Raw genomic sequence first — 53,887 nt, forward strand, 5'->3', positions numbered from 1 at the left:
ACCCGACCGAGGCGCGCCGTGACAGCTTCCGGCAGCAGATGCCGTACGTGGAGACGGTGGTAGACGGCAAGCCGGTCGAGCAGGCGCCCGACCCGTACAGTCCCCGCCAGCTCCGCGACTACCTCGCGAGCTTCCCCTGGGTCTCCGACAAGGTCACCTGGACCCTCACCATGGACGGCGCCACGGTGTACGCGTTGGAGGCCGAGCCCTCCGCGGGCATGGACTGGAGCGAGCCGCTCGTCCCTCCGGCGGAGGCCATGAAGGCCCGCAAGGCACCGGCCCGCCTCGCCACCGAGCAGGGCAAGACGGACGCCGACCTGTTCAGGATGTTCGCCCATCCGCCGGTGTCGACGGTCTACCGGGTCTTCCGCGACGCCATCGCGGGCCAGGCCCTCGACCCGGACAAGGAGGAGGAGCGCGGCGGATACATCTCCCGCGTCTCCGTGCCCGGCGTCCTCACCGACCGCACCACGCGCCTCTACTCCGGCCAGATCGTGCCGGTGGTCGAGGTGAAGAGCCGCGGCCTGTGGACGTGGAACGAGGCCGCGCTCGTCGACGCCGTCTTCCACGAGGTCTCGAAGGAGGCCGATGTGAAGCAGTCCGAGGACAAGCGGCAGCAGTCCAGGGTGCAGGTCCGCGACGAGGAACAGCTGCGTCTGACGATCCGCGCGTTCCTCGACAAGATCTACTACCAGTTCCGCAACCTCGGCCAGACCTCGGCCGACCGCGCGCTCAACTTCATGGGCACCAACGCCTTCCTGTTCGGCGACAAGATCAAGGACGGGCTGCTGTCCGCGAGCAAGGTGCCGGGTTCCACCATGAACCTGTACGCGCTCGACACCATCACCGTCACCAAGAGCCCCTACTGCAGGGTCGGTTCGGACTGCCAGGACGTGACCGTGACCTTCTACGACCCGGAGGACGAGCGCAGGTCCCGGCTCTCCTACCTGTTCACCATCGACGTGAGCGACGAGCTGCCGGTCACCCTCGCCCCGGTCCACACGTTCCTCGACTCCAAGTGAAGCGGAGCCGACCGAAAACCCGCCGACCACCTCCACCGAAAGGAGACAGTGCCATGGACACCCGCCGAAACCGCCCGGGAGCCGTACCGCTCCAGGCCCGTCCCGTCCGTCGCGAGGGCCCAGCGGCCGAGGCCGGGGGCACCCGTACCGGCGTCGAGGCCGCCAGGTCCTCCTGCGCCGACATGACCGGCCCCGCCCGGCAGATGTGCTACGCCGGCCACGGCGTCTACGCCTGACGGCGACAGCGGGACCCCGTAACCGGTCCGAAGAAGAAAGGAAACCGTCATGTACGACGAGACCCACACCACCCAGGAGACCGGCGGCGACATGCCGCGCCGGTCCCCCGCCGGACAGCTCCGGCTCCAGCTGCCGCAGCAGTCCGCACCCGTCGAGCGCGGCAAGCACCCCGAGGGCTGGGACGCCTCCGGCGGCGCGGCGGCCAGCGGCCTGCTGGGCAGCCTGCTCGGCGACATCATCCCGATCTGAGGACCTCGCACCCCGAACGCAGGAGAAGTGAGGGAAGGAGAGCACCATGTTCAACGAGACCCGAGCTCACGAGGACGGCGGCGGCGACACGCCCCGTCGGTCCCCCGCCGGACAGCTCCGGCTCCAGCTGCCGCAGCAGTCCGCACCCGTCGAGCGCGGCAAGCACCCCGAGGGCTGGGACGCCTCCGGCGGTGCGGCGGCCAGTGGGTTCCTCGGCGGCCTGCTCAGCCAGGTCCTGCCGTTCTGAGTCCGGCATCCTCGGCGGGACCGGCCGCCGCGGTCCCCGTGACCGGTCCGGTCCCGCCCGATCCGAGGAAGAACCATGCGACTCGATCTGCCGAAACAGGTGCCGGCGGTGGACCGGCGGGAGCACTACCTGCCGTACCGCATCGTCTTCACGTTCCGGGACGAGGACGCCGACGGCGAGGAGGAGCGCGTGCACCAGCAGCCGAGGGGCAACTACGGGCCGCTGCCGGCGGACCCACCGCCGCTCGTCCACGGCTACGGCCGCGGCTGGAACTGCGCACCGACGGGCTGCCGGTGGACCGGCGTCCTGTGACGAAGCCTTTGTGAGGGAAGGGAAGCGGACGGGTCGCCGCCGAGCGGCCCGTCCGCGCGGGGAAGAACGCAGGGAAGGAGCCGAGACCACCATGACCACCGTGAGGTCGGCCGTCTCCTGGCCGAACGACAAGACGTACCTCTTCCACGCCGACGACACCTACGACCGGTACGACTCGGTGACGGGCGTGCGCGAGGACTCCGGACTCCCCATCGGCAAGTGGAGGGACATGCCCCACTCCCCGGACGCCTTCGTCTGGTGGGGTGCGGGCAAGGCGTACGCCTTCACGGGGAGCACGTACCTCCGGTACGACGAGCCGGCCGACCGGGTCGACCCCGAGTACCTGCCGCCGAACGACCCGTTCACGGTCGAGTTCGGCTGGGCCGGTCTGCCCACCGGCGCGGACGGCGGCCCCGACTGGCGTACCGGCATCGATGCGGCGGTGAACTGGGGGAACGGCAAGCTGTACCTCTTCAGGGGCGACAAGTACGTGCGGTACGACATCACCGCCGACCGGGTGGACCCCGGCTATCCCCTCCCGATCGCGGACCACTGGACCGGGCTCTTCACCGAGGGCATAGACGCCGCCGTCTACCCGGGCGGCAGGTTCGCGTACTTCTTCCGCGACGAGGAGTTCCAGCGCTTCGACGTGGACGCCGATCGGGTGGACGCGAGCGGTCCCCTGGACGCCTCCTTCCGTCTCGCGCCCACCCCCTCAGGGGGCGTGGCCCCGGCCCGGCTGCTCTCCCCGACCCAGGCGAACGGGCTCATGGCCGATCTGATCCGGCGCGGCAAACTGACTCTGAAGAGCCCGGCGTTCGTGGACGGCCCGGCCGGGATCGTGTCACCGAAGCCGGGCCAGCGGGTGGTGGTGAGCCCGACGTCGATCGACGGCATCCGTTACACGAACCAGGTCTTCCCGACGACCACGGTCATCGACAACCTCGACCAGATCATGCTGATCGCGCTGTACCGCCTCACTCGCTGGATCAACTCCTCCGCGCCGAACGTCACCGAACTCCTCCACCTGGGCATCGGGCACGGAAACGGCCCTCCCAACGACTGCCACAACCAAGGTCGCGCGCTCGATCTCTCGGGCTTCGTCGGGGACGTGAACGGCACCGCGTTCACCCGGTCGGTGAAGAAGGACTGGGGCAACCTCCCGCTCGCGCCCGGCGTCAAGGTCCGCATCAGCCCCGCCACGGACGCCCTCGGGTTCGGGCTCTTCTCGACCGCCTTCCGTTTCGGCACGTTCGAGTGCGAGGCGACAGCGTTCGGCCGGGCCAACAAGTGGCCCATGCCGGATCTCGGCGGCACCGGCTTCGTGATCTACCCGGACTACGCCCCGGACGCCGCCGCCGGCACCGAGAACGCCAAGCTCCGCGCTTCCCACACGGACCACATCCACATGCAGGTCGGTGTCACGTTCCTGTGAGGCCGGGTCGGCCGGCCTCAGCCGACCGGCCTCCCCTTCGGCCGGCGCAGGCCCGCCTTGGTCAGGCGGCGCAGCAGTTCCTTCGAGCCGACCTCGACCGCGCCCGCCGCCACGGCGGAGGCGTAGTAGTCGGAGGGGACGTCGTAGTGGTCGCGCTCGAAGGCGCGGGGCGGGCAGCCGATGACGGCCGCGAAGGCGTGGAGCTCGTCGAAGGAGACGTCGCTGACCAGGTGCGACCACATGCGGCCGTGGCCCGGCCAGGTCGGCGGGTCGATGTAGAGGGTCACGGCCGGGCTCCCGTCCGCTCGGGGCTCGGCCTGACGGTCCCCGTCCGGTCAGGCCTCGGCCGCGCGGTCCCCCTCCGGTCGGGCTTCCGCCTCACGGTCCCCGTCCGGTCGGGCCTCGGCCGCTCGGGCCTCGGCCTCACGGTCCCCGTCCGGTACGCCCGGGTCACGTCAGACCGCCCACTGGGGCGACCACCACTCCCTGTTTGCCGCAGACCCAGTGCGGGTCGGGGCCCATCTCCGGTTCGACGTCGAGGGCGTGCGGGTCGCCCGAGGAGCACACCGGGCAGAGGGGCCAGCGGCCGTACCGTTCGAGCAGGGCGTCCTGGACGTCCTGGGCGATCAGGCCGGCGACGAAGGCCCGCCCCTCGGGCCACTGCTCGACCCACCAGCGGCGGTGCGCGACGGCGTCCTCCACCATCGAGACGACCTCGGCCATGGCGACCTCGCGGGCCACCAGGTCGGCGAGGACCAGGGCGCGGGCGGCATGAAGGGACTGCTCCACGGGGTCGATGTCGTCCATGTTCACATTGTCGCCCTTCTTGACGCCCTCTCCGGCCGAAAATATCTTTCAATTGTGACCCATGATGTGAAGGAAAGTTTCACCAGCGCGGGCACCGGGGCCCTCGGGCCCGGGACCGCCGCGGCCCCGCCCGCACCCGCCGCCCTCGCGGCCAAGGTGCGGACCCTCGCCCCCTCCATGACCCGCTCCATGCAGCGGGTCGCCGAGGCCGTCGCCGGCGACCCGGCCGGCTGCGCCGCGCTCACGGTCACCGGCCTCGCCGAGCTCACCGGCACCAGCGAGGCGACCGTCGTGCGCACCGCCCGCCTCCTCGGCTACCCCGGCTACCGCGACCTGCGGCTCGCCCTCGCCGGCCTCGCCGCCCAGCAGCAGTCCGGCCGGGCACCCTCCGTCACCGCCGACATCGCCGTCGACGACCCCGTCGCCGACGTCGTCGCCAAGCTCGCGTACGACGAGCAGCAGACCCTCGCCGACACCGCGGCCGGACTCGACACCGTGCAGCTCGGCGCCGCCGTCGCCGCCCTCGCCACCGCCCGCCGCGTCGACATCTACGGCGTCGGCGCCTCCGGCCTGGTCGCCCAGGACCTCGGCCAGAAGCTGCTCCGCATCGGCCTGATCGCGCACGCCCACAGCGACCCGCACCTCGCCGTCACCAACGCCGTGCAGCTCCGCTCCGGCGACGTCGCCATCGCCATCACCCACTCCGGCTCGACCGGCGACGTCATAGAACCGCTGCGCGTGGCCTTCGACCACGGCGCCACCACCGTCGCCATCACGGGCCGCCCGGACGGACCGGTGACGCAGTACGCCGACCACGTGCTGACCACCTCCACCGCCCGCGAGAGCGAGCTGCGCCCGGCCGCCATGTCGTCCCGGACCAGCCAACTCCTGGTCGTGGACTGCCTGTTCACCTGCGTCACGCAGCGCACGTACGAGACGGCGGCCCCGGCCCTCGCGGCCTCGTACGAGGCCCTGGCCCACCGCCACGCCCCTCGCAGCCGCTGACCGCTGACCGCTGACCGCTCATCCCGTGTCCCGTGTCCCATGCCCCCCGCTGACCGCCCGTCTCTGACCGCCGCCCGCCGAAAAGAGCCACCCGTGTCCGCCACGTACTCCGAACTGCGCGCCCAGCTCGCCACCCTCGCCACCGAGGCGTACCGGCCCGAGCTCGCCGAGATCGACCGGCTGCCCACCGCCGAGATCGCCGCGCTCATGAACCAGGAGGACCAGACCGTCCCCGCCGCCGTGGCCGAGCAGCTCCCGGCCATCGCCGCCGCCATCGACGCGACGGCCGAGCGGATGGCCCGCGGCGGCCGGCTCGTCTACATGGGCGCCGGTACGGCCGGCCGGCTCGGCGTCCTGGACGCCAGCGAGTGCCCGCCCACCTTCAACACCGACCCGTCCGAGGTCGTCGGCCTCATCGCCGGCGGCCCCGCCGCCATGGTGGAGGCCGTCGAGGGCGCCGAGGACTCCGCGGAGCTCGCCGCGGCCGACCTGACCGCGCTCGGGCTCACCGCCGACGACATCGTGGTCGGCGTCTCCGCCTCCGGCCGCACCCCGTACGCCGTCGGCGCCGTCGCACACGCCCGCGCGCTCGGCGCGCTCACCATCGGCCTGTCCTGCAACGCGGACAGCGCGCTCGCCGCGGCCGCCGAGCACGGCATCGAGGTCGTCACCGGACCCGAACTCCTCACCGGTTCCACCCGGTTGAAGGCCGGCACGGCCCAGAAGCTCGTCCTCAACATGATCTCGACGATCACCATGATCCGGCTCGGCAAGACCTACGGAAACCTGATGGTCGACGTCCGCGCCTCCAACGACAAGCTCCAGGCCCGCTCACGCCGGATCGTGGCACTCGCCACGGGCGCGCCGGACGAGCAGATCGAGAACGCCCTCGCGGCCGCCGACGGAGAGGCGAAGACAGCGATCCTGATGATCCTCGCCGACATCGACGCCAAGACCGCCGAGCGGCGGCTGGCGGACTCCCGCGGCCACCTGCGCGCGGCGCTGCACGCGACGGAGCCCACGCCGTGACACTCGGAGAGTGAGCACAGACGACAAGAACCGCGCCATCGCCGCCGCGCTCCTCCCCCTCGTCGGCGGCCCCGCGAACATCAGCTCCGTGGCCCACTGCATGACCCGGCTCCGGCTGGGTCTGCGGGACCGCTCGCTCGTCCAGGACGAGGCCCTGAAGGCGCTGCCGGCCGTGCTCGGGGTGGTGGAGGACGACACGTACCAGATCGTCCTCGGTCCGGGCACGGTCGCCCGCGTGGCTCCCGAGTTCGAGACGCTGGCAGCGGCGGAGGCGGAGGCGCAGAGCCCGAAGACCCTCGCCGAGCGGGGCGCGGCCATCAAGGCGGCCAGGAAGGCGAAGAACGCCACCCCCTTCAAGCAGCTGCTTCGCCGCGTCGCGAACATCTTCGTCCCGCTGATCCCCGCCCTCATCGGCTGCGGCATCATCGCCGGCCTCAACGGCCTTCTCCTCAACCTCGGATGGCTGCCCGGCGTCACCCCGGCGCTCGCCGCCGTCGCCAGCGGCTTCATGGCCCTGATCGCGGTCTTCGTCGGCTACAACACGGCCAAGGAGTTCGGCGGCACGCCCGTCCTGGGCGGCGCCGTCGCCTCCGTCATCGTCTTCGCGGGCGTCGCCAAGGTCGAGGTCTTCGGCCAGCCCCTCTCGCCCGGCCAGGGCGGGGTGCTCGGCGCCCTGGGCGCGGCGGCCCTCGCCGTGTACGTGGAGAAGTGGTGCCGCCGTTGGGTACCGGAGTCCCTGGACGTCCTGGTCACGCCGACCCTCACCGTGCTCGTCGCCGGCCTGGTCACCGTCTTCGGCCTGATGTTCGTGGCCGGCGAGGTCTCCCGGGCCATCGGCGACCTCGCGAACTGGCTGCTCGCGCACGCGGGCGCCGGCGCCGGCTTCGTACTCGGCGGCCTCTTCCTCCCGCTCGTGATGCTCGGCCTGCACCAGGCCCTCATCCCCATCCACACCACCCTCATCGAGCAGCAGGGCTACACCGTCCTCCTCCCTGTCCTCGCGATGGCGGGCGCGGGCCAGGTCGGCGCGGCCATGGCCGTCTACCTCCGGCTCCCCCGCAACGGTTCCCTGCGCCGCACCATCAGGTCCGCCCTCCCGGCCGGCCTCCTCGGCGTCGGCGAACCCCTCATCTACGGCGTCTCCCTCCCCCTCGGCCGCCCCTTCGTCACCGCCTGCGTCGGCGGCGCCTTCGGCGGCGGCTTCGTCGGCCTCTTCGGCATGCTCGGCGACAAGGTCGGCTCCACCGCCATCGGCCCCTCCGGCTGGGCCCTCTTCCCGCTCCTCGCCGGCGACAAGGGCCTCGGCACGACGGTCGCGATCTACGCGGGCGGGCTGTTCGTCGGATACGTGGTGGGTTTCCTGGCCACGTACTTCTTCGGGCTGAGCAAGGAGCTGATCGAGGAGTTCGACGTGGAGACGGAGCCGGAGGCGCAGGCGGATACCGGTACGGATACGGATACGGGTACGGGTGCGGGTACGGAGGCCCCGGCCCCCGCCCCGGGCGCTGCGGCCGGCCCGTCCCCGGAGACCCGGCCCGAGCCCGCCGAGGCCTAGCTGCACGAGCCCGCCGAGGCCTGACGGCCCGACCACTAGCGGCAGGTCACATCGGCGGCCGGCCGCTCACCCGTCAGCAGGAAGCGGGTGACCGTCGCGTCGCCGCACGCGTTGCCGTTGCTCAGGTACATGCCGTGGCCGCCGTGGTCGACGGAGACGAGGCGGGCGCGGGCGCCGAGGGCCTCGCGCATCTTCAGGCCGGCGAAGTGCGGGGTGGCGGGGTCGCGCAGGCCCTGGATCATGAGGATGTTGGAGGGGCCGGCGTCCGTGATGCGGGTGGGCTTCTCGACGGGGCCGCCCTTCCAGAAGGCGCAGGGCGTGACGTTGACGGGCATGCCGGCGGTCAGCGGGTGGGCGACGCGGTCGGCCGCGACGGCGCGCTCGTACGCCGGGACGGACCGGGGCCACTTCACGTCGTTGCAGATGACACCGACGGTGATGGTCGCGTCCGCGTCGGGCATCGGGCCGGCCAGCGCTCCCGGCAGGACGGGCGTCTCGCCCTCGGTGCGGGCCTGTGCGATCAGCCGGGCGAGGGACGGGAACTGGGAGTCGGAGTAGAGGGCCAGCTGCAGGGCCTGCCGCAGCACATTGCCGGTGAGCGGCACCCCGGGCGTGGTCGTCGGCCTGGGCGCCCGGTCGAGGCGGGCGGCGAGGTCGAGGAAGAGCGGGCGGACGTCCTCGGGGCGGTCGGCGAGGCGCAGGCCGTCGGCCGCGCGGTCCGGGTGGGACGCCCAGGCCGCGAAGTCGGGGAAGCGGATGTCGGCGGCGGCCGCCATGTCGCGCAGCCAGCCCCGGGCGACGTACTTCGGGTTCGGGTCGGCGCTGCTGTCGAGGACGATCCGGTCGGTGCGGCGCGGGAACTTCTGGGCGTACTGCGCGGTGACGTACGTGCCGTACGAGGTGCCCCACGCCGAGATCTTCTCCTCGCCGAGCACCTCCCGCAGCCGGTCCATGTCGCGCACCTCGTTGGCGGTGGTGAGGCCGCGCAGCTCCGGGCCGCCGTGGCGGGCGCAGGCTTCGGCGATCCGGCGGGAGCGGGCGACGTTCTCCTCGATCGAGCCGTCGGCGGTGGGCCAGGCGCGCAGGGTCGTGATGTGCCGGTCCGCCTCGTCGAGCCCGCAGTCCGCCTTCGAGCTGCCGCCGACGCCCCGCGGATCGAACGCCACCAGGTCGTACGCCTCCCCCAGCGCGCCCTTGAGCCGCTTGCCCCTCGATCCGAGCAGCTGCACCCCGGAGCTGCCGGGGCCGCCGGGCACGACGAGCAGGGTGCCACGGCGGGCGGCGGGATCGGCGCTGCGGATGCGGGAGACGGCCAGGGAGACCTGGCGGCCGTCGGGGTCGGCGTAGTCGAGGGGGACGGAGAGGGTGGCGCACTCCTGGTTCAGGTCGACGGCGCCGCACGGGGTCCAGGCGAGGGCGGCGGACCCGGTCGCGACCCCGGCGGCCCCGGTCGCCGCTGCGGCCGGGGCCGCGGGAACGGTCAGGGTGGCGGAGGTCAGGGCGGCTGCGGCGAGGGCGATTCCTGCGTAAGTCTTCATGCTCACAGCCTTGTTGATCCGGCATCAGCTCCCCATCCGGCAGGCACGCGGGTACGGGGTGGGGCTAGCCCCCCGGTTGCCCCGTCCGCCCCGCCGGGAGATCATCCCGGGATGCCAACCACCACCCAGACCCAGCCCCAGCCCCAGACCCACACCCACGCCTCCGTCCACGCCTCCGCCGCCGGCACCTGGACCCTCGGCGACCTCACCGTCAACCGCGTCGGCTTCGGCTCCATGCGCCTGCCGCAGACCGGCGAGGCGCTCGTCGAGCACGCCGTGCCGAGGGACCGCGACCAGGCGATCGCCGTGCTGCGCAGGGCGGTCGAGCTGGGCGTCAACCACATCGACACCGCGGCCTTCTACTTCTCCTCCCTCCGCTCCGCCAACGAGCTCATCAACAGCGCCCTCGCCTCCCCCACCGGCCGCTACCCCGACGACCTCGTCATCACCACCAAGGTCGGCCCCGCGCGTGACGCCTCCGGCGCCTGGGCCGAGCACGCGCGCACCCCGCGGGCGCTGCGTGCCCAGGTCGAGGAGAACCTGCGCCAGCTCGGCCGCGACCACCTGGATGTCGTCAACCTCCGGGTCCTCGGCACCGATTCGGTCGCCGAGCGCTTCGGCGCACTCGCCGAACTCCGCGAGGCCGGCCTCATCCGTCACCTCGGCCTCTCCAACATCACCCCCGAGCACCTGGCGGAGGCGCGGCGGATCGCCCCCGTGGTCTGCGTGCAGAACATGTACGGGATCGGGGTCCGCCCGGAGTACGCCGACTTCGTGCGCGACTGCGGCAAGCAGGGCATCGCGTTCGTCCCCTTCTACGCGATCGCCGCAGCCGGCCGGGAGAGCGGGGCCAAGGCCGCCGAGCCCGAGGAGGTCCTGGCCGTCGCCCGCGCCCACGACGCGAGCCCGGCGCAGATCCGCCTCGCCTGGACCCTCCACCAGGGCCCCCACCTCCTGGCCATCCCGGGCACGGGCGACCTCGCCCACCTCGCGGCCAACGTGGCGGCGGGCGCGATCGCGCTGACCGCCGACGAGCTGGCCCTGCTCGACGCCGCGCACCGGCGGACCGCTGCCTAGACTCCGACCATGACCGACGCCACGACCAACCGCACGACCGACGCGACGACCGACGTGACGACTGACGCCGCCACCGACGCGACGACCGGCACCATCGCCGCGGACCTCGCCCCCACCGGGACCCTGCGCGCCTCCATCAACCTGGGCAACCCCGTCCTCGCCCAGGGCACCCCGGACGCCCCGTCCGGCATCACCGTGGACCTCGCACGCGAGATCGGCGCACGGCTCGGCCTGCCCGTGGAGCTGCTCTGCTTCGACGCGGCGCGCAAGTCGTACGAGGCGATGGCCTCGGGCCGGGCCGACCTGTGCTTCCTCGCAGTCGAGCCGGCGCGCGAGGCGGAGGTGGCGTTCACGGCGCCGTACGTCGTCATCGAGGGCGTGTACGCCGTCCCGCGCGACTCCGCGCTCCGCACGCCGGCGGACGTGGACGCGCCGGGCGTGCGGATCGGGGTGAAGGCGGGTTCGGCGTACGACCTGTTCCTCACCCGCACCCTGGCGCACGCGGAGCTCGTACGGGGCGAGGAGGGCGTCGACACCTTCGCGGAGCAGAAGCTGGAGGCGGGCGCGGGAATCCGACAGCCGATGACGGCGTACGCGGCGGCCCACCCGGAGGTGCGACTGATCGACGAGCGGTTCATGGAGATCCGCCAGGCGGTCGGGACGACGGTCGGGCGGTCGCCGGAGACGGTGGCGTTCCTGCGGGCGACGGTGGAGGAGCTGAAGGCGAACGGTTTCGTGGCGGAGTCGCTGCGCCGGGCAGGCCAGGACCCGAAGCTGGTGGCGGCCCCGTCCGCCTGAACCGGCCCGCCCTAACGGTCCTTCCCCAACGGGCAGTCCGCCCCGATCCTGGCCGCCAGCTCGGCGCGCAGAGTGCCCAGTTCGGTCATCCGCGCGTCGACCAGCCGCCGGCTGTTGCACGACGCCCTGGCCCCGGGCGGCCCCGCCGACCGGCTGACGGTCCTGTACGCGAACCTGATGGGCTCCGTGGTGATGGTCTGGTCCCTCCTGCGCGTTCTGCGCCCGCTTCCGCTGTACGGCCTCCTCGACGGGGTCGCGCGCGCACTGTTCGCGAGCTGGCAGGCGTACGCGCTGGCGCACGGCGCGGCCCCGGTGGTGGGGCTGTTCCTGGTCGTCGAGGTGGCGTGGGGCGTCGTCCAACTCAGCCCGTGGGCCCGCCGGAACGCGTGGAGAAAAGTGCCCGGCCTCCTCCCGGAAAGCCCCTGAGACGCAGCTCCATGCCCCCTTCCCGCCCCTGCCCCGCACCCCCGGGACCGGGGCGGCCGCCCCTCCCGCGCCCGCCCGTCACACCCCCGCACAGGATCTCGCCAGACCAGCCCTGACCTGGGCTTTCCCTCCTACCTCCCCTAGCGTTTCCCTGACACGGAAGGGGACCGCAGTGGACCGCACCACCCGTACCGCCGAGGACGTACTCCGTCTCCTGGACGGCCTGTTCGCCGCCGACACCGCCAAATGGCAGGGCTTCTACGAGGACCGCGACCGCCCGGTGCCGTTCTTCGTCGACAAACCGGACGAGAACCTCGTCGACCACCTCGACCGCGGCCTGCTCCCGAGCCCCGCTCCCGGCGCCCGCGCTCTCGACCTCGGCTGCGGCCCGGGCCGGAACGCCCGCCATCTGGCCGCCCGCGGTTACGAGGTCGACGCGGTGGACCTGTCCGCGACCGCGCTGGAGTGGGCCCGCGAGCAGGGCCACGACACCGGCGTCCGCTACCTCCACGGCGACGCGTTCACCCTCGACGCGATCGGCGACCGCGGCCCGTACGACCTGATCTACGACTCCGGCTGCTTCCACCACCTCCCGCCCCACCGCCGCCCCACCTACCTCGCCTTCCTCACCCGCCACCTCGCCCCCGGCGCCCACTTCGCCCTCACCTGCTTCGCCGCCGGCCCCGGCGGCATGGGCTCCGAACTCCCCGACCCCGCCTTCTACCGCGACCGCTCCCTGCACGGCGGCCTCGCCTACACCGCCGAAGCCCTCCGCGCGCTCTTCTCCGACCTGACGGAGATCGAACTCCGCCGCATGCGCGACGAACCGGCCGACTCCCCGACCTTCGGCGAACCCTTCCTCTGGACGGGCCTGTTCGTCACACCGCCCGCCGCGGGCACAGACAGAACGGGTGTCCCGCCGGGTCGATGAGCACCAGGAAGCGGCCGGGGTCCGGCTGCGGCTCCGGGCGTGTGGCGCCCAGGGCAAGGAGCCGGGCCTCGGCCTCCGCGAGGTCGTCGACGTCGAAGTCGAGATGCGCCTGTTGAGGCACGTCCTGGCCCGGCCACCGCGGCGCCCGATAGCCGTCGACGCGCTGGAAGCCGAGCAACAGGCCGCCCTCGCGCTGGAGTCCGGCGAAGCCGGCGTGGTTGCGGGGGTGCGGGGGCAGGCCGGTGGCGCGGTGGTAGAAGTCGGCGAGCGCGAGCGGGTCGGCGCAGTCGAGGGTGATCGCGGAGAGCTCCATACGGCCCGACCCTAGGCACCGGCGCCCTCGTCCGCCGTGGAATTCCATGGCCCGGCCGCCGCCTCGCCGCCTAGCCTGGCGCCATGAGCCACGGAAAGACCTCGTACGTGTGTCTGCCGTGCCGGGCCTCGTACAAGCAGTCCTACGACGCCTGGCGCGAGCGGCGCTGTCCGCGGTGTGCGCGGGTGATGATCCACGCGGGGTCGGCGTTCGCGCCGCCGCCACGGCGGGACCGGAACGGCTGGCGGGCGCTGTCCGTCGTCCTGAACGCGGGGATCGCGTTCCACAAGAGCTGCTGCGGCGGGCCCGGCTGGCGGCCCCGCACTCTCCGTGAGGTCAAGGAGCGCACCGCGTACGCCCGCCGCACCGGCGAGCCGGTCGCGCGGGCCCTGCTCCGGTACGACCTCCCCTGACCGGCCGCGCCGCGCCCTCCCCCGGAACACGTGGAGCTGCGGCGCCTTCGGGCTCAGCCGCGCGAGGCCGACGCGCTCCCCTCGCCGTCGCCGTCGCCGTCGCCGTTCGTGTCGGCCGGCCTCAGCCCTGCCCCAGAGGCAGCGGCACGCCTCTCCCTGTTGAGCGCCCGTACGCGCGCCCGCAGCACCTCGCCCGGCGGCGCGGGCACCAGCGCCTCGGGCGGGCAGTCCCACTCCCGCCCGCCGCCCGGCGGCCGTAGCTGGAGACAGGGGCCTTCCCGCCCCATGACCTGGCCGATCCGCCCGTCGCGGGTGTCGATGACATAGCCCCCCTCCTTCACCGGCCACCCTCCGGCGTGCACGCGAGCGCGACGACGAGCCGCTGCGCGGTGTCGAGGTTGCAGCGCCCGAGCTCGACGAGCGGATGGGTGAAGCCGCCGCCGGACGCGGCGAGGGTGACGGGGTCCACTCCGAGGGAGGGGAGCGTGATGCCGTGCGCTGCGAGCCCCGCCTTGAGCTGGGCGACGACGTCCTGGACGGGCTGGACGGACGAGGGGGTCATGGTAGCGGCCTTTCCACTCTGTGTATCGATTTCCCTTACGGAGAGTGTCGACCGGAGGCATGCTGGAGAACAGTGACTTCGCCCCAACAACCCCAGATGCCCAAGCGGGAGTTGATATGGCTGACGCCGGAAAGAACAGGGAACCGTCGATGTCTCCCAGGGCGATAATCGGCGCGGAGCTCCGCCACGCGAGAGAGAGCAGGGCCCTGAGCCAGGAGTCCCTGGGCGAGCGGGTCTTCGTGAGCGGGTCGTACGTGGGTCAGATGGAGGCGGGCACGCGCCGCATCCGGCCGGAGATGGCGGTCCAACTGGACGAGGTGTTGGGCACGAACGGCTTCTTCGAGCGCAACTGCAAGGCGGCGAACAAGTCGAAGTACCCGGACCACTTCGCGGAGGCGGCGGAGGCGGAAGCCGAGGCGACGGGAATCAAGGAGTTCGCCCCGCTGCTGGTCCCGGGACTGCTCCAGACCCCGGCGTACGCGCGGGAGGTCTTCCGCGCGTATCAGCCGACGGCGGCGGAGGACGAGATCGACGACCTGGTGTCGGCGCGACTGGAACGCGGCCGGCTGCTCGACGACCCAACAAAGCCGTTGTTGTGGGTGGTGCTGGGCGAGGCGGTGTTACGGCAGGAGGTCGGCGGCCCGGCGGTGATGGCGGAGGCGCTGGGGCACGTCGCGGGGCTGGCGAGGCGGCACCGGGTGATCGTGCAGCTGCTGCCGTTCAGGGCGGGGGCGTACGGGCCGATGACCGGCTCGATGAAGCTGATGTCCTTCGAGGACGCGCCGCCTCTGGTGTACCTCCAGGGTCTGGGCACGGGACGGCTTGAGGACGATCCGGCCACGGTCGCGCGACACACCCTCACCTACGATCTGCTCGGGGCCACCGCGTCGTCCCCGCGAGATTCCCTGGCCCTGATCGAGTCCGTGGCGGAGGATTACGCGCATGAAGATCGACATCTCTGAGTACGACCTGAGCACGGCCGTGTGGGTCAAGTCCAGCTTCAGCGGCGGCGACGGCGGCGACTGCGTCGAGGTGGCCACCTGGCGCAAGTCCTCGTACAGCGGCGGCAGCGGCGGCGACTGCCTCGAAGTCTCCGACGACCACCCCGGCATCGTCCCAGTCCGCGACTCCAAGAACCCCGACGGCCCGAAGCTCGTGTTCCGGGCCGCCGCCTGGAGTGAGTTCATCGAGGAAGTGAGGACGGCTCGTTGAGCGACGGCGAGCACGGCGCCCCGGCCCGAAGCTCAAGCATCGAGATTCGAGCCGTGTTACTTCGGAAGGGAATCGGGCCTGGATTGAACCCGCCCACCCACCCTGCGAGTTGACGCTTCGCAACCGGCTTGCCACACAGCGTCATATGCCTCTACGGTGACGTCCGAGAGTCGTGCAGAACGCAAACGACCCCCAGCAGGTGCGCCAACACCTGAAGGGGGTCTCACCACCGAATCGAGAGAGAACCTCGACGCCATGGTTGATGCCGAGCTTAGTGCTCCCCTCCATCCCCTCGCCAACCCCGGCTACGGCAAGCGCTCCACCCGGTACGAACACCCCCGCTCCGCCGCCGACTTCGCGCACCTCCCGCCGCGCGAGGCCGCCATCGCCGCGTACATCGACCGACTGCCCGAGGGCAGCGACATCTCGGTGAAGACGCTGGCCAAGCACCTGCCGTACGGGCAGTGCGCGCTGCGCACCGCGCTCAACCGCATCCAGCGGGCCGGGCATCTGCGGCGCGGGCGCGAGTGCCTGGACGGGCGCTGGATCACGCGAACGTGGTTCACCCGGACGGCTCGTGACCACGTCTGGTGGGCCGCGTTCCGGCGCGGGGACGTGCCGCGCGAGCCGAAGCGGGCGACGCGTTCGCGGGCGTACATCCTGCTCGCCGCGCTCGGGCGGACGAACGCCGCGATGTCCCTCTCGCACGCCGAGTGCCAGGCCCTCGCGCCCCTCGTCGAGGAGTGGTTCGCCCGCGACGCCGAGGAGGACGACGTCGTACGCGCCCTGCTCAACGGCCTGCCGACCCCCGTCCACCACCCGGCCGCCCTCGCCCGACGCCGGCTGACCGACAAGCTCCCGCCGGAGCCGATCCGCCGCGACCAGATCCCCCGCCGCGTGCTCGAATGCGCCGAATGCGGCGCTCCCGACTACACCGACTCCCTCGTCGACGGCCACTGCGCCCCGTGCCGCGGCACGGCCGCCGCACCTCAGAGGGACTACCTGCCCGAAGCCGACGTCCGCGCCAGGGTCGCCGCCATCCGCCAGGAAATGAAGGGGACCCGCACATGACGGTTCAGCTCGTCCGGCCCGACTGCGGGGCAGGATGGAGGGAAGGAGGCGAGCCCATGACCCCCAACCCCGCCGACGCATCCGCCGACGCACCCGCTGACGACCACCCGGACCTGTCCGTCGAGGACTTCGAGGAACTCGCCCGCGTCGCGCCCGAGGGCGTGAAGCTCGAATTCGTCAACGGGGAGCTGAAGGTCAAGCCGTTGCCGGACCAACTCCACAAGGCCATCGTCATGTGGCTGCTGCGCGTCTGCATGCAACAGCGGCCCGAGCTCATGTTCTATCCGGAGCAGGAGCTGAAGGTGGACACCTACCGCAACGGCCGCGCCATCGCGGACGGCGCGCTCGCACCCATCGACCACTTCGTCGCAAGCCCCGACATGTGGGGCGCCCCCGAGGGCGTGCTCATGGTCGTCGAGGTCACGTCCCCCGGCGCCAAGGCCCGCAACCGCGACCTCGTCGAGAAGCGGGACGGCTACGCCGCCGTCGGCATCCCCGTCTATCTCCTCGTCGACCGCGAGACGACCACGCTCCATGTCTTCACCGAGCCCGAGCACGGCGCCTACCGCACCGAGGAGTCCCACCCCTTCGGCGACCCCGTCCCCCTCCCCTCCCCCGTCGACATCACCCTCGACACCGACAAGCTCAAGGACTACGTCTCCTGACCCATCGCCTTCAAGTACTCCGCCAGCCGGTCGTACTGCTCCCGCACCCCGGCCTCCATCCCCGCCGCGAGCGCCTGGTCCCGGACCTCCGACGTGGGCCAGAAGGAGGTGCTGGTCAGGGCGGTGCCGCCGGTCGGGGTGGCGTCGAAGGTGAGGGTGACGCGGACCGGGGCGGCGTCCGGCATCTGCTCGAAGAGCTCGGTGTAGACGAGGCGCTCGACCGGGACGACCTCCTCGTACCGGCCGGAGAAGACGATCTCCTGGCCCTCGGGGGTGCGCTGGCCCCAGCGCCAGGCGCCGCCCGGGCGCAGGTCGATGTCGCAGACCGACATGGTCAGCGCGGCGGAGCCGTACCACCGGCGTACGTGCTCGGGGCGCGTCCACGCCTCCCAGACGCGCCGCACGGGGGCGTCGAAGGTGCGGGTGATGACCAGCTCGCGGTCCGCCGGGGTGGTCAGCAGCGTGATCATGACATTCTTTCGCCTCCCGCCTCGGCCCCCCGCCCCTCCCACCAGCATCTCTCCGACGGATGCCGGCCGCTCACCCGGCAATCCAGTGAACACGTTCAACCATCAAGCGCTATCGTGCCTACGACGCGGCGCCAGCTCAGCACCGATCACGCGCGCCGCCCTGTCCGACCTGTGGGGGGTCCCTTTCATGCGCTCTACGCGCACCCGTCCGCATGCCCTCGCGCGTGCGGCCACCGTCTTCGCCTTGACGGCAGGTCTCGCCCTGCCCGCCCTGGTGACCGCGCCCGCCGTCTACGCGGCAGGCGTCACCCGTACCACCACCTCCGACGACGGCCGGATCGTCGTCGACCTGACATCCGAAGCCCTGTGGGTGAAGGTCAGCGTCCTCGCCTCCAGCGCCCCGGACGCCGCTGTGCTCGCCTCGACCGACGACGTCAGCTGGCAGTCCGCCGACGAGGCCACCGACCGTCCCTACGGCTGGGCCACCGCGGAAGCCCTGAAGCTGCCCGAGGGGACGCCGCTGGGCGACTACCCGGTCGTCGTGGAGTACCGGCTGCCTTCCGGCACCGTCCAGAAGTGGACCGGCGGCACCTACAGCCACAAGCTGCACACCGGTGTCAGCAAGCTGTCCTTCGACCGCACAACCACCAGCTACGACAAGCGGGACGTCGTCCTGTCCGGCACGGCGACCACCTGGGACCCGTCCACCGGCGCCCGGACGCCGGCCCGTGAGGGCACCAAGGTCAAGATCTCGATCGACCTGAGCGACATCATGGGCGGCGGCAGGCGGACCGTCGACGCGGCCGCCGTCACCGGCGCCGACGGCGGATTCACGATGCCGTTCACGCCGAACGCGGTGATCCGCGGCGGCAGCGCCACCGTCGTCGACGCCGCCGCCGACACCGACCCGAACGCCGGTTACAAGGTGCCGGAGGTCGGCGTCGAGACCCTCCAGTACCGGATCAACGCGGACCTGAACAAGTACCGTGTCGCCAAGGGCACCGACGTCACCGTCTCCGGTCGGGTGGAGCGGCTGACACAGGACGGCTGGCAGCCGTTCGCGAACGTCCCGGTGGTCACGAGGAACACCGAGCCCGACTACTACGACCGCACCGACCCGGGCACGAACGTGATGGGCAGCGGGACCACCACGGCCGGCGGCACCTTCTCGTACGGCGCCCGGGCCACGTACGCCACGCAGGTGTACACCTTCCTGCGGCCCTCGGTGTACTACCAGAACATCAACTTCGACCAGGGCGAGATCGCCGTCCCGCAGCCCATCTGGTACAGCGGCGTCCGCACCACCCTGGACGAGTTCGGCTCCGTCCACGCCACCGCCCGCGTCAACGGCGGCAGCTGCGAGAACGAGCCGGTGTACCTCCAGGTGTCCTTCGACAAGGGCCGCACCTGGGGCAACCTGAAGTACGGCAAGATGCAGTGGGACAACAGCTTCTCGTACTGCAAGGTCGACATCACGACCTGGGGCTACGTCAGTGCCACCTACCGGCTGTACCACTACGAGACGGACCTCTTCGCCGCGCGCGAGAGCGCCCCGGTCAGCCTCTCCCGCATCGAGACCCGCTTCTCCGCCTTCACCATCAGCCCGACCCGGCCGCGCGTGAACTCGTACATGACGGTCACCGGCACCGTGCAGAAGAAGATCGGCACGGCCTGGAAGCCGCTCGCCGGCGCCAAGGTCATGCTCCTCTTCCGGCCCAAGGGCGACCGCCAGTGGTACTGGGTGAAGCGCGACGTCCCCACCAACACCTACGGCAATTTCAACTTCAAGGCCAAGAACTACGGCGACGGCTCGTGGATCGTGCTGAAGCAGTCGCAGAACGGCTACTTCTACAGCGAGGCGAAGGGGAAGTACATCGATGCGCTCTGACCTCAGCCCTTCCTCGCGCGCCGCGTCCACGCTCGCCGCGCTGACCGTCCTCGCACTCGGCGCGGGCACCGCCCCCGCCCTCGCCGAGGACCCGACACCCCCGGCGCCGGCCACCGTCGGAATCGGCCACGCCGTCACGGAGGAGTACCAGCGCGGCGCCTTCCACGTGAACACGTGGACGGACGCCCCCTCCGCCACCGTCACCGCCGTCTCGGCGAAGATCCGCAAGGGCGACACCGTCGTCGCCGCCGTCCCCGCCCTCACCCAGGCCACCTGGAACCAGAACTACTTCTCCCTGGCGGCCGGCGAGGCCCTCAAGCTCGTCGAGGACGGCGGCACCATCCCGGAGCTCGGCAAGTACGCCATCGACATCACGGCGACCGACTCCCTCGGTAACACCCTCACCCGCACCGACGCCGGCACGCTCGACTTCACCCTGAAGCCGCAGCTCGACATCGGCTTCTCGGCGCCCAGCTGGAACGACCGCAGCACCCGTCCGTCGGGCACGCTCGTCGGCGTCCAGCCCGGCTCCGGCGACCTGGTCCCGATCCCCGGCCGCGGCATCACCGTGCAGCGCCTGACCGCCGAGGGCACCCCGGCGCAGACGGCGACCACGGACGACAAGGGCGCGTTCACCGGCGAGTCGTACGGCGACGTGAAGATCGGCGAGGAGTTCCGCGTCTCGTACGCGGAGAACAGCGAGCAGGTGCACGGCTCGGCCGACTTCACGCGAGGGCTCCTCGGCTACAACAGCCGCCGCGTGAACGTGACCGCCACCGCCGACAAGGCCCGCGTGCTGCCCGGTGAGAAGGTCACGGTCACCGGCCGGATGACCGACCCGAACAACGCCGACGCCCCCGTGGCCGACCAGCAGGTCCGGGTGAGCCTGGCCTCCGGCTACTACGGCACCCCCGTCACTCAGACGGTCTCGACCGACGCGGACGGACGCTTCAGCGCCCAGCTCCCGGCCACACCCGGCATCCGGGTGGACGGCTGGACGGTCTCCTCCACCGACCCGTTCCTGTACTTCGCCGGCGTCAACGGCCAGCTGGCGATGCCTCAGGAGGCCCGGGTCCTCGTCGCCCGCGGCACCCTTGCCGCGGACGGCAAGGTCAATGTGATCGGCGCCTTCCGTCCCTGGTACAACCCGAAGCAGTGGTTCAGCTGGACCTCTCCGGAGACGCTGCTCCTGGAGAACTCGGCCGACGGCCGAACCGGCTGGCGGACCATCGCCACCGCTTCCCTCGGCAACAACAGCTACCCCGCGTTCTACAACCTCAACGGCAGGAGCCAGGGCGGCTTCTTCCGGGTCCGGCACGTGCTGAGCAACGAGTTCACCGAGTCCACCAGTGTCACGTTCCGGATGGTCCGCACCTCCACCCGGATCATCGGCGTCAACGCCAACCCCGAGCCGGTGCGCAAGGGCGCGGCCATGACCGTGACCGGCACGCTCCAGCAGGCGGTCGGCGGCGTGTGGAAGGGGTACGGGAACGCTCCCGTGACCCTGTGGTTCCAGGCGCGCGGCTCCACGGCGTGGAAGCAGTTGGCGACCGGCCGCACCGCGGCGAACGGCGCCGTGACCTTCCGGACGACGGCCACGGTGGACGGTTCGTACACCATCCGGCACAACGGTGACGGCACGCACTTCAACGCGCCGGCGGCGTACAACGACTACGTCGACGTGCGCTGACCGTCAGAGACCTGCGCATGACTGAAGGGCGGCACCCTCTCGGGGTGCCGCCCTTCGGCGTCCTTATGGAGCTTTCCGATCCGTCAGGATCAGAAGTCCATGTCACCGCCCGGCATGCCGCCGCCGGCCGGCGCGGCGGCCTTCTCCGGCTTGTCGGCGATGACGGCCTCGGTGGTGAGGAAGAGGGCCGCGATGGAGGACGCGTTCTGCAGCGCGGAACGGGTCACCTTGGCGGGGTCGATGATGCCCTCGGCGATCATGTCGACGTACTCACCGGTCGCGGCGTTCAGGCCGTGGCCGACGGGCAGGTTGCGCACCTTCTCGACGATGACGCCGCCCTCGAGACCACCGTTGACGGCGATCTGCTTCAGCGGGGCCTCCAGGGCCAGCTTGACGATGTTGGCACCGGTGGCCTCGTCGCCGTCCAGCTCCAGCTTCTCGAAGACCGCGGAGGCCTGCAGCAGGGCCACGCCACCACCGGCGACGATGCCCTCCTCGACGGCCGCCTTCGCGTTGCGGACGGCGTCCTCGATGCGGTGCTTGCGCTCCTTGAGCTCGACCTCGGTCGCGGCACCGGCCTTGATGACGGCGACGCCACCGGCGAGCTTCGCCAGGCGCTCCTGGAGCTTCTCGCGGTCGTAGTCCGAGTCGGAGTTCTCGATCTCGGCGCGGATCTGGTTCACGCGGCCCGCGACCTGCTCGCTGTCACCGGCACCGTCGACGATCGTCGTCTCGTCCTTGGTGATGACGACCTTGCGGGCGCGGCCCAGGAGGTCGAGACCGGCGTTCTCCAGCTTGAGGCCGACCTCCTCGGAGATGACCGTGCCGCCGGTGAGGATGGCGATGTCGTTCAGCATGGCCTTGCGACGGTCGCCGAAGCCCGGAGCCTTGACCGCGACGGACTTGAAGGTGCCTCGGATCTTGTTGACGACCAGGGTCGACAGGGCCTCGCCCTCGACGTCCTCGGCGATGATCAGCAGCGGCTTGCCCGACTGCATGACCTTCTCGAGGAGCGGGAGGAGGTCCTTCACGGAGGAGATCTTGGAGTTGACGATGAGGATGTACGGGTCCTCGAGCGCGGCCTCCATGCGCTCCATGTCGGTCGCGAAGTACGCCGAGATGTAGCCCTTGTCGAAGCGCATACCCTCGGTGAGCTCCAGCTCCAGACCGAAGGTCTGGGACTCCTCGACGGTGATGACGCCTTCCTTGCCGACCTTGTCCATGGCCTCGGCGATGAGCTCGCCGATCTGGGTGTCGGCGGCGGAGATGGAGGCGGTGGAGGCGATCTGCTCCTTCGTCTCGACCTCCTTCGCCTGGTCGAGCAGCGCGCCGGAGACGGCCTCGACGGCCTTCTCGATGCCGCGCTTGAGGGCCATCGGGTTGGCACCCGCGGCGACGTTGCGCAGGCCCTCGCGGACCAGCGCCTGGGCGAGAACGGTGGCGGTGGTCGTACCGTCGCCGGCGACGTCGTCCGTCTTCTTGGCGACTTCCTTGACCAGCTCGGCGCCGATCTTCTCGTACGGGTCCTCGAGCTCGATCTCCTTGGCGATGGAGACACCATCGTTGGTGATCGTGGGGGCACCCCACTTCTTCTCGAGGACGACGTTGCGGCCCTTCGGGCCGAGGGTGACCTTGACGGCGTCAGCGAGCTGGTTCATGCCGCGCTCGAGACCGCGCCGGGCCTCCTCGTCGAACGCGATGATCTTGGCCATGTGAAGTGGTCCTCCCGGACATGGGGTGGATAACGCTCCAGGACCGCGCCGACGCCCGCGACGGACGGCCGGCGCGTCCTCGTGGTTCCTTGCCCCACGCGGTCGGCGGCCTCGTCTGCCCGATCCTCGTAAGCACTCTCAGCGTGAGAGTGCTAACGCCAATGATTAGCACTCGCCCCATGCGAGTGCAAGCGACTACGGAGGATCGACCACCTCTCGGGCGCACAACCCGGCGCCCCGGTCCCGTACACGTACCCGCGTACGCCTGCCCGTACGCGCCCGTACACGTACCCGCACCCGCACCCGTACGCGCCCCCCGTACACACGTGCCCGTACGTGCCCGCGCACGCGCGAGGGGCCCGCATCCCGGTCAGGATGCGGGCCCCTCGACGGAAGTGCGTCGGTGGCCGATCGCGCCGCGCTCAGGCGGTGGCGAGCTTGACCATGTCCGCCTGCGGACCCTTCTGGCCCTGCGAGATCTCGAACTCGACCCGCTGCCCTTCTTCAAGGGTGCGGTAGCCGTCCATCTGGATCGCGCTGTAGTGGACGAAAACATCCGCACCACCGTCGACCGCGATGAAGCCGTAGCCCTTCTCCGCGTTGAACCACTTGACGGTGCCCTGAGCCATGCCTAACTCCCCTATTACTGGCCCTTGCGCGGATCCGCACTTCGCGGACCCGGGTCAGACCCTGCGCCGGAACGCGTCGACCGCGGCTGAATGTATCTGCCCAACTGCCCTCTGCAACAGGTCAATCGGACGAGAATTCTGGGCACGCCGGAAAGGGGAATTGGGGAGATTACGCTGAATTCCGGGGCAAGTCGGGCCCGGCAAAGTGCGCAGAAGGTACACAAGGCACGGGCACTTTGGCTGCTTCTTGTCGTGCCGAGGCGCATTCTCATATGCGGCTGGCATGCGCAGCGGAGGGGACTTCCCCAACTCTACCGCGCTCAACCATGCAGAATTGCCCCTTCCGCTTCTTGCTGCGGAAGGGGCAATTCAGGGAACTTCGGTACCCGCGGGTAGTACCGCGGGTAGTACCGCGGGGAGTACCGCGGGGAGTACCGCGGTCAAGGCTCAGCAGCCTCCGGCGACGGCCGGAATGATGGAGACACCGGCACCGTCCGGCGTGGCCGTCTCCAGGCCCTGCTCGAAGCGCACGTCGTCGTCGTTCACGTACACGTTGACGAAGCGGCGCAGCTTGCCCTGGTCGTCGAGGACGCGCGCGGCGATGCCCGCGTGGTTCTTCTCCAGGTCGGCGATGACCTCGGCGAGGGTCGCGCCCTCGGCGGCGACCTCGGACTGGCCACCGGTGTAGGTGCGGAGGATGGTGGGGATACGGACGTTCACGGCCATGTCGGTGCGTGCCTTCCTAAGAGCGGTCAGTGGGCCAGGCCGGCGTCGCGGAACGCGTCGAGGCTCGGGCGGATGGTGGCGGTCGCCTGAGAGGTGTCGGCCACGGCGTCCAGGGTCTTGAGTCCGTCACCCGTGTTGAGGACGACGGTGGTCTTCGACGGGTCGATGACGCCGTTCTCGACGAGCTTCCTCGTCACGCCGACGGTCACCCCGCCCGCGGTCTCGGCGAAGATGCCCTCGGTGCGGGCGAGCAGCTTGATGGCGTCGACGACCTGCTCGTCGTCGACGTCCTCCACGGCGCCGCCGGTCCGGCGGGCGATGTCGAGCACGTACGGGCCGTCGGCCGGGTTGCCGATGGCGAGCGACTTGGCGATGGTGTTCGGCTTCTGCGGGCGTACGACGTCGTGGCCGGCCTTGAAGGCGGCGGAGACCGGGGAGCAGCCCTCGGCCTGGGCGCCGAAGATCTTGTACGGCTTGTCCTCGACCAGACCCAGCTTGATGAGCTCCTGCAGACCCTTGTCGATCTTGGTGAGCTGGGAGCCGGAGGCGATCGGGATGACCAGCTGGTCCGGGATGACCCAGCCGAGCTGCTCGCAGATCTCGTACGCGAGCGTCTTGGAGCCCTCGCCGTAGTACGGGCGGAGGTTGACGTTCACGAAGCCCCAGCCCTCGCCGAGCGGGTCGCCGATGAGTTCCGAGCAGAAGCGGTTGACGTCGTCGTAGTTGCCCTCGATGGCGACGAGGTCGCCGCCGTAGACACCGGCCATGACGACCTTGCCCTGCTCCAGGTCGTGCGGGATGAACACGCAGGAGCGGAAGCCGGCCCGGGCGGCGGCGGCGCCGACGGCGCCGGCCAGGTTGCCGGTGGAGGAGCAGGAGAGGGTGGTGAAGCCGAAGGCGCGGGCGGCCTCGATGGCCTGGGCGACGACCCGGTCCTTGAAGGAGTGGGTCGGGTTGCCTGAGTCGTCCTTGACGAACAGCTTGCCGGGCTCGACGCCGAGCTCGCGGGCCAGGTTGTCGGCCTGGACGAGCGGGGTCCAGCCGGGGTTCAGGTTCGGCTTCTCGGCGACGTCGGCCGGGACGGGCAGGAGCGGGGCGTAGCGCCACACGTTGGCCGGGCCGGCCTCGATGCGCTTGCGCAGCTCTTCGGGGTCGCCGGTCGGCAGGTCGTAGGCCACTTCGAGGGGGCCGAAGCACAGCTCGCAGGCGAAGATCGGGCCGAGCGGGAAGGTCTCGCCGCATTCGCGACAGGAGAGGCCGGATGCGGGACCGAGGTCGACGGAGGTGGTCGCGGATGCGACGGTCTGAACAGCCATGGAGGCGAGGCCCTTTCTCCTCATCTTCCTCATGACGCATTTCGCCATGAGACGGATTTGGCACCTTCCCTAGCCGGGGGCCTCGCTGGGCGAGACAAACCGACTGGAGGGTTGCCGGGGCTTCAACGGGCCGTATCCCTCTGCCCCTCTGGATGAGCGGTATTCGATTGTGGATCGCGGTCGGCACCCCGACATGCATCGGGGATCCGCGTTGTTCAAGACTGTAACCGAAGCCTTCGGAGCCTGAGAGGGTCGTCCGATCCGCGAGATGGAGATCACGTTGCTGGAAGAAGTGGAGCGCTGGCTCGCCCGGCGGTCCTGGTCCGTGGCCGACCGTCCGCTGGAGCGGATCCTCGCCGCCAAGCGCGGTACGAAGGTGAGCGTCGTGCTGCCCGCGCTGAACGAGGAGGCGACGGTCGGCACGATCGTCTCGGTGATCCGCCGCGAGCTGATGACGGAGGCGGTGCCGCTGGTGGACGAGCTGGTGGTGGTCGACTCGGGCTCCACCGACCGTACGGCCCAGGTGGCCGCCGCGGCCGGCGCGCGGGTGGTGGCGCGCGACGCGATCCTGCCCCGGATACCGGCGCTGCCGGGCAAGGGCGAGGTCCTGTGGCGGTCACTGATGGTCACGAGCGGGGACGTGGTCTGCTTCGTGGACGCGGACCTCAGGGACTTCTCGGCGGACTTCGTCTCCGGCATCGTGGGGCCGCTCCTGACTGACCCGGACGTGGACTTCGTGAAGGCGATGTACGACCGCCCGCTCGGCGACGCTCCAGGTCAGGGCGGTCGGGTGACGGAGCTGGTGGCGCGTCCGCTGCTCAACCTGCACTGGCCGCAGCTCGCCGGCTTCGTCCAGCCGCTGGGCGGCGAGTACGCGGCGCGCCGCTCGCTGCTCGAACAGCTGCCGTTCCCCGTCGGTTACGGAGTGGAGCTGGGCCTGCTGGTGGACGCGCTGCACACCGTGGGCCTCGACGCGCTCGCACAGGTGGACGTGGGAGTGCGCAAGCACCGCCACCAGGACGGCCAGGCGCTGGGCCGGATGGCGGCGGCCATCTACCGCACGGCGCAGCTGCGGCTGTCGCGCGGACACCTCGTACGGCCGCGGCTCACGCAGTTCGAGCGGTCCGAGGAGGGGTTCACGCCTCGGACGTACGCGGTGGACACGGAGGAGCGGCCGCCGATGGCGGAGGTGGCGGAGTACGCGGAGCGCCGCCGCGTGGCGTGACGGCCCGCGTGCCACAGGGACCCACGACCGGACGCCGGGACCCACGGCGCGGCGCCGGAACCCACGGCGTGGCGCCGTCCGTCTCGATCCGTGAGCCTGCCGTCTCGAAAACGCACTGTCTTAAATCCGTACGTTTGAGCGTTTACAGGACGGGCTAGGTTCGCCATATGGCTTCTGTCCTCGTGGCATCGAACCGCGGCCCGGTCTCGTACACCGTCCGCCCCGACGGCTCACTGGACACCCGGCGGGGCGGCGGCGGCCTCGTCTCGGGGCTCAGCGCGGTGCCCTCGGGGCTGTGGGTGTGCGCGGCGCTCGGCGCCGGGGACCGCGAGGCGGTGCGGCGCGGGGTGGCCGAGCCGGGCGTGCGGATGCTCGACATCGACCCGGCCGTGTACGCCGACGCGTACAACGGCATCGCGAACTCGGTGCTGTGGTTCCTCCACCACCACCTCTACGACATCCCGCGCGCGCCCGTCTTCGACGCCGCCTTCCGCCGCCGCTGGGAGTCCTACCGCGCCTACAACCGGGCCTTCGCCGAGGCGCTCGCACAGGCCGCGGACGAGGGCGCGGCGGTCCTGGTGCAGGACTACCACCTGGCGCTCGTGCCGGGGCAGCTGCGGGTGCTCCGGCCCGACCTGCGGATCGGACACTTCACGCACACCCCGTGGGCGGACCCGTGGTATCTGCGGATGCTGCCGGAGGACGTCCACGAGGAGCTGGTCGCGGGCATGCTCGGCGCCGACGAGGTCGGCTTCCACACCCGGGCCTGGGCGGACGCCTTCCTCGCCGATCCGCGCGTGGCGCGCTCGATCGGCGACACCCGGGTCCGTACGCACCCGCTCGGCGTGGACGGCGACGACCTGCGCGCGCTCGCGCACCGGCCCGAGGTCGACGAGCGGCTCGCCCGGCTCCGGGAGGAGGTCGGCCCGGGCCGGAAGACGATCGTCCGCGTCGACCGCACCGAGCTGTCCAAGAACATCCTGCGCGGCCTGCTCGCCTACCGCGAGCTGCTCACCACCCACCCCGAGTGGCGCGGCCGCGTCGTCCACCTCGCCTCCGCCTACCCCTCCCGCCAGGACCTGGAGGTCTACCGCTCCTACACCGCCTCGGTCAGGGAACTCGCCGAGGCGGTCAACGCCGAGTTCGGCACGGACGACTGGCAGCCCGTCGTCGTCTCCGTCCAGGACGACTTCACCCGCTCCCTCGCCGCCTACCGCCTCGCCGACGTCGCCCTGGTCAACCCCGTCCGCGACGGCATGAACCTGGTCGCCAAGGAGATCCCGGTCGTCTCCGACGCGGGCTGCGCACTGGTGCTCTCCCGGGAGGCGGGCGCGTACGAGGAGCTGCGCGCCGACGCCCTCACGGTCAACCCGTACGACGTGACGGAGACGGCCGAAGCCCTGCACGAGGCCCTCTCGATGCCGGCGCCGGAGCGCGCGGACCGCACGAAGCGGCTCGCCGCCGCGGCGACGGCGCTGCCGCCGCGGCAGTGGTTCCTGAACCAGCTGGACGCGCTGCGGGACCGGTAGGGCGGTCGGGCGACCGGCGTGCCCAGCGGTCCGGGCGCCCTGTGACGACACCGCTCCGACGAGGGGCCCCGGACCGGGGCCCCTCTGCCATGCCTCCGGCTCGCGGCGTCATGCCTCCAGCTCGCGGGCCAGGCCCGCCAGGAACTCCACCACCGCCGCCGGTCCCGCCACCGTGAGGTCGGCGCGGTCGGCGAGGTCGGGGACGGCCCGGGCCTCGGCGGCGGAGCAGACGAGGAGGCCGGGGGTGCCGTCGGAGCGGAGCTTCTCGACGGCGGCGTAGGCGGGCAGGTCGCCGAGGTCGTCGCCCGCGTAGAGGACGGAGGAGGCGCCGATCTCGCGGACGTAGTCGGCGAGGGCGACGCCCTTGTCCATGCCCGGGGGGCGCAGTTCGAGGACCAGGCGGCCGGGTTCGAGGACCAGGCCGTGGGCGGCGGCGAGGTCGGCGAGGGGGCCCTTGAGGGCCTCGAAGGCGCCGTCGGGGTCGGCTGCGCGGCGGGTGTGGACGGCGACCGCGCGGCCCTTCTCCTCGATCCAGATGCCCGGCCAGGCGCCGTGCCGGTCGAGGAAGCCGGGCAGCGCGGCGCGGACCGGGGCGACGCCCGGGTGCGGGGCGGCGGCGTGGACGGTGCCGGTGACGGCGTCCCAGCGCTCGGCGCCGTAGTGGCCGAGGACGACCAGGTGCTCGAGGCCGGGGACGCCGGCGAAGCCCCCGTACCGTACGGCCACTCCGGCGGGCCGGCCGGTGACCACGGCGACGGAGGCCACCCGCGGGGCGAGGGCGGCGAGCGCGGGCACGGCGCCGGGGTGGGCGCGGGCGCGCTCGGGGTCGGGGACGATCTCGGCGAGCGTCCCGTCGAAGTCGAGGGCCACGACGGCCTTCTCGGGCCGCGCGAGGAGCGCGGCGAGTCCGTCGCGGCCGGCGGCTGTGGTCGGGTGCGGAGGGCTGCTGACCATGCCCCCGACCCTACCCAGGGATGCCCGTCCCGTCAGCGGGGCGAAGCCGCGCCCGGACGGAGCCGCGCCCGGACGGAGACTCAGCGGCGCTCCGCGCGCTCGGCCCGCACCCGGCGCAGCCGGTTCACGGTCACCGGGTCGTGGGCGAGGGCGCGCGGGTCGTCGAGGAGGGCGTTGAGCAGCTGGTAGTAGCGGGTGGCGGAGAGGCCGAGCTGTTCGCGCACCGCTCGTTCCTTGGCGCCGGGGCCGGGCCAGGAGCGGCGCTCCATGGCCAGGACGGCCCGCTCCCGCTCGCCGAGCTCCCCGAGTTCACTGGTCATACCGACCAACTTATTCCGCGCCGCTCACTCCGCGCTCCATCCGATCTCACTCCGGGCTCACACCGGGCTCACTCCGCGCTCTCCGCCGTCGTCGCCTCGCGCGCGAGGCGGCCGAGGACCTCCGAGGGCTTGGCGCCCGGCTCGACCGCCTTGCCGATCTCCGCCTTGACGCTGCTGCTGACCTGCGCCCAGGACGTCTTGCCGACGGGCGGCAGCTGGGAGTCGGGCAGCGCCTCCAGGAACTCGCGCAGGGACGCGTGCTCCGGGGCGGACTGCATGGCGAGGGAGGCGGTGATGGTGGCGGGCAGCAGGTCGTTGTCGCCGGCGAAGCGCAGCACGTTCTCGTCGCTGAAGACGAAGTCGAGGAAGGCGCCGATCTCCTTGCGGTGGCCGTTCTGCTTGAAGCCCATGATCCAGTCGGCGACGCCCATGGTGGCCTTGGCCTTGCCGTCGCTGCCGGGCAGGGCGACCTTGCCGACCTTGATGCCCTGCTTCTCGGCCTCCTGCATGAGGGACGGGTGGCCGTTGAGCATGCCGACCTCGCCGCGCGAGAAGGCGGCGAAGGCCTCCTTGCGGTTGAGCTTGCCGGGGGCGACGGGGCCGGTGAGGCCCTCGCCGACGAGGTGGGTGCGCAGCCAGTCGAAGGTGCGGACGTTCGCCTCGGAGTCGATCTTGTAGCGGTCGGTGCCGTCGGTGTAGCCGCCGCCCCCGCTGAGCAGCCACATCATGGTCTCGGCCTGCGCCTCCTCGGGGCCGAGCGGCAGCGCGAAGGGGTAGGTGACGCCCTTCTTCCTCAGCTTCCCGGCGGCGGCCGCGAGCTCGTCCCAGGTGGTCGGCGGCTCGGCGACGCCGGCCTTCTCGAACAGCTCCTTGTTGTAGAAGAGCAGCCGGGTGGAGGCGACGAAGGGCATGCCGTACTGGGTGCGCTTGTACTCGCCGGCGGAGACCAGCGGGGCGAGGAAGTTGGCCTGCACGGGGATGGAGAGCAGCTCGTCGGCGGAGTAGAGCTTGCCGGCGGCCGCGTAGTCGGCGTAGGCGCCGATCTGCGCGAGGTCGGGGGCCTGGCCGGCCTTGACCAGCTCGGCGACCTTGCGGTCGACGTCGTTCCAGGACTCGATCTGGACCTGGACCTTCACGCCGGGGTTCTTCGCCTCGAAGGCGGCGACGAGGCCGGCCCAGTACTTCTTGGTGGAGTCGCCGCCGGTGAGGTCGTAGTCGGCGGCCACCAGCTTGAGGGTGACGTCGCCGTCGCCGCCGGTGAGGCTGGAGCAGCCGGTGAGGCCGGCCGTCAGGCCGAGTGCTCCGGCCGCCGCGGCCAGTCCCAGGAATCGTCGCCGCTGCACAGCCGTAACCCACCCTTTGCTCTTCGTCGAGGCAATGTTCGCCGCAAGTTTCTCCCGGGTAGCCGCCGGAGGTCTACACCACTCGCGTATCGCTTCTGCAACGCCGGGCCTCCCGGAACCCGGGATTTGTATCCGCGCGCAACAATCCTCCACAGTGGACTAGACCTTTCGATCCCTACACGCGAGACTGTTCCCGTGAGACACGTCATCGCCCTCGATGTGGGCGGCACCGGCATGAAGGCCGCCCTCGTCGGGGCGGACGGCACCCTGCTGCACGAGGCGCGGCGGGCCACCGGGCGCGAACGCGGCCCCGAGGCCGTCGTGGAGACGATCCTGGGCTTCGCCGAGGAGCTGCGCACGCTCGGCCAGGAGCGGTACGGCGAGCCCGCCGCGGCCGCCGGCGTCGCCGTGCCCGGCATCGTCGACGCCGCGAACGGCATCGCCGTCTACGCCGCCAACCTCGGCTGGCGCGACGTCCCCCTGCGCGCCCTGCTCAGCGAGCGGCTCGGCGGCATCCCCGTCGCCCTCGGCCACGACGTGCGCACCGGCGGCCTCGCCGAGGGCCGCATCGGCGCCGGCAACGGCGCCGACCGCTTCCTCTTCGTCCCGCTCGGCACCGGCATCGCGGGCGCCATCGGCATCGGCGGCGCCATCGAGGCCGGCGCCCACGGCTACGCCGGCGAGATCGGCCACATCGTCGTCCGCCCCGGCGGTACGGAGTGCGGCTGCGGCCAGCGCGGCTGCCTGGAGCGGTACGCCTCCGCCTCCGCCGTCTCGCTCGCCTGGGCCGCCGCCTCCGGCGACCCGGACGCCGACGCCGCCGACTGCGCCAAGGCCGTCGAGTCCGGCGATCCGGCCGCCGTACGGGTCTGGCAGGACGCCGTAGCCGCGCTCGCCGACGGCCTGGTCACGGCCCTCACCCTGCTGGACCCCCGCACGCTCATCATCGGTGGCGGTCTCGCCGAAGCAGGGGAAACGTTGTTCACACCCCTTCGGGCCGCCGTGGAGGAGCGCGTCACGTTCCAGAAGCTGCCCGCCATCGTCCCGGCGGCCCTCGGGGACACCGCCGGATGCCTGGGCGCGGGCCTCCTCGCCTGGGACCTGATCGCCCGCTCACCGGCCCCGTCCGCCGACTCGGAGGTATCCGCCTGATGGCCGTTTCCACAGTTCTCGCCGGGGCCCGAGTGGTGCTGCCGACCGGAATCGTCGAGAACGGACGAGTGATCGTCGAGAACGGCCGCATCGCGGGCTCCGTCGCTACCGAAGCCCCTACGGTCGACCTCTCCGGCCACTGGCTCGTGCCCGGCTTCGTCGACCTGCACAACCACGGCGGTGGCGGCGCGTCCTTCACCTCCGGCACCGTCGACGAGGTCCTCCACGGCGTCCGCACCCACCGGCTGCACGGCACGACCACCGTCGTCGCCTCCTTCGTCACCGGTGACATGGACTTCCTCCGCACGCGGGCCGGCCTGCTCTCCGAGCTCGCCGAGCAGGGCGACATCGCCGGCATCCACTTCGAGGGCCCCTTCATCTCCCCGTGCCGCAAGGGCGCCCACGACGAGACCCTGCTGCGCGACCCCGAGCCGGCCGAGGTACGCAAGCTCGTCGACGCGGCCCGCGGCCAGGCCCGCATGGTCACCCTCGCCACCGAACTGCCCGGCGGCCTCGACTCCGTACGGCTGCTCGCCGAGCACGGCGTCATCGCGGCGATCGGCCACACGGACGCCACGTACGAGCAGACGCGGGCGGCCATCGACGCCGGCGCCACCGTCGCCACCCACCTCTACAACGCGATGCCCGGCCTCGGGCACCGCGCGCCCGGCCCCGTCGCCGCGCTCCTGGAGGACGAGCGGGTCACCGTCGAGCTCATCAACGACGGCACCCACCTGCACCCGGCCGCCCTGGAGCTGGCCTTCCACCACGCCGGCCCGGAGCGCGTCGCCCTCATCACCGACGCCATGGACGCGGCCGGCTTCGGCGACGGCCGCTACATGCTCGGCCCGCTGGAGGTCGAGGTGAAGGACAGCGTGGCGCGACTCGTCGAGGGCGGCTCCATCGCGGGCTCCACCCTGACGCTGGACCGGGCGTTCAAGCGCGCCGCGACCATCGACGGACTGCCCGTCGAGTCCGTCGTCCAGGCCATCTCCGCCAACCCGGCGAAGCTCCTCGGCGTGTACGACCGGGTGGGCTCCCTGGAGGCCGGCAAGGACGCGGACATCGTCGTCCTCGACGCGGAGTTCGAGGTCAAGGGCGTGATGCGCAAGGGCGAGTGGCTGGTCGAACCCCGCGTGCGGTGAGGTCGCCACAACGTGCGGAAAGTTGTCTCAAGGCGGTTGGTCCCGGGTCTGGGCCAACCGCCTTCTGTTTGGCATGATCAGGGCGCCGAGACAGCCGGTGACGAGACAGCCGGTGAACAGCTGGTGGGACGAGAAGACGGGGGGTGGACCAGGTGATCCTCACAGTCACCCTCAACACGGCGCTCGACCTCACCTACCGCGTGCCCGCCCTCGTCCCGCACGCCTCCCACCGCGTCACCCAGGTCATCGAACGCCCGGGCGGCAAGGGCCTGAACGTCGCTCGCGTGCTCGCCGCGCTCGGCCACGAGACCGTCGTCACCGGCTTCGCCGGCGGCCCCACCGGTGACGTGCTGCGCGGTCTGCTCGCCGCGACCGCCGCCGGCCTGCCCGGCCGGGTCCACGACGCGCTCGTGCCGACCGCCGGCGCCACCCGACGCACCGTCGCCGTCGTCGACGCCGCCAGCGGCGACACCACCCAGCTCAACGAACCCGGCCCGGCCATCACCCCGGCCGAATGGGCCGCGTTCACCGCCCGCTTCACCGAACTCCTCGACGGTGCCCGGGCGGTGGCGCTGTGCGGCAGCCTCCCGCCCGGCATCCACGTCGGCGCCTACGCCGAACTCGTCCGGCTCGCCCGCGCCGCCGGCGTGCCCGTACTGCTCGACACCAGCGGCGAACCGCTGCGCCGCGGCATCGCCGCCCGCCCCGACATCGTCAAGCCCAACGCCGAGGAACTCGCCCAGCTCACCGGCTCCCGCGAACCCCACCGCGCCACCCGCGACGCACGCCGCCGCGGCGCGCACGCCGTCGTCACCTCGCTCGGCCCCGAGGGCCTGCTCGCCGTCACCCCCGACGGCCTCTGGCAGGCGGCCCCGCCCGCCCCCGTACAGGGGAACCCGACCGGCGCGGGCGACTCGGCCGTCGCCGCGCTCCTCGCCGGCCTGGTCGACGGCACCGACTGGCCCACCCGCCTCACCCACGCGGTCGCCCTCTCCGCCGCGACCGTACTCTCCCCGGTCGCGGGCGAGTTCGACGAGCCGGCATACGAGGCCCTGCTCCCCCGCGTCAGGCTGCACGCACCGGCGACGGCGGCGTAATCCGCGCCCGTACGGGCCGGTTAAGCCCGCACGGGCCGGTTCAGCTCGTGCGGGCCGGTTCAGCCGGTGCGGATCTCCAGCCAGTCGAAGATCGCGTCGCACTGGTTGCCCTGCTCGCACGACAACTTGATCGTGTTCATGCCCTCCTTGAGGGTCACCGGCGCCCAGGTGGTCTGCCAGTTCTTCTCCAGGTTCGGGTCCGAGGAGTGGACGAAGTTCTTCAGGCCTATCGGGTTGCTGTTCGCCTCGTCGTTGACCGTCAGGGTCGCGTTCGCGTCCACCGCGGGGATCGCGTAGCGCACGTACAGCCGGTAGCTGCCGGCCGTCGCCACGTTCGCCTGCCACGTCACCGAGGACCCGATCGCGTTGAACCCCGTGACGTACGCGCCGTCCGCGCCCTCCGCGCCCTTGATGTCCTTGGCGAGCGCCGCCGAACCACCCAGCTTCAGCGTCGCCGCGTCCTGCTTCGGCAGCTCCTGCGTGGGCTGCGAGGACGGGCTCGGGTCGGTGGAGGGGGACTCGGACACCTGGGTCGGGGTGCCCGTCGGGTTGCCACCGCCGCCCGCGTTGTCGTCCTCGTTGCCCGTGTTGCTGATCACGGCCGCGGCGATGCCGATGACGACGACCGCGACGACCGCCACGGCGCCGATGAGCAGACCCCTGGTGTTGGGACCGCGGCCGCCGCGACCGGCCGCGACCGGCGGCGTGGGGCGGGTCGGGGCGCCGCCCGGGTAGGTCTCGGGGGCCGCGTACTGCGGGTGCGGCTGGCCGTAGCCGCCCGGCTGCTGCCCGTACGCCTGCTGCTGCGGCACGTGCGCCTGCGCGGCGTGGGCATGGTGGGCCTGCGCGTGGCCGCCGTACTGGCGCTCGCCGACCGCGCGGACCTGGTTGTACGAGGTGCGGGGGACGCCCGGCTGCGCCGCCGGACCCGGGTAGCCGTAGCCGCCGCCCGTGGGCGGCTGGGCTCCTGCCGCCTGACCGTCCGCGTACAGATAACCGAACGGATCGTCGTCCTCGGGCGTCTTCGCGCCGTCGTTACCGGCAGCCATCCGGGTCACTCCTTTTCCCTGCTCGCCAGCCGTCGCCGACCGGCCGAGCCTACCTCGAACGGCCCTCCGGCCGGTCTGGTGGCGTGTGTACGAGCGGTGAACGAAACCGCGGTGCGGCGGCTCGGCGGGCCTCAACCGGCCCTGCGGTGCACCTTCGAGCGCGACCGCTTCTCGATGTACATCCGTTGGTCCGCGCTGTTCAGGACCTCTTCCACCGTCATGCCGCACTCCGCCCAGCCGATGCCGAAGCTGGCCCCGACGCGCACGGCCCGCCCGTCCACCCGGATCGGCGGGATGATCGCGTTGCGCAGCCGTACGGCGAGGTCGGCGGCGTCGGCCGCGCCCAGGCCGTCGGCGAGGACGACGAACTCGTCGCCGCCGAGCCGGGCGACCGTGTCCCCGTCCCGTACGCCCGTGGTGAGCCGGCGGGCGACCTCGATGAGGACGGCGTCGCCGGTGTGGTGGCCGAAGCGGTCGTTGATCGACTTGAAGCCGTCCAGGTCGCAGAAGAGGACGGCGAGGCCCTTGGTGCCGTCGTCGACCTCGCCGCCGGTGGGCGCGACGGTGTGCACATGGTGGTCGTACGCGCCGCCGGCGCCGCCGACCGGCGAGAAGCCGAAGCCGTGCTCGCGCTCGTACCCGTAGTCCGAGCCGTAGTCCGTTCCGTACTCGGATCCGTACTCGGAACCGCGCTCGCCGTCGTAGGCGGGCTCGTACGCGGGGCCGCGCGGTGCGGGGGCGGTGTCGCCGGCGCCCGCGAAGGGGCGTTCGCAGAGCCGGGCGGAGAGCCGGGAGCGCAGCTCGGCGCTGTTGGGGAGGCCGGTGAGGGCGTCGTGCGAGGCGCGGTGGGCGAGCTGGAGCTCGTGCCGCTTGCGCTCCTCGATGTCCTCGACGTGGGTGAGGAGGAAGCGGGGGCCGTCGGCGGTGTCGGCGACGACGGAGTTGCGGAGGGACACCCAGACGTACGTGCCGTCGCGGCGGGCGAGGCGCAGCTCGGCGCGGCCGCCCTCGGCGGAGGTGCGGAGCAGGGTGCCTATGTCCTCGGGGTGGACGAGGTCGGCGAAGCTGTAGCGGCGCATCACGGAGGCGGGACGGCCGAGGAGACGGCACAGGGCGTCGTTGGTGCGGAGGAGGCGGCCGTGCTGGTCGCCGCCCATCTCGGCGATGGCCATGCCGGAGGGCGCGTACTCGAACGCCTGCCGGAACGACTCCTCACTGGCCCGCAGGGCCTGCTGCTCGCGCTCCAGACGGATGAGGGCGCGCTGCATGTTGGAGCGCAGGCGCGCGTTGCTGATCGCGATGGCGGCCTGGGAGGCGTACATCTGGAGCGCCTCGCAGCCCCAGGGGCCGGGGTGGCGGCCGTTGCGCGGGCGGTCGACGGAGATGACGCCGAGCAGCTCGCGGCCGGAGCCGGAGCCCGAGCCGGACTCCGAGCCGGGGGAACCCGCCGGGTGGGCGGAGCGGACGCTGGGCGCGTACATCGGCGCGTAGAGCCGGTCGTGCGGGTGCCACTCGTCCTCGAAGCGGGGCGCGGGGCCCTCGGTGTGCCACTGCGGGACGTCGTCCTCGATGAGCACCCAGCCCTCGGTGTGCGGGATGAAGCGCAGGTCGCCCCATGCCTCGCCCATGGCGAGGCGGCGGTCCCAGGAGGCGCGGGAGCCGACCCGGCCGGTGATCAGGGCCTCGGCGGCGGGGCTGCCGGCGAACGCCGACACGACCAGATCGCCGTCGGGGCGCACGAGGTTGACGCAGGCCAGCTCATAGTTGAGCCCGTTGACGATGCCGTCGGCGACGGCCTGCACGGTGTCCGCCAGGCTGCGTGCGGTGTTGAGGTCCGCCACGACCTGATGCAGCTGCCGCAGGGTCGCAAGACGGACGTACGGCTCCGACTCGGTCTCCATCGCTCGCTCTCCCCGAGACCTCGACAGCTGACTCCAGGGTTCTCATCGGCTCATCGGCTACGTGGTGCACTGTTCCCGCCACTGAATCACAGCGAGCTGTGCACCCGGTACACAGGGTCAACAATTAGCGCCCTCTGTGACTCAAGTCACAGAGCCTTCACGAGCCCCGGTCCTAGGACCCACGAGGGAAGACCGCTGGTCCCGGGGCCCGATGCGGCGGCCGCCGGGCCCGGACTAGCGTGCGAGTGTGCTGCAGAAGACGCCCGCGCTCGGGACCCCCACCGTCGACCTGGCCATCCCTCATGCTGAGGGGGTGAGCAACGACGCGTTCAAGGCCGCCATGTCCCGCCTCGCGGCGGGCGTCGTCCTGGTGACGGCCCACGACCCGGAGGACGGCCCGCACGGCGAGGACGTCGGCATGACCGCCACCGCCTTCCTGTCGGTCTCCCTCGACCCGCCGCTCGTCCTGGTCAGCCTGCGCAACGGCTCCCGCATGGACGACGTGCTCACCGAGGTGCCGGTCTGGGCGGTCTCGCTGCTCGCCGAGAGCCAGCGGCACGTCGCCGGCCGCTTCGCCATGAAGGGCCGCGTCAGCGACCGGCTGCTCTTCGCCGACGTGCCGTACACCCGCGGCCCGCACAGCAACGCGCCCCTGATGGGCGGCGCGCTCGCCACCCTCGAATGCCGCACGGAGAGCCGCGTCGTCGCCGGCGACCACACCCTCGTCATCGGCCGCGTACTCGCGACGACGCTGCCGTCGGCGGAGGGCAACCCCCTGACGTACTTCAAGGGCCGCTACCGGACGCTGGGCTGAGTCCCCGGAAGGCTCAGCCCCAGTCCTTCGCCTGCCGCCCGCGCTTCGTCTCCGCCCGCTGCTTCTTCTCCCGCAGCCGCCGCTCGTTGATGCCGCGCGGGATCTTCGTCGGGCGGCGCGGCTTCGGGGGCGGGGCGGTGGCCTCGGCGAGCAGCGCGGCGAGACGCACGGCGGCGGTCTCGCGGTTGCGCCACTGGGAGCGGTGCTCGGAGGCGCGGACGGTGACGACGCCGTTCACCAGGCGGCCGGCGAGCCGCTCCAGGGCGCGCGCCTTCCACACCTCGGGCAGGGCCGCCGTCGCCGCCAGGTCGAAGCTCAGCTCCACCTTCGAGTCGGAGGTGTTGACGTGCTGGCCGCCCGGCCCGGACGACCGCGAGAAACGCCACAGGAGCTCGGCCTCGGGAAGCGAGACGGAGCCGCGGATCGGATAGGGACCGGACATGTCTTCCATGTTCCCCGGACCCCGCCGGTGCGTCACTCTGTTTTCGCACGGGAACCGCCCCGCCGCACCGTGCGTTATCGATATCGACGACAGCACCTCAGAAAGGGACTTCCCATGGCTGTAAGCCTGTCCAAGGGCGGCAACGTCTCCCTGACCAAGGAGGCCCCGGGCCTCACCGCCGTCACCGTGGGCCTCGGCTGGGACGTCCGTACGACCACGGGCACCGACTTCGACCTCGACGCCTCCGCGATCGGCGTCGACGCCACCGGCAAGGTCGTGTCCGACGGCCACTTCGTCTTCTTCAACAACAAGTCGACGCCGGACCAGACCATCGTCCACACCGGTGACAACCGCACGGGCGAGGGCGGCGGCGACGACGAGCAGATCAACGTCAACCTGGCGGGCCTCCCGGCCGGCGTCGACAAGATCGTCTTCCCGGTCTCCATCTACGACGCGGTCAACCGCGCGCAGAACTTCGGCCAGGTCCGCAACGCGTACATCCGCATCGTCAACCAGGCCGGCGGCGCCGAGATCGCGCGCTACGACCTGTCGGAGGACGCCGCCGTCGAGACCGCCATGGTCTTCGGCGAGCTGTACCGCAACGGCGCCGAGTGGAAGTTCCGCGCGGTCGGCCAGGGTTACGCCTCGGGCCTGGAGGGCATCGCCCGCGACTTCGGCGTCAACATCTGACCCGCGGCCCTACACGGAGCCCCGGCACCCGGCGACCCCGCCCGGTCCGGGGCTCTACGCTTTCCCGGTGATCGTCGAACCCCTGCCCGCCAAGGACCCGCGCGACATCCCCGGCCCGCTGCTCACCGAACTCACCGGCCTCTACGCCTCCAACCACGAGTTCCAGCAGCTCAGCGGCGACTTCCCGGACCCCGACCACATCACCCCCGAACAGGTGGCCGCCGCCCTCGCCGACGACCTCGCGCAGCCGACCGCCGAGGTGCTGCTCGCCCGCTCCGAGGGCCGTCTGGTCGCCGTCGCGGTCACCCTCGGCCGGCACCCCGACCCGGTCCAGGCGGACCCGTGGCTCGGCCTGTTGATGGTGCACGCCGAGGAGCAGCGCGCCGGGTACGGCCGCCGGCTCGCCGCGTACGTCGAGGAGAGCTTCCGCTCCGAGGGCCGGCAGGGCCTGCGGCTCGCCGTCCTCGAGAACAACCCGCGGGCGCTCGCCTTCTGGACCTCCCTCGGTTACGAGGAGACCGCGCGCCGCCCGGACCTGGCGCACGGCCGCCCGTGCATCGTGATGCGCAAGGCCCTCTGAGCCTTCGGAGCCTGCTGAGCCATCAGGGTCCGAGCCCTCTCCGAGCCTGCTCTGGGCCTGCTGACGTCCGATCAGGGCTTGTCGGGCTTCTCGTCCCCGTACAGCCACACCTTCCACACGTCCGAGAGGTCCTCGCCCGCCACCGACTCCGCGTACTTCGTGAAGTCCTCGGTGGTGGCGGTGCCGTACCGGTGCTTCGCCGGCCAGCCCGACAGGATCTCGTAGAAGACGTCGTCGCCGACCTTCTGCCGGATCTTGTGCAGCACCATCGCGCCCCGCTGGTACACCGGCGCCGAGAACAGATCCTCGGAGCTGGTCGGCGCGGCCGGCGGGAAGGCCCAGGCGTCGTCGTTCGCGAACGCCTTCTCGAAGTTCTTCTGCGCCGGAGTGTGCTGGAAGTCCTCCTCGTACAGCCACTCCCCGTACGTCGCGAAACCCTCGTTCAGCCAGATGTCCTTCCAGCTCGCGGGCGTCACGGAGTCGCCGTACCACTGGTGCGCCAGCTCGTGCACGAGCGTGCCCTCCTCGAAGGAGGAGGCCGGGAAGATCGGCCGGCCCTGCGTCTCCAGGGCGTAGCCGAGGTCGCCGTCGCGCTCGACGATCGCGCCGGCGGCGGCGAAGGGGTACGGCCCGAAGTTCTGCTGCTCCCAGTCGAGGATCTCCGGGATCTTCGCGCGCAGCGCGGCGCTCTTCGCGGCGACGGACGGGTCGGCGGCGGTCAGCACCGGCACCTTGGCCCTGCCGAGGGTGGCGGTCGTCGTCGACGTGTCGAAGTGGCCGATCGCGAGCGTCGCGAGATAGCTCGCCATCGGCTCGGCCGCGTGCCAGACCGAGGTCGTGGTGCGCCCGTCGGCGCTCTTGCGCTCGGAGGACAGCACGCCGTTGGAGACGGCCTGGAGGCCCGCAGGGACGGTGACGGTGATGTCGTAGGACGCCTTGTCGGACGGGTGGTGGTTGCCCGGGAACCAGGCCATGGAGCCGGTCGGTTCGCCGACCGCGACGGCCCCGTCGGCCGTCTTGAGCCAGCCCTCCTCGGAGCCGTCCGAGTCGGTGATGGTCTTCGGCACGCCGGTGTACGTGACGGTCGCGACGAACCGCTTCCCGGCGTCGATGTCGTCGCGCGGGCGCAGCGTCAGCTCGTTCCCGGCCCGGTTGACGGCGGCGGGCGCGCCGTCGACGGTCGCGCCCCGCACGGTGAGCCCGTCGAGGTCCAGGTTGAAGGCGCTGAGGTCCTGGGTGGCCCGCGCGGTGATCTCGGCGCGGCCGTCGAGCCGGCCGCTCGCGGGGTCGTACGACAGGGTGAGCGCGTAATGGCTCACGTCGTAGCCGCCGTTGCCGAGCTTGGGGAACATCGGGTCGCGCAGCCCGGCCGCACCGGGCGTGCCCTGCACTCCCCCGCCGCCCGCGCCGCCGCCGGTGCACCCGGCGGCGAGCAGGGCGAAGACGACGGCCACGGCTCCGGCCCGGACTCGGCTGCGCGTATTCACGAACCGATCCTAAACAGACGTACGAACACTTCGCGGGCAGGACGACGGCGCCCGGCCGGGGGAACCGGGCGCCGTCGCGCATGAGGGGGCGTCAGCCGCGCTTGTCGCGTCGGTCGCGTCCGTCGCGTCCGTCGCGCCTGTCGCGTCAGTCGTCGAGGGACGCCACGCCCGCCTGGGCGAACTTCTCGTCGAGGTCGCCGGAGGGCGCACCGGCCACGCCGATGCCGGCGATCGGGGCGCCGCCCGCGGTCACCGGGGCGCCGCCGGCGAGGAAGAGGGTGCCGGGGATGTCCTTCAGGTTCGGGGCGGTGGCGAGCCGGCCGGCGAGGACGGAGGTCGGGGCGTTCCAGGAGACGGCGGTGTACGCCTTGCGGACGGCCGACTCGTAGGACTGCGGGCCGGCGCCGTCGCCGCGCAGCGTCACGATGGTGTTGCCGTTGCGGTCGACGACGGCGACGGAGACGCGCTGGTTCTCCTTCTCGGCGGCCTTCAGCGTGGCCTGCGCGGCCTTGGTGGCGGCGCCGATCGTCAGGTGGGTGGACTGGCGCAGGTTGTCGTTGTCCGCGTCGGCCTTGGCGACGACCGCGGCGGGGGCGGCCTGCGGGGCGGTGGCGTTCGCGGAGACGGCGCCGAAGGTGCCGGCCGCGAGGACGACGGCGGCGGTGGTGCCGAGGAGGAACTTCTTCTTCATGGCGGTCTCCTGAGGGTCCGGGTCCGAGAGGGCGAGGAGGGATGCGGGGGGCGAGGAAGGACGTTGTTCCGTTCGCTCTGCATCGATCCTCCGTCCGGATCCGGCGCCGGCCGGTCCGCGTTCCGGCTGCCGTCGGCGCGCATAGTGGTGGACGGGGAGGTCAGCCGATCGGTTGATGCCGGCCTGGTCCCGCTGGGCCAGGATGGACACGTATACCCAGGTCAGACCCGTATTGCAGGCAGCGAAGAAGGTGGACGATGGACCGGGACCCGGACGCCCGCTGGCTGGCGCGGGTCATGCACGTCGCCTTCTTCCTCCTCCTCGGCGCCTCGCTCGCCCGCTTCCTGCTGCGCCACCCCTGGGAGGACCGCAGCCCCTGGATCGTCGCGCTCTCCGGCGCGCTCGCCTCCCTCTACCTCCTCGGCCCCGTCCTCGGCACCCGCGCCACCCCGCGCCGGATCGCCTGGCTGTGCACGGTCGTGGCCGTGTGGATGGTCCTCGTCGTGCTCGCGCCGAGCTTCGCCTGGTGCGCGGTGCCGCTCTTCTACACGGGCCTGCGCACCCTGCCGCCGCGCGCCGCGCTCGGCCTGGTCACGCTGCTCACCGTCTTCGTCGTGACCGCGCAGGTGCAGCTCTCGCACGGCGGCTTCGACCCCAACCTGGTGATCGCCCCGCCGGCCGTCGCCGCCATCGCGACGGCCGTCTTCGTGCACGCCGAACGGCAGGCCGAACGGCAGCGGGCGCTCATCGAGGACCTCATCCGCACCCGCCGCGAGCTGGCCGCGACGGAGCGCCGTGAGGGCACCCTCGCCGAGCGGCAGCGCCTTTCGATGGAGATCCACGACACGCTCGCGCAGGGCCTGTCGAGCCAGCAGATGCTGCTCCAGGCCGCCGACCGCACCTGGGACAGCGACCCGGCGACCGCCCGCCGCCATGTCCGTACGGCCGAGTCGATCGCCGACCGCAACCTCGCCGAGGCCCGCCGCTTCGTGCACGACCTGGCCCCGGCGGACCTCGCGGAGGGCGGCGGCCTGGAGGAGGCGCTGCGCGGGCTCGCCACCCGCGAGTCCGGCGCCGGCCTGGAGGTGCGCTGCCATGTCGACGGCACCCCGGACCGGCCGCTGCCCGACCGGGTCCAGTCGGCGCTGCTCCGCATCGCGCAGGGCGCCCTCGCGAACGTCCGCGAGCACGCCGGCGCCACCTCCGCCGCGCTCACCCTCACGTACCTCGACGACCAGGTCGTCCTGGACGTCGCCGACGACGGCCGCGGTTTCGACCCGGACCGGTCGCCGTCCTCGGAGGGCGTACGAGGGCACGGGCTGCCCGCGATGCGGGTGCGCGCGCAGCAGCTGGGCGGCACGCTGACGATCGAGTCCACCCCGGGCGAGGGCACCGTGCTCTCCGCCGCGATCCCGCTGGAGGTACGTCCGTGACGCCCGCCACGCCCGCGACGCCCGCGACCGAGCCCGTCCGCGAGCCCGTCCGCATCCTGCTCTGCGACGACCACGCCGTCGTACGCGCCGGTCTGCTCGCCCTGCTCGGCAGCGCGCCCGGCATCGAGGTGGTCGGGGAGGCGGGCAGCGGCGAGGAGGCGGTCGCACTGGCCGCGCACCTGCGGCCGGACGTGGTCCTGATGGACCTCCAGCTCGGCGCGGGCATCGACGGCGTCGAGGCCACCCGCCGGATCGCGCCGACCGGGGTGCACGTGCTCGTCCTCACCACGTACGACACGGACGCCGACATCACCCGGGCGATCGAGGCGGGCGCCACCGGCTACCTCCTGAAGGCCGAGCGGCCCGAGGAGCTGTTCGCGGCGATCCACTCCGCCGCCCAGGGCCGCACGACGCTGTCGCCGCCGGTCGCCAGCCGCGTCATGGACCGGATGCGGGGCGCCGCCCGGCCCACGCTGACCGACCGGGAGCGCGACATCCTCGGCCAGCTGGCGCACGGCCTCGGCAACCGCGAGATCGCCCGCGCGCTGTTCATCAGCGAGGCGACGGTCAAGACCCATCTGGGCAGGATCTACGCGAAGCTCGGCGTCGACACGCGGGCGGGCGCCGTGGCGGTGGCGAAGGAACAGCGTTTGCTCTCCTAGGGCCTCGGGCGACTGCTACTGTGCGCTTCCGTTCCAGCGCACACTGTCACGCCCCCGTGGGAGCGCACGTGAAGATCACCATCGTCGGCGGCGGGCCCGGCGGCCTGTACTTCTCGATCCTGATGAAGCGCCAGGACCCCTCCCACGAGATCACGCTGTACGAGCGGAACCCGGCCGGCGCCACCTACGGCTGGGGCGTCACCTACTGGGCCGGGCTCCTCGACAAGCTGCGCGCCGGCGACCCGGAGTCGGCGGAGGCGATCGCCGCCGCGTCCGTCACCTGGACCGACGGCGTGGCCATCGTCCGCGACGAGCGCACCGTGCACCGCGGCGACGCCGGCTTCGGCATCGGCCGCCGCACGATGCTGAACCTGCTCGCCGACCGGGCCCGCGAGCTGGGCGTACGGGTCGAGTACGAGCACGCCGTCGGCGGCCCCGACGCCCCCGAGCTCGCCGGCGCCGACCTGGTCGTGGCCGCCGACGGCGTGAACAGCGTGCTGCGCGAGGCACACCCGGACCGCTTCGGCGCCGAGGTCACCAGCGGCCGCAACCACTACGTCTGGCTGGGCACTACCAAGGTCTTCGACTCCTTCAGCTTCGCCTTCAAGGAGACCGAGCACGGCTGGATCTGGTGCTACGCGTACGGCTTCAGCGGCGAGCAGTCGACCTGCGTGGTGGAGTGCGCGCCGGACACCTGGACGGGCCTGGGGCTCGACCGGACGAACGAGGCCGACAGCCTGCGCCTCCTGGAGAAGCTGTTCGCCGACCTGCTCGACGGCGAGCCGCTGATCGGCCGCGAGCAGCACGGCGGCGGCGCCCCGGCCCAGTGGCTGAACTTCCGCACCCTGACCACCCGGACCTGGCACCACGGCAACACCGTCCTGCTCGGCGACGCCGCCCACACCACCCACTACTCCATCGGCGCGGGCACCACCCTGGCCCTGGAGGACGCCCTGGCGCTGGCCGCCGCCCTGCGCACCGGCGCCGACGACCTGCCGGCCGCCCTCACCACCTACGGCCGCAGGCGCCGCGCCGAACTGGTCTCGGCCCAGAGCGCGGCCCGCTACAGCGCCCAGTGGTACGAGAACCTGCCCCGCTACATGCGCCTGGAGCCGGCGCAGATGTTCGCCCTCCTCGGCCAGCGCCACTCCCCGCTGCTCCCGCACATCCCGCCCCAGCTCTACTACCGCCTCGACCACGCCGCCGGCCGCCTGGAGTCCCTCCGCCGCCTCAAGCGCTGGCTGGGCCCCCGCCTGGCAAGGGCGGCACACCGAGGCTGAGAGCCAGGGGCACGGCGGGCGGCGGACGCGGCGACCGGCGGGCACGGCGGCCGGCGGGCACGGCGGCCGGCGGGCGGGGCGACCGGTGGGCACCCGGCATGGGACCATCGACCCGTGCTCGACATCGGCTACTCGCTCTCCCGCCGCTTCCCCGACCCCCCGCAGACGGACTACCGCCGCGCGGACGTCCACGCGCTGCGCCACGACCTGTTCTGCGGCGACGTCTACCTCGCGGACACGGAGAAGGACCAGGAGGTGTCCACAGCCTGGGGATGGGTGCCGGTGCTCGACTTCGCGTGGGCGCTGTGCGACATCGTCGAGCAGCTCGACCGCGACCCGCGCGGCAGCCGCGCCGCGCAGCCGCAGTACGCGGAGCTCGACTTCACCGAGTCCTCCGACGTCATGATCTTCGAGCGCCGCTTCGGCTGGGTGGACGTCGAGGCCGACTGGATGCCGGGCGACGAACCGCCGCTCACCTTCGGCCACGCCCAACTGCGCCGCGAGGCCCGCGACTTCCTGCACGACCTGATCGCCGACCTCGTCGACATGCACGAGGGCCTGGCCGACAACCCGATCGTGTGGGACCTCCAGGCCCGCTTCCCCCGCGTGCCCTGACGCCGTGTCCCCGTACGCGTAAGGGTCAGTCCTCCACCCGCACCCCCAACTGCGCCGCGAACACCGGCGCCAGGTCGAGCAGCTGCGCCGTGGAGATCACGGCCCCGGCCAGCGCGTCGACCCCGCGCGCGATCTCGAGCCGCTGCACCGTGCGCAGGTCCACGTCCTTCAGCCGCGCCCCGCTGAAGTCCGCCCCGATCAGGACGCAGTCCCGGAACTCCACCCGCTCCAGGTGCGCGCCCCCGAAGTCGGGCTCGCTCAGCACACAGCCCTCGAAGACGACGTCCTTCAGCTTCGCCTTCCGCAGATTCAGATAGTCCGCCTTCCCTCCCCTCACCCACACCCGCTCGAGGACCGCCCCGTGCAGCTGCGTCCCGCCGAGCCGCGCGTCCACGACCTCCACGTCCCGCAACTGCGCCTCCGCGAGGTCGGTGCCCACGCCCCGAACCCCCTCCAGCACCGAGTCGAGGAAGCGCGCCGCCGTCAGCCGCGCCTCGTCGAGCGCGCAGTCGCGCAGGGCGCAGTCCAGGAACCGGGCGCCCGCGCCGTCCTGGCCGGCCAGGTCGAGACCGGTGAGCTCCAGGCCGTCGTAGTCCCCGTCGGGCTCCAGGCCCCCTTCGTACGCCCCGAGCTCCGGCAGCCGGACCTCGGGCCGGCGCACCGCCGGGACGGGCTTCCTCTTCCTCGTACTCGTCATGCCACCCATCGTGACGCACACCACTGACAACGCCCCGGCCCCGATGTCACGAACCCGGCCCCGCCGCCCGTCCCATGCGTGAACCCCGGCACCGAGCCGGGCGCACGAGGGAGTCGGAAAGATGCGGAACATCACCATCGTCGGCGGCGGCTTCGCCGGACTCACCGCCGCCGTCACCGCCGCCGAGGCGGGCGCCCGCGTCACCCTGCACGAGGCGCACCACACCCTCGGCGGCCGGGCGCGCACCGCCGAGGGCCCGTACCTGACCAACGAGGGCCCGCACGCGATCTACAGCGGCGGCCCGCACTGGACCTGGCTCAAGCAGCGCGGCCTGCTCGGCCCGCTCGCCCCGCTGCCCGCCCTCGAAGCCGCCAGGCTCCGCTTCCACCACAAGGGCGGGCTGCGCCGCGTCCCGCCGTTCGGCTTCCTGCGCCAGTCCTTCCGCAAGGCGGAGCAGGCCCCGGTGGACGTCGACTTCCGCACCTGGGCGACCGGGATCGCCGGTCCGGCGGCGGCGGAGGCGGCGGCCGCGTACAGCGGCGTCGCGCTCTACCACCACGACCCGGGCGCCCTGTCGGCCCGCTTCGTGCAGGAGCGGCTGCACCGGGCCGCGTCGGTCCCGGCCGAGGCGCACTTCGTGAAGGGCGGCTGGGGCCGGCTGATCGAGCGGATGACGGCGCGGGCCGTGGAGCTGGGCGTACGGATCGAGACCTCGTCGCGCGTCGACAGCCTGGCCGACCTGCCGACCGCCGAGGGCCCGGTGATCGTCGCGACCGCCCTGCCGGCCGCCGCCCGGCTGCTCGGCGACCCGTCGCTGACCTGGGAATCGGGCCGTACGGTCCTCTTCGACCTGGCGTTGCGTACCCGGAAGGGCGACCCGTTCGCGATCTCGGACCTGGACGCGCCCGGCTGGGTGGAACGGTTCACCACCCAGGACCCGACCCTGGCACCGGCCGGCGAACAGCTGATCCAGGCGCAGCTCCCGATCGGCCCCGGCGAGTCGAAGGCGGACGGCGTCGCACACGCCGAGCGGCTGCTCGACCTGGGCTTCGCGGACTGGCGCGAGCGCACGCTGTGGCGGCGCGAGGCCGTCTCCAACGGGCGTACGGGCGCGGTCGACCGCCCCGGCACCACCTGGCGCGACCGCCCGGCGATCGACCGGGGCGACGGCGTGTACCTGGCGGGCGACCAAGTGGCGGCGCCGGGCGTGCTGGTGGAGGTGTCGTTCACGAGCGCGGTGGAGGCGGTGTCGCTGGCGCTGCGGAACGCGCGCCTGAGGGAGGGTCTGGAGCGGCTTGACCTCAAGCGGACTTGAGGTTGAAGGCTGTTCACGACCACGACCACGACCGCGACTACGACCGCGCCCGCGCACATCGCCCGTCGCGCATCGCTCAGGGGAGACCGCCATGCACGCCATCCGCCTCCACGCCTTCGGCCCGGCCGAGAACCTCACGTACGAGGAGGTCCCGGACCCCGTCCCGGGCCCCGGCCAGGTCCGCGTCAAGGTGGCGGCGGCAGGCGTGCACCTCCTGGACACCGTCCTCCGCGAGGGAGAGCCCGGCCCCTTCCCGGCCCCGCCCGAACTCCCCACCGTGCCCGGCCGCGAGGTCGCCGGCACGGTGGACGCCCTCGGCCCCGGCACCGACCCGTCCTGGCTGGGCCACCGCGTCGTCACCCACCTCGGCATGGCGCCCGGAGGCTACGCCGAACTCGCCGTCACCGACGTGTCCCGGCTGCACGCCCTGCCCGACCACGTCGGCGAACCGGAGGCCGTCGCCATGATCGGCACCGGCCGTACGACGCTCGGCATCCTGCAGTTCGCCGAACTGGGCCCGGAGTCGGTCGCGATCGTCACGGCGGCGGCGGGCGGCATCGGCACCCTGCTCGTGCAGTACGCGAAGAACGCCGGCGCCGTCGTCATCGGCCTGGCGGGCGGCCCGGAGAAGGTCCGGCGGGTCCGGGAGAACGGGGCGGACCTGGCGGTCGACTACACGTCCGACACCTGGCCGGACGAGGTCCGCGCGTACCTGGGAGAGCGCGCCGCGACCGTCGTCTTCGACTCGGTGGGCGGGGCCACGGCCCGTTCGGCGGTGGACCTGCTCGGCAAGGGCGGCCGGCACCTCGTCTTCGGCTGGTCGGGCGGCGCGGAACTCACCTTCACGGACCAGGAACTGGCCGCCCGCGGCATCACCTCGCGGTCCGTCCTCGGCCCCGTCATGCTCCAGAAGGCCGGCGGTGACATCCGCACCCTCGAACTCGCCGCCCTCGCCGCGGCGACGAACGGCACCCTCCGCCCGGCCGTCCAGCCCTACCCGCTGCGAGAGGCGGCGGCGGCCCACCGCGCCCTGGAGACCAGGGGCACGATGGGCAAGGTGGTCCTGATCCCCTGACGGATCAGACCCCGAGCACGTCCCAGGAGTGCCCCTTGAACTCCTTCAGGAAGTCGGGGTGGTCCTCCCACATCCGGGCGATGGAGCGCAGCACGTCCCAGTTGTGCTCCAACGCCTGGTCCACCACCTGCCGCAGCTCCGGCGCCGACTCCCGCTTCTCCACCAGCCCGTTGACCGCCGAAGCCGCCTGCACGGTGTACCGCAGGGCACGCAGCGCCCGCGACGTGTCATCCATCCCGAAGCCGTGATCGCTCCCGTTCTCGGGATCGAAAAGCGGCGTGAGCCGCGCCTCGACGAATGCGGTGATCCGCTCGAACCGCTGCTGAATCTCGTTCTCCATGCCTCGATCTTCGCAGGGAATCTCGACCTTCATGCCGGGCAGGAACGCGGCCTTTGCCCGGAGGCGCAGAGCGCCGGAGTTCGCCGCACCGCCGGGACAAGGGTCAGACGGGCCGCTTCTGGTTCTCGATGTACTCCTGGACGATGCTCAGTGGTGCGCCACCGCAGGATCCCACGAAGTATGAGGGGGCCCAGAAGACGGACCCCATGCCGATGCGGTTGATCCGGCCGGTGTACTCGGCCCGCAGGTAGCGGGAGCTGACGCCTTTCAGGCTGTTGACCAGTTTCGAGAGGGCGATCTTCGGCGGGTAGTGCACGAGGAGATGTACGTGGTCGCCCTCGCCGTTGAACTCTCTCAGCTCGGACTCGAACTTCTCGCACACGTCCCGCATGACCGTCTCGCAGCGGTTCAGCATGTCGTCGTCGAATACATCACGTCGATACTTGGTGACAAACACCAAGTGGGCGTGGAGGTCGTGGGTGACCTGGTTTCCCCTACGGATATCAGGGTCTGATTCCCAACGTGGTGACATCCGCCAAGTGTATTGTGAGCAAGCAAGCCGACTGGAAGGGGGTGGGCCGGGTGATCCGTGCGTACAAGTTCCTCATGCGGCCCACCGTGAGCCAACAAGCCGCGCTCGTCGAGATGCTGCGCGATCACTGCTCGCTCTACAACGGGGCCTTACAGGAACGCCGCGACGCCTACCGGCACGCCTCGAAGACGAGCATCAAGTACGGGCAGCAGTCAGCCCAACTCAAGGACATCCGGGCGTTCGACCCGGACTGCCAGGGCCGCTGGTCGTTCTCCAGTCAGCAGGCGACGCTTCGGCGGCTCGACAAGGCATTCGCCGCGTTCTTCCGCCGCATCAAGTCCGGCGACACGCCCGGCTACCCCCGCTTCCGGGGGGTCAACTGGTTCGATACGGTGGACTTCCCCAAAGACGGTGACGGCTGCCGCTGGGACTCCACCCCGCACGAACCCGTCACCCGCGTACGTTTCCAAGGCGTTGGGCACGTCAAGGTCAACCAGCACCGCTCCGTGGCCGGCAAGGTCAGGACCGTCTCCGTTAAACGCGAGGGCAAGCGCTGGTACGTCATCCTCACCGCCGAGCACAACGATCCCGAGCCGCTGCCCGCCACGGGGTCCGTGGTCGGCATCGACATGGGCATTGCCAACTTCCTCGCGGACTCAGAAGGCAAGTTCGTACCCAACCCGCGTCACGGCCGGAATGCCGCCAGCAAGCTCGAAGCCGCCCAGCGGGCACTCGCCCGCTTTCCCCGGGTACGCCGCGACAAGCGCACCGCCAACCACCAGCGCGCCGTCCAGCGCGTTACCGATCTGCACCGCAAGGTCCGCCGCCAGCGGCTCGATCACGCACACAAGACCGCGCTTGACCTCGTGCGGGAACACGACTTCATCGCGCACGAGGACCTCAAGATCCGCAATATGATCAAGACCCCGGCCGCAAGGCCCAACCCCGACCAGCCGGGCAGTTTCCTGTCCAACGGGGCGCGCGCGAAGGCCGGGCTCAACCGCTCGATCACCGATGCCGGATGGGGGGTGTTCTTGACGATCCTGCACGCCAAGGCTGAAAGCGCCGGACGAGACGTGATCGCAGTGGACCCCCGCAACACCTCCCGACGATGCCCGCAGTGCGGACACACCGCCATGGAGAACCGGCCCACACAGGAGAAGTTCCACTGCACCGAGTGCGGCCACCAGGCGCACGCGGACACGGTGGGCGCACTCAATGTTCTACGGGCCGGGCTGGTCCGTCGCGAAGCCCAAACGGCATAGCGAGAAGCCCCTCGTTTGGAGGGGAGGAGTCACGCCCCATTCCTACCCCAGGTAGGGCGAGCCGCGGTGCGCCAGGCAGAGCTCAAGCGTCTCTGTACGCCCGCAACCCGGTCATCTCCACCTCAAGCCCGGCTTCCTCCCTGCCAGTGACGACGGCCGAGGCGGCCACCACCAGACTGTTCAGACCCGGGACCCGGCCTGTTACCCCGTGTGGTGTGGCTGAAGCCGAGAGATGTCAGCCCCTCGGCCTGGCACAACCTGTCGGAAGGGCCGCCAACCTCTGTTTGGAGAAGTTGGTAGGCAGCGCCGTGTGACTGGCCCCAGTGCATCGCGGCCCGCCACAGGACGCGGCCCACTCCCTGGCCTCGCACCTCGGGCAGCACGGCGAAGTACTGGGGCATGAGCTGGGGGCATCCGATGGCATCGGGGCGTACTTCCATGGGGCCGATCGCGCCCACGATGCGGTCTTCGATGGCGGTGGCGAGGACCGGGCCGCATCGACCGGCCTGCATCTGGGTGTGAAGGAAGGCCAGGCCGTCGCCCGCCATGGCTTCGGCGAACGGCGCAAAGGTCTCCTGTACGGCGGTCGGCCAGGCGGTGACGGGCCGGACCGGGCCATCGGGGGCGGGGCAGGGGGTAGCGGCGAAGTCCTTCAGCTGGATGCGGGTGCCGCGCGGGTGTGTGGTCTCGGGGCCGAAGGGGCGTACGACCCGGGCGCCCGCCACGTCGTGCGCGGCGGCGAGCTTGGCTGCGAGCTCGGCAGCCTCTTCCACAACGCCGTCACGGAGCCCGTAGGCGAAGACCTTCACGGTGCCGTACCCCTGTCCGCGTCGGGTCAGGGTGGGGATGAGGGTGTGCTCAGGTTGGTGGACCACATCGCTGCGGAGGACTTTCTCGTTCTTCTCGCCGCCCCAGCGCTGGTCTTTGTCGTAGGGCAGGAAGTCCCCGGTGTCGGCTGCTCGCAGGATGTCCTCGAACATGCTGACGGTCAGGGCATCGGGATGGACGGGACCGAGAGTCGGCACGATCGGCGCGGTCAGTACGGGCCGGAGCCAGTCCCAGCGGAAGAACATGAGCGGCACCCTAACGGTGAGCCGGGCAGGGCTCAGGCCCCGACGCGAGTACGCCGGGGCCTGAACGGAGTTGACCGGATCGTGTCGGTCAGTGGGGGTTGTCGTCCCCAGCGTCGCAGGAGCACTCCGCGCTCTCCACGATCACGTCGAGGTCCTGGACGGCGGTGATCGACGCGGTCGCGATGGGCGGGGCCGCGCGGCGGGCCGAGGTCGGCGGGCCGGGGAGGATGGTCACCGGTACGGGCGGGGTCATGAGGCGTTCTCCTTGTCTCCGTGCTGGCAGTAGCTGTGCAGCGGCGCCTTGGCCTCCTGGTAGTGCTTGGCCAGGGGGCGGCAGACCCGGCAGGTGCCGGACAGGGCGCAGCCTTCGCACCCACCGGTGCGAAGCATGAGGCGGTCGGCGATGGCGCCGAGCCGGGTGAGGCCGTCGATGCCCTCGGTCATGAGGTCGATCTGGTCGTCGCGGCCGACCTTGCAGATCGACACCTTGGCGTGCGGGTCGGCGTGGAAGAAGGTGTGTCCCGCGTTGCAGCCGGCGAACGGTTTGCGCTGCCGCAGGTGGGCGGCGGACTGGGCGAGCAGCGGCTCTCCACCGCCGTAGATCGTGGGCGTCATGTTCGTGTACGCGTGGTTCTCGACGTTCCACTCGTCGGCGAGGGCGGCCATCTCGTCGGCCTCGGAGGCGTTGTCCTCGGTCACCACGACGTTGATCCGCAGCGGAAGCCCCGCCTCACGGGCGGCGTCCATGCCGCGCCGGAACGCCTTCCACGCCCCGCGGCGCTGGGTGAGCGTGTCGAAGGACTCCTCGCTCGCCCCGTACATGCTGACCACCAGGCGGTAAGGCGGGCAGTCCCGGAAGAGCTTGAGGAGGTCAGGCCGCCAGAGCAGCGAGCCGTTGGTGGAGATGGTGAGCATCATCCCGGCCTGCCAGGCGTACCGGTACGCGTCCTGGAAGTCCGGGTCCATGGTGGGCTCGCCACCGGTGATCTGGAGCCAGAGGACACCGGCCTCGCGCATGATGTCCAGCAGCCGCACCTTGTCCTTCCAGGCGAGGCCGGAGAACGGGCGCTCGCCTAGGTAGCAGTGCTTGCAGCCGAAGTTGCAGCCGAGGTTGATCTCCCAGGACGCCCGGCAGTAGCCGTACGGGGACAGCTCACGCACCAGCACGGTGCCCTGCGCGGGCTGGCCGCCCAGGCCGAGACCCCACACGTCGGCGGCGGTCTGCACCGCCCAGTCGGGCAGCGGCTGACCGTCGGTGACGGCCTGGCGCAGGCCGTCGTAGTGGTCGGCGGAGATTCGGGCGCCGGCCCGTACTCCCGGCTTGAGGAGAAGGTGTCCGTCGAGGAACGGGGAGGCGATCAGAGCGTGGGCCATCAGTGGCCCTCCTTCCGGGTCACGGAGCGAGACAGCGAGTGGGACTCCTTGCGGCCGAGGCAGCAGTGGATCTCGCCCAGCCCGTTGCAGGTGCCACAGGTCTTGCCGGAGGAGTTGGCGCCGCTGCCACCGCAGTCCCCGCACTGTTCGTTGCAAGGCGAGTGAGGGCGCCGGGGCTTGTGCGGGCTGGCGATCAACCGGTGCACGAGACCTCCTCCAAGGTGTCTTCCCAGGTGTGTTGTTTGGCGTGGTGCGCGAACAGGCAGCAGGTCTCCCCGTCAGGCCTCGGCGCGACAACCGGGCAGTCCGGCAGAACGAGAGTTCCGCCTCGCCCATCCCGTGCCAGCGGAGCCACAGCGCGGTCGTACGCGCCGGCGTCGGCGAGAAGACCGAAGTGCTCACCCTCGTCGTGCGCGGACAGCTGACACTGCACCGGCCTGTCGATGAGTTTCGCGGCCGACTTGTCTCGTGC

General features: G+C 71.9%; 60 protein-coding genes and 1 riboswitch (1 of these 61 running past the window's edge). Of the genes, 35 read left to right on the forward strand and 25 right to left on the reverse strand.

The genetic code is table 11. The features are described from left to right. The 6 genes from ACIRSU_RS32080 to ACIRSU_RS32105 form a co-directional block, all read left to right on the forward strand. On the forward strand, positions 1-1,022 hold the 3' end of the coding sequence (locus ACIRSU_RS32080) for a S8 family serine peptidase (RefSeq protein WP_403799690.1). It extends 1,486 nt beyond the left edge of the window; the window shows 1,022 of its 2,508 coding nt (coding positions 1,487-2,508); its start codon lies beyond the left edge, outside the window; it ends in the stop codon at positions 1,020-1,022. Positions 1,023-1,075: 53 nt separating this feature from the next. Beyond that, positions 1,076-1,258 (forward strand): hypothetical protein, encoded by a 183-nt coding sequence (locus tag ACIRSU_RS32085; protein ID WP_403799692.1) that lies wholly within the window; start codon positions 1,076-1,078, stop codon positions 1,256-1,258. Positions 1,259-1,307: 49 nt separating this feature from the next. Beyond that, complete coding sequence (locus ACIRSU_RS32090) at positions 1,308-1,508, forward strand: hypothetical protein (protein ID WP_403799694.1); 201 nt, start codon at positions 1,308-1,310, stop codon at positions 1,506-1,508. 46 nt (positions 1,509-1,554) lie between these two features. Next, complete coding sequence (locus ACIRSU_RS32095; protein WP_403799697.1) at positions 1,555-1,755, forward strand: hypothetical protein; 201 nt, start codon at positions 1,555-1,557, stop codon at positions 1,753-1,755. A gap of 75 nt (positions 1,756-1,830) precedes the next feature. After that, complete coding sequence (locus ACIRSU_RS32100) at positions 1,831-2,067, forward strand: hypothetical protein (protein ID WP_403799700.1); 237 nt, start codon at positions 1,831-1,833, stop codon at positions 2,065-2,067. Between the two features lie 91 nt (positions 2,068-2,158). Beyond that, positions 2,159-3,502, forward strand: a complete 1,344-nt coding sequence (locus tag ACIRSU_RS32105; RefSeq protein ID WP_403799703.1) for a hemopexin repeat-containing protein — start codon at positions 2,159-2,161, stop codon at positions 3,500-3,502. Between the two features lie 17 nt (positions 3,503-3,519). On the opposite strand, the gene ACIRSU_RS32110 is transcribed toward ACIRSU_RS32105, so the two are convergent. Both ACIRSU_RS32110 and ACIRSU_RS32115 read right to left on the reverse strand, forming a co-directional pair. Next, a complete protein-coding gene (locus ACIRSU_RS32110) occupies positions 3,520-3,789 on the reverse strand; it encodes a DUF4031 domain-containing protein (protein WP_403799706.1) in 270 nt (89 codons plus the stop codon). A 163-nt stretch (positions 3,790-3,952) separates the two neighbouring features. Further along, positions 3,953-4,309 carry a hypothetical protein gene (locus tag ACIRSU_RS32115; protein ID WP_403799709.1) on the reverse strand — a complete coding sequence of 119 codons (357 nt, stop codon included), beginning with the start codon at positions 4,307-4,309 and terminating at the stop codon, positions 3,953-3,955. Positions 4,310-4,363: 54 nt separating this feature from the next. Between ACIRSU_RS32115 and ACIRSU_RS32120 the strand changes: the two genes are divergently transcribed. The 3 genes from ACIRSU_RS32120 to ACIRSU_RS32130 all read left to right on the forward strand — a co-directional run bounded on the left by ACIRSU_RS32120 (position 4,364) and on the right by ACIRSU_RS32130 (position 7,898). Beyond that, positions 4,364-5,314: a MurR/RpiR family transcriptional regulator gene (locus tag ACIRSU_RS32120; RefSeq protein WP_403799712.1), complete on the forward strand. Its 951-nt coding sequence runs from the start codon at positions 4,364-4,366 to the stop codon at positions 5,312-5,314. Positions 5,315-5,407: 93 nt separating this feature from the next. Next, positions 5,408-6,343, forward strand: coding sequence for an N-acetylmuramic acid 6-phosphate etherase (gene murQ, locus ACIRSU_RS32125; protein WP_403799715.1), 936 nt, complete (start codon positions 5,408-5,410; stop codon positions 6,341-6,343). 10 nt (positions 6,344-6,353) lie between these two features. After that, positions 6,354-7,898 carry a PTS transporter subunit EIIC gene (locus ACIRSU_RS32130; protein WP_403799717.1) on the forward strand — a complete coding sequence of 515 codons (1,545 nt, stop codon included), beginning with the start codon at positions 6,354-6,356 and terminating at the stop codon, positions 7,896-7,898. A gap of 35 nt (positions 7,899-7,933) precedes the next feature. Here ACIRSU_RS32130 and ACIRSU_RS32135 read toward each other — a convergent pair whose 3' ends face one another. Beyond that, positions 7,934-9,436, reverse strand: coding sequence for an alpha/beta hydrolase (locus ACIRSU_RS32135; protein WP_403799719.1), 1,503 nt, complete (start codon positions 9,434-9,436; stop codon positions 7,934-7,936). Positions 9,437-9,547: 111 nt separating this feature from the next. On the opposite strand from ACIRSU_RS32135, the gene ACIRSU_RS32140 reads away from it, so the two are divergent. The 4 genes from ACIRSU_RS32140 (at position 9,548) to ACIRSU_RS32155 (ending at position 12,668) form a co-directional block, all read left to right on the forward strand. Then, positions 9,548-10,513: an aldo/keto reductase gene (locus ACIRSU_RS32140; RefSeq protein ID WP_403799721.1), complete on the forward strand. Its 966-nt coding sequence runs from the start codon at positions 9,548-9,550 to the stop codon at positions 10,511-10,513. Between the two features lie 9 nt (positions 10,514-10,522). Further along, complete coding sequence (locus ACIRSU_RS32145) at positions 10,523-11,311, forward strand: transporter substrate-binding domain-containing protein (RefSeq protein WP_403799723.1); 789 nt, start codon at positions 10,523-10,525, stop codon at positions 11,309-11,311. A 72-nt stretch (positions 11,312-11,383) separates the two neighbouring features. Further along, entirely contained in the window at positions 11,384-11,737 is a 354-nt protein-coding gene (locus ACIRSU_RS32150) for a hypothetical protein (protein WP_403799726.1), read from the forward strand. 172 nt (positions 11,738-11,909) lie between these two features. Further along, a complete protein-coding gene (locus tag ACIRSU_RS32155; protein WP_403799728.1) occupies positions 11,910-12,668 on the forward strand; it encodes a class I SAM-dependent methyltransferase in 759 nt (252 codons plus the stop codon). Here ACIRSU_RS32155 and ACIRSU_RS32160 read toward each other — a convergent pair. Continuing rightward, entirely contained in the window at positions 12,616-12,981 is a 366-nt protein-coding gene (locus tag ACIRSU_RS32160) for a VOC family protein (protein WP_403799731.1), read from the reverse strand. The genes ACIRSU_RS32155 and ACIRSU_RS32160 overlap by 53 nt on opposite strands. A gap of 83 nt (positions 12,982-13,064) precedes the next feature. On the opposite strand from ACIRSU_RS32160, the gene ACIRSU_RS32165 reads away from it, so the two are divergent. Then, on the forward strand, positions 13,065-13,394 hold the full coding sequence (locus tag ACIRSU_RS32165) for a deoxyxylulose-5-phosphate synthase (RefSeq protein WP_403799733.1): 330 nt from the start codon (positions 13,065-13,067) through the stop codon (positions 13,392-13,394). A gap of 53 nt (positions 13,395-13,447) precedes the next feature. Here ACIRSU_RS32165 and ACIRSU_RS32170 read toward each other — a convergent pair whose 3' ends face one another. Both ACIRSU_RS32170 and ACIRSU_RS32175 read right to left on the reverse strand, forming a co-directional pair. After that, a complete protein-coding gene (locus ACIRSU_RS32170; protein ID WP_403799736.1) occupies positions 13,448-13,735 on the reverse strand; it encodes a hypothetical protein in 288 nt (95 codons plus the stop codon). After that, complete coding sequence (locus ACIRSU_RS32175; RefSeq protein ID WP_403799739.1) at positions 13,732-13,956, reverse strand: hypothetical protein; 225 nt, start codon at positions 13,954-13,956, stop codon at positions 13,732-13,734. Before ACIRSU_RS32175 ends, ACIRSU_RS32170 begins: the two co-directional genes overlap by 4 nt. Before the next feature lie 116 nt (positions 13,957-14,072). Between ACIRSU_RS32175 and ACIRSU_RS32180 the strand changes: the two genes are divergently transcribed. The 4 genes from ACIRSU_RS32180 to ACIRSU_RS32195 all read left to right on the forward strand — a co-directional run bounded on the left by ACIRSU_RS32180 (position 14,073) and on the right by ACIRSU_RS32195 (position 16,904). Next, positions 14,073-14,918 carry a helix-turn-helix domain-containing protein gene (locus tag ACIRSU_RS32180; RefSeq protein WP_403799742.1) on the forward strand — a complete coding sequence of 282 codons (846 nt, stop codon included), beginning with the start codon at positions 14,073-14,075 and terminating at the stop codon, positions 14,916-14,918. Next, the gene (locus tag ACIRSU_RS32185; protein WP_403799745.1) at positions 14,899-15,168 is read left to right on the forward strand and encodes a DUF397 domain-containing protein; all 270 of its coding nucleotides are present in this window, start codon (positions 14,899-14,901) and stop codon (positions 15,166-15,168) included. The genes ACIRSU_RS32180 and ACIRSU_RS32185 overlap by 20 nt, the downstream gene beginning before the upstream one ends. 255 nt (positions 15,169-15,423) lie before the next feature. Further along, entirely contained in the window at positions 15,424-16,239 is an 816-nt protein-coding gene (locus tag ACIRSU_RS32190) for a hypothetical protein (protein ID WP_403799747.1), read from the forward strand. 56 nt (positions 16,240-16,295) lie between these two features. Next, complete coding sequence (locus ACIRSU_RS32195) at positions 16,296-16,904, forward strand: Uma2 family endonuclease (RefSeq protein WP_403799750.1); 609 nt, start codon at positions 16,296-16,298, stop codon at positions 16,902-16,904. Here the strand turns inward: ACIRSU_RS32195 and ACIRSU_RS32200 are convergent. Further along, on the reverse strand, positions 16,892-17,374 hold the full coding sequence (locus ACIRSU_RS32200) for an SRPBCC family protein (protein WP_403799752.1): 483 nt from the start codon (positions 17,372-17,374) through the stop codon (positions 16,892-16,894). The genes ACIRSU_RS32195 and ACIRSU_RS32200 overlap by 13 nt on opposite strands. Before the next feature lie 244 nt (positions 17,375-17,618). Here ACIRSU_RS32200 and ACIRSU_RS32205 point away from each other — a divergent pair, with 244 nt between their 5' ends. Beyond that, complete coding sequence (locus ACIRSU_RS32205) at positions 17,619-19,262, forward strand: hypothetical protein (RefSeq protein WP_403799754.1); 1,644 nt, start codon at positions 17,619-17,621, stop codon at positions 19,260-19,262. Beyond that, positions 19,252-20,952, forward strand: a complete 1,701-nt coding sequence (locus ACIRSU_RS32210) for a hypothetical protein (protein WP_403799757.1) — start codon at positions 19,252-19,254, stop codon at positions 20,950-20,952. Before ACIRSU_RS32205 ends, ACIRSU_RS32210 begins: the two co-directional genes overlap by 11 nt. 89 nt (positions 20,953-21,041) lie before the next feature. Here ACIRSU_RS32210 and groL read toward each other — a convergent pair whose 3' ends face one another. The 4 genes from groL to thrC all read right to left on the reverse strand — a co-directional run bounded on the left by groL (position 21,042) and on the right by thrC (position 25,359). Beyond that, positions 21,042-22,664: a chaperonin GroEL gene (gene groL, locus ACIRSU_RS32215; RefSeq protein WP_403799759.1), complete on the reverse strand. Its 1,623-nt coding sequence runs from the start codon at positions 22,662-22,664 to the stop codon at positions 21,042-21,044. Positions 22,665-23,086: 422 nt separating this feature from the next. Beyond that, positions 23,087-23,293: a cold-shock protein gene (locus ACIRSU_RS32220; protein ID WP_046911137.1), complete on the reverse strand. Its 207-nt coding sequence runs from the start codon at positions 23,291-23,293 to the stop codon at positions 23,087-23,089. 447 nt (positions 23,294-23,740) lie between these two features. After that, positions 23,741-24,019, reverse strand: coding sequence for a MoaD/ThiS family protein (locus tag ACIRSU_RS32225; RefSeq protein ID WP_403799763.1), 279 nt, complete (start codon positions 24,017-24,019; stop codon positions 23,741-23,743). A gap of 26 nt (positions 24,020-24,045) precedes the next feature. Continuing rightward, a complete protein-coding gene (thrC, locus tag ACIRSU_RS32230; RefSeq protein WP_403800091.1) occupies positions 24,046-25,359 on the reverse strand; it encodes a threonine synthase in 1,314 nt (437 codons plus the stop codon). Then, a riboswitch (SAM riboswitch) is annotated at positions 25,353-25,494 on the reverse strand. It overlaps the preceding gene by 7 nt. Positions 25,495-25,615: 121 nt before the next feature. Between thrC and ACIRSU_RS32235 the strand changes: the two genes are divergently transcribed. Then, positions 25,616-26,560 carry a glucosyl-3-phosphoglycerate synthase gene (locus ACIRSU_RS32235; RefSeq protein ID WP_403800094.1) on the forward strand — a complete coding sequence of 315 codons (945 nt, stop codon included), beginning with the start codon at positions 25,616-25,618 and terminating at the stop codon, positions 26,558-26,560. 167 nt (positions 26,561-26,727) lie between these two features. Further along, positions 26,728-28,089 carry a trehalose-6-phosphate synthase gene (locus ACIRSU_RS32240; RefSeq protein WP_403799766.1) on the forward strand — a complete coding sequence of 454 codons (1,362 nt, stop codon included), beginning with the start codon at positions 26,728-26,730 and terminating at the stop codon, positions 28,087-28,089. Positions 28,090-28,197: 108 nt separating this feature from the next. On the opposite strand, the gene otsB is transcribed toward ACIRSU_RS32240, so the two are convergent. The 3 genes from otsB to ACIRSU_RS32255 all read right to left on the reverse strand — a co-directional run bounded on the left by otsB (position 28,198) and on the right by ACIRSU_RS32255 (position 30,706). Next, positions 28,198-29,043, reverse strand: coding sequence for a trehalose-phosphatase (otsB, locus tag ACIRSU_RS32245; protein ID WP_403799768.1), 846 nt, complete (start codon positions 29,041-29,043; stop codon positions 28,198-28,200). Between the two features lie 80 nt (positions 29,044-29,123). After that, positions 29,124-29,363, reverse strand: a complete 240-nt coding sequence (locus ACIRSU_RS32250) for a DUF3263 domain-containing protein (protein ID WP_403799771.1) — start codon at positions 29,361-29,363, stop codon at positions 29,124-29,126. Between the two features lie 68 nt (positions 29,364-29,431). Then, on the reverse strand, positions 29,432-30,706 hold the full coding sequence (locus ACIRSU_RS32255; RefSeq protein WP_403799774.1) for an ABC transporter substrate-binding protein: 1,275 nt from the start codon (positions 30,704-30,706) through the stop codon (positions 29,432-29,434). 195 nt (positions 30,707-30,901) lie between these two features. On the opposite strand from ACIRSU_RS32255, the gene ACIRSU_RS32260 reads away from it, so the two are divergent. The 3 genes from ACIRSU_RS32260 (at position 30,902) to ACIRSU_RS32270 (ending at position 34,100) form a co-directional block, all read left to right on the forward strand. Further along, entirely contained in the window at positions 30,902-31,858 is a 957-nt protein-coding gene (locus tag ACIRSU_RS32260) for an ROK family protein (protein WP_403799777.1), read from the forward strand. Beyond that, positions 31,858-33,003, forward strand: coding sequence for an N-acetylglucosamine-6-phosphate deacetylase (gene nagA, locus ACIRSU_RS32265; protein ID WP_403799779.1), 1,146 nt, complete (start codon positions 31,858-31,860; stop codon positions 33,001-33,003). Before ACIRSU_RS32260 ends, nagA begins: the two co-directional genes overlap by 1 nt. Before the next feature lie 152 nt (positions 33,004-33,155). Further along, positions 33,156-34,100, forward strand: a complete 945-nt coding sequence (locus ACIRSU_RS32270) for a 1-phosphofructokinase family hexose kinase (RefSeq protein ID WP_403800097.1) — start codon at positions 33,156-33,158, stop codon at positions 34,098-34,100. 59 nt (positions 34,101-34,159) lie between these two features. On the opposite strand, the gene ACIRSU_RS32275 is transcribed toward ACIRSU_RS32270, so the two are convergent. Further along, on the reverse strand, positions 34,160-35,149 hold the full coding sequence (locus ACIRSU_RS32275) for a CBM35 domain-containing protein (protein ID WP_403799782.1): 990 nt from the start codon (positions 35,147-35,149) through the stop codon (positions 34,160-34,162). Between the two features lie 131 nt (positions 35,150-35,280). Then, entirely contained in the window at positions 35,281-37,050 is a 1,770-nt protein-coding gene (cdgB, locus tag ACIRSU_RS32280) for a diguanylate cyclase CdgB (protein WP_403799785.1), read from the reverse strand. A gap of 247 nt (positions 37,051-37,297) precedes the next feature. Here cdgB and ACIRSU_RS32285 point away from each other — a divergent pair, with 247 nt between their 5' ends. Further along, positions 37,298-37,864 (forward strand): flavin reductase family protein, encoded by a 567-nt coding sequence (locus ACIRSU_RS32285; RefSeq protein WP_403799788.1) that lies wholly within the window; start codon positions 37,298-37,300, stop codon positions 37,862-37,864. A gap of 13 nt (positions 37,865-37,877) precedes the next feature. Here ACIRSU_RS32285 and arfB read toward each other — a convergent pair whose 3' ends face one another. Further along, positions 37,878-38,315 (reverse strand): alternative ribosome rescue aminoacyl-tRNA hydrolase ArfB, encoded by a 438-nt coding sequence (arfB, locus tag ACIRSU_RS32290; protein WP_403799791.1) that lies wholly within the window; start codon positions 38,313-38,315, stop codon positions 37,878-37,880. A gap of 105 nt (positions 38,316-38,420) precedes the next feature. Here arfB and ACIRSU_RS32295 point away from each other — a divergent pair, with 105 nt between their 5' ends. Together ACIRSU_RS32295 and ACIRSU_RS32300 are read left to right on the forward strand one after the other, a co-directional pair. Further along, positions 38,421-38,996, forward strand: a complete 576-nt coding sequence (locus ACIRSU_RS32295) for a TerD family protein (protein WP_403799794.1) — start codon at positions 38,421-38,423, stop codon at positions 38,994-38,996. A gap of 67 nt (positions 38,997-39,063) precedes the next feature. Then, positions 39,064-39,576, forward strand: a complete 513-nt coding sequence (locus ACIRSU_RS32300) for a GNAT family N-acetyltransferase (RefSeq protein WP_403799796.1) — start codon at positions 39,064-39,066, stop codon at positions 39,574-39,576. Positions 39,577-39,647: 71 nt separating this feature from the next. Here ACIRSU_RS32300 and ACIRSU_RS32305 read toward each other — a convergent pair whose 3' ends face one another. Both ACIRSU_RS32305 and ACIRSU_RS32310 read right to left on the reverse strand, forming a co-directional pair. Beyond that, positions 39,648-41,063 (reverse strand): M1 family metallopeptidase, encoded by a 1,416-nt coding sequence (locus ACIRSU_RS32305; RefSeq protein WP_403799799.1) that lies wholly within the window; start codon positions 41,061-41,063, stop codon positions 39,648-39,650. Positions 41,064-41,208: 145 nt separating this feature from the next. Beyond that, entirely contained in the window at positions 41,209-41,754 is a 546-nt protein-coding gene (locus ACIRSU_RS32310) for a heme-binding protein (RefSeq protein ID WP_403799801.1), read from the reverse strand. A 257-nt stretch (positions 41,755-42,011) separates the two neighbouring features. On the opposite strand from ACIRSU_RS32310, the gene ACIRSU_RS32315 reads away from it, so the two are divergent. The 4 genes from ACIRSU_RS32315 (at position 42,012) to ACIRSU_RS32330 (ending at position 45,744) form a co-directional block, all read left to right on the forward strand. Further along, positions 42,012-43,187 (forward strand): sensor histidine kinase, encoded by a 1,176-nt coding sequence (locus ACIRSU_RS32315; protein ID WP_403799804.1) that lies wholly within the window; start codon positions 42,012-42,014, stop codon positions 43,185-43,187. Next, positions 43,184-43,849 carry a response regulator gene (locus ACIRSU_RS32320; RefSeq protein WP_403799806.1) on the forward strand — a complete coding sequence of 222 codons (666 nt, stop codon included), beginning with the start codon at positions 43,184-43,186 and terminating at the stop codon, positions 43,847-43,849. The genes ACIRSU_RS32315 and ACIRSU_RS32320 overlap by 4 nt, the downstream gene beginning before the upstream one ends. Positions 43,850-43,917: 68 nt before the next feature. Next, entirely contained in the window at positions 43,918-45,129 is a 1,212-nt protein-coding gene (locus ACIRSU_RS32325) for an FAD-dependent monooxygenase (protein ID WP_403799809.1), read from the forward strand. Positions 45,130-45,243: 114 nt separating this feature from the next. Next, positions 45,244-45,744 carry a hypothetical protein gene (locus tag ACIRSU_RS32330; RefSeq protein ID WP_403799812.1) on the forward strand — a complete coding sequence of 167 codons (501 nt, stop codon included), beginning with the start codon at positions 45,244-45,246 and terminating at the stop codon, positions 45,742-45,744. 25 nt (positions 45,745-45,769) lie between these two features. On the opposite strand, the gene ACIRSU_RS32335 is transcribed toward ACIRSU_RS32330, so the two are convergent. Beyond that, entirely contained in the window at positions 45,770-46,441 is a 672-nt protein-coding gene (locus ACIRSU_RS32335) for a pentapeptide repeat-containing protein (RefSeq protein WP_403799814.1), read from the reverse strand. A gap of 121 nt (positions 46,442-46,562) precedes the next feature. Here ACIRSU_RS32335 and ACIRSU_RS32340 point away from each other — a divergent pair, with 121 nt between their 5' ends. Beyond that, positions 46,563-47,756 (forward strand): FAD-dependent oxidoreductase, encoded by a 1,194-nt coding sequence (locus ACIRSU_RS32340; RefSeq protein WP_403799817.1) that lies wholly within the window; start codon positions 46,563-46,565, stop codon positions 47,754-47,756. 91 nt (positions 47,757-47,847) lie between these two features. Beyond that, positions 47,848-48,831 (forward strand): zinc-binding dehydrogenase, encoded by a 984-nt coding sequence (locus ACIRSU_RS32345; RefSeq protein WP_403799819.1) that lies wholly within the window; start codon positions 47,848-47,850, stop codon positions 48,829-48,831. Positions 48,832-48,835: 4 nt separating this feature from the next. Here ACIRSU_RS32345 and ACIRSU_RS32350 read toward each other — a convergent pair whose 3' ends face one another. Beyond that, positions 48,836-49,171 carry a hypothetical protein gene (locus tag ACIRSU_RS32350; RefSeq protein ID WP_389205166.1) on the reverse strand — a complete coding sequence of 112 codons (336 nt, stop codon included), beginning with the start codon at positions 49,169-49,171 and terminating at the stop codon, positions 48,836-48,838. A gap of 103 nt (positions 49,172-49,274) precedes the next feature. Beyond that, on the reverse strand, positions 49,275-49,703 hold the full coding sequence (gene tnpA, locus ACIRSU_RS32355; protein WP_403799822.1) for an IS200/IS605 family transposase: 429 nt from the start codon (positions 49,701-49,703) through the stop codon (positions 49,275-49,277). Between the two features lie 50 nt (positions 49,704-49,753). Between tnpA and ACIRSU_RS32360 the strand changes: the two genes are divergently transcribed. After that, entirely contained in the window at positions 49,754-50,968 is a 1,215-nt protein-coding gene (locus ACIRSU_RS32360; protein ID WP_403800100.1) for an RNA-guided endonuclease InsQ/TnpB family protein, read from the forward strand. Positions 50,969-51,090: 122 nt separating this feature from the next. Here the strand turns inward: ACIRSU_RS32360 and ACIRSU_RS32365 are convergent, their stop codons facing one another. The 3 genes from ACIRSU_RS32365 to ACIRSU_RS32375 all read right to left on the reverse strand — a co-directional run bounded on the left by ACIRSU_RS32365 (position 51,091) and on the right by ACIRSU_RS32375 (position 53,415). Next, the gene (locus tag ACIRSU_RS32365; protein ID WP_403799824.1) at positions 51,091-52,041 is read right to left on the reverse strand and encodes a GNAT family N-acetyltransferase; all 951 of its coding nucleotides are present in this window, start codon (positions 52,039-52,041) and stop codon (positions 51,091-51,093) included. An 88-nt stretch (positions 52,042-52,129) separates the two neighbouring features. Further along, entirely contained in the window at positions 52,130-52,294 is a 165-nt protein-coding gene (locus tag ACIRSU_RS32370) for a hypothetical protein (RefSeq protein ID WP_367481006.1), read from the reverse strand. Then, positions 52,291-53,415, reverse strand: a complete 1,125-nt coding sequence (locus ACIRSU_RS32375) for a radical SAM protein (RefSeq protein ID WP_403799828.1) — start codon at positions 53,413-53,415, stop codon at positions 52,291-52,293. The genes ACIRSU_RS32370 and ACIRSU_RS32375 overlap by 4 nt, the downstream gene beginning before the upstream one ends. Positions 53,416-53,887 lie beyond the last annotated feature (472 nt).

The sequence above is a fragment of the Streptomyces sp. NPDC101160 genome (assembly GCF_044768205.1).
In the GTDB taxonomy this organism is placed as follows: domain Bacteria; phylum Actinomycetota; class Actinomycetes; order Streptomycetales; family Streptomycetaceae; genus Streptomyces.

Excerpts from the sequence above, each read along its gene's own strand:
- ACIRSU_RS32085 (WP_403799692.1), top strand. The coding sequence starts at position 1,076 with ATGGACACCCGCCGAAACCGCCCGGGAGCCGTACCGCTCCAGGCCCGT.
- ACIRSU_RS32090 (WP_403799694.1), top strand. The coding sequence starts at position 1,308 with ATGTACGACGAGACCCACACCACCCAGGAGACCGGCGGCGACATGCCG.
- ACIRSU_RS32095 (WP_403799697.1), top strand. The coding sequence starts at position 1,555 with ATGTTCAACGAGACCCGAGCTCACGAGGACGGCGGCGGCGACACGCCC.
- ACIRSU_RS32100 (WP_403799700.1), top strand. The coding sequence starts at position 1,831 with ATGCGACTCGATCTGCCGAAACAGGTGCCGGCGGTGGACCGGCGGGAG.
- ACIRSU_RS32105 (WP_403799703.1), top strand. The coding sequence starts at position 2,159 with ATGACCACCGTGAGGTCGGCCGTCTCCTGGCCGAACGACAAGACGTAC.
- ACIRSU_RS32115 (WP_403799709.1), bottom strand. The coding sequence starts at position 4,309 with ATGGACGACATCGACCCCGTGGAGCAGTCCCTTCATGCCGCCCGCGCC.
- ACIRSU_RS32135 (WP_403799719.1), bottom strand. The coding sequence starts at position 9,436 with ATGAAGACTTACGCAGGAATCGCCCTCGCCGCAGCCGCCCTGACCTCC.
- ACIRSU_RS32140 (WP_403799721.1), top strand. The coding sequence starts at position 9,548 with ATGCCAACCACCACCCAGACCCAGCCCCAGCCCCAGACCCACACCCAC.
- ACIRSU_RS32145 (WP_403799723.1), top strand. The coding sequence starts at position 10,523 with ATGACCGACGCCACGACCAACCGCACGACCGACGCGACGACCGACGTG.
- ACIRSU_RS32160 (WP_403799731.1), bottom strand. The coding sequence starts at position 12,981 with ATGGAGCTCTCCGCGATCACCCTCGACTGCGCCGACCCGCTCGCGCTC.
- ACIRSU_RS32165 (WP_403799733.1), top strand. The coding sequence starts at position 13,065 with ATGAGCCACGGAAAGACCTCGTACGTGTGTCTGCCGTGCCGGGCCTCG.
- ACIRSU_RS32175 (WP_403799739.1), bottom strand. The coding sequence starts at position 13,956 with ATGACCCCCTCGTCCGTCCAGCCCGTCCAGGACGTCGTCGCCCAGCTC.
- ACIRSU_RS32180 (WP_403799742.1), top strand. The coding sequence starts at position 14,073 with ATGGCTGACGCCGGAAAGAACAGGGAACCGTCGATGTCTCCCAGGGCG.
- ACIRSU_RS32185 (WP_403799745.1), top strand. The coding sequence starts at position 14,899 with ATGAAGATCGACATCTCTGAGTACGACCTGAGCACGGCCGTGTGGGTC.
- ACIRSU_RS32190 (WP_403799747.1), top strand. The coding sequence starts at position 15,424 with ATGGTTGATGCCGAGCTTAGTGCTCCCCTCCATCCCCTCGCCAACCCC.
- ACIRSU_RS32195 (WP_403799750.1), top strand. The coding sequence starts at position 16,296 with ATGACCCCCAACCCCGCCGACGCATCCGCCGACGCACCCGCTGACGAC.
- ACIRSU_RS32200 (WP_403799752.1), bottom strand. The coding sequence starts at position 17,374 with ATGATCACGCTGCTGACCACCCCGGCGGACCGCGAGCTGGTCATCACC.
- ACIRSU_RS32210 (WP_403799757.1), top strand. The coding sequence starts at position 19,252 with ATGCGCTCTGACCTCAGCCCTTCCTCGCGCGCCGCGTCCACGCTCGCC.
- groL (WP_403799759.1), bottom strand. The coding sequence starts at position 22,664 with ATGGCCAAGATCATCGCGTTCGACGAGGAGGCCCGGCGCGGTCTCGAG.
- ACIRSU_RS32220 (WP_046911137.1), bottom strand. The coding sequence starts at position 23,293 with ATGGCTCAGGGCACCGTCAAGTGGTTCAACGCGGAGAAGGGCTACGGC.
- ACIRSU_RS32225 (WP_403799763.1), bottom strand. The coding sequence starts at position 24,019 with ATGGCCGTGAACGTCCGTATCCCCACCATCCTCCGCACCTACACCGGT.
- thrC (WP_403800091.1), bottom strand. The coding sequence starts at position 25,359 with ATGAGGAGAAAGGGCCTCGCCTCCATGGCTGTTCAGACCGTCGCATCC.
- ACIRSU_RS32240 (WP_403799766.1), top strand. The coding sequence starts at position 26,728 with ATGGCTTCTGTCCTCGTGGCATCGAACCGCGGCCCGGTCTCGTACACC.
- otsB (WP_403799768.1), bottom strand. The coding sequence starts at position 29,043 with ATGGTCAGCAGCCCTCCGCACCCGACCACAGCCGCCGGCCGCGACGGA.
- ACIRSU_RS32250 (WP_403799771.1), bottom strand. The coding sequence starts at position 29,363 with ATGACCAGTGAACTCGGGGAGCTCGGCGAGCGGGAGCGGGCCGTCCTG.
- nagA (WP_403799779.1), top strand. The coding sequence starts at position 31,858 with ATGGCCGTTTCCACAGTTCTCGCCGGGGCCCGAGTGGTGCTGCCGACC.
- ACIRSU_RS32275 (WP_403799782.1), bottom strand. The coding sequence starts at position 35,149 with ATGGCTGCCGGTAACGACGGCGCGAAGACGCCCGAGGACGACGATCCG.
- cdgB (WP_403799785.1), bottom strand. The coding sequence starts at position 37,050 with ATGGAGACCGAGTCGGAGCCGTACGTCCGTCTTGCGACCCTGCGGCAG.
- arfB (WP_403799791.1), bottom strand. The coding sequence starts at position 38,315 with ATGGAAGACATGTCCGGTCCCTATCCGATCCGCGGCTCCGTCTCGCTT.
- ACIRSU_RS32295 (WP_403799794.1), top strand. The coding sequence starts at position 38,421 with ATGGCTGTAAGCCTGTCCAAGGGCGGCAACGTCTCCCTGACCAAGGAG.
- ACIRSU_RS32310 (WP_403799801.1), bottom strand. The coding sequence starts at position 41,754 with ATGAAGAAGAAGTTCCTCCTCGGCACCACCGCCGCCGTCGTCCTCGCG.
- ACIRSU_RS32315 (WP_403799804.1), top strand. The coding sequence starts at position 42,012 with ATGGACCGGGACCCGGACGCCCGCTGGCTGGCGCGGGTCATGCACGTC.
- ACIRSU_RS32335 (WP_403799814.1), bottom strand. The coding sequence starts at position 46,441 with ATGACGAGTACGAGGAAGAGGAAGCCCGTCCCGGCGGTGCGCCGGCCC.
- ACIRSU_RS32340 (WP_403799817.1), top strand. The coding sequence starts at position 46,563 with ATGCGGAACATCACCATCGTCGGCGGCGGCTTCGCCGGACTCACCGCC.
- ACIRSU_RS32345 (WP_403799819.1), top strand. The coding sequence starts at position 47,848 with ATGCACGCCATCCGCCTCCACGCCTTCGGCCCGGCCGAGAACCTCACG.
- ACIRSU_RS32350 (WP_389205166.1), bottom strand. The coding sequence starts at position 49,171 with ATGGAGAACGAGATTCAGCAGCGGTTCGAGCGGATCACCGCATTCGTC.
- tnpA (WP_403799822.1), bottom strand. The coding sequence starts at position 49,703 with ATGTCACCACGTTGGGAATCAGACCCTGATATCCGTAGGGGAAACCAG.
- ACIRSU_RS32365 (WP_403799824.1), bottom strand. The coding sequence starts at position 52,041 with ATGTTCTTCCGCTGGGACTGGCTCCGGCCCGTACTGACCGCGCCGATC.
- ACIRSU_RS32370 (WP_367481006.1), bottom strand. The coding sequence starts at position 52,294 with ATGACCCCGCCCGTACCGGTGACCATCCTCCCCGGCCCGCCGACCTCG.
- ACIRSU_RS32375 (WP_403799828.1), bottom strand. The coding sequence starts at position 53,415 with ATGGCCCACGCTCTGATCGCCTCCCCGTTCCTCGACGGACACCTTCTC.